General features: G+C 59.1%; 53 protein-coding genes (1 of these 53 cut by a window edge). 26 read left to right on the top strand and 27 right to left on the bottom strand.

All coding sequences use genetic code 11. From position 1 onward, the window contains the following. Window positions 1–140 precede the first annotated feature (140 nt). Window positions 141–1148 (bottom strand): phage shock protein operon transcriptional activator, encoded by a 1008-nt coding sequence (gene pspF / locus M6G53_RS00005; RefSeq protein WP_253328189.1) that lies wholly within the window; start codon window positions 1146–1148, stop codon window positions 141–143. A 184-nt stretch (window positions 1149–1332) separates the two neighbouring features. Here pspF and pspA point away from each other — a divergent pair, with 184 nt between their 5' ends. The 7 genes from pspA to tyrR all read left to right on the top strand — a co-directional run bounded on the left by pspA (window position 1333) and on the right by tyrR (window position 7332). Next, the gene (gene pspA / locus M6G53_RS00010; RefSeq protein ID WP_253328190.1) at window positions 1333–1998 is read left to right on the top strand and encodes a phage shock protein PspA; all 666 of its coding nucleotides are present in this window, start codon (window positions 1333–1335) and stop codon (window positions 1996–1998) included. 63 nt (window positions 1999–2061) lie between these two features. Continuing rightward, window positions 2062–2289 (top strand): envelope stress response membrane protein PspB, encoded by a 228-nt coding sequence (gene pspB / locus M6G53_RS00015; RefSeq protein WP_253328191.1) that lies wholly within the window; start codon window positions 2062–2064, stop codon window positions 2287–2289. After that, window positions 2289–2648, top strand: coding sequence for an envelope stress response membrane protein PspC (gene pspC, locus M6G53_RS00020; protein WP_004930552.1), 360 nt, complete (start codon window positions 2289–2291; stop codon window positions 2646–2648). The genes pspB and pspC overlap by 1 nt, the downstream gene beginning before the upstream one ends. A gap of 96 nt (window positions 2649–2744) precedes the next feature. Next, entirely contained in the window at window positions 2745–3011 is a 267-nt protein-coding gene (gene pspD / locus M6G53_RS00025; protein WP_031299672.1) for a phage shock protein PspD, read from the top strand. Beyond that, complete coding sequence (locus tag M6G53_RS00030; protein WP_253328192.1) at window positions 2992–4389, top strand: YcjX family GTP-binding protein; 1398 nt, start codon at window positions 2992–2994, stop codon at window positions 4387–4389. The genes pspD and M6G53_RS00030 overlap by 20 nt, the downstream gene beginning before the upstream one ends. Then, window positions 4386–5447, top strand: coding sequence for a YcjF family protein (locus M6G53_RS00035; protein WP_253328193.1), 1062 nt, complete (start codon window positions 4386–4388; stop codon window positions 5445–5447). Before M6G53_RS00030 ends, M6G53_RS00035 begins: the two co-directional genes overlap by 4 nt. A 313-nt stretch (window positions 5448–5760) precedes the next feature. Continuing rightward, window positions 5761–7332, top strand: coding sequence for a transcriptional regulator TyrR (tyrR, locus tag M6G53_RS00040; protein ID WP_253328194.1), 1572 nt, complete (start codon window positions 5761–5763; stop codon window positions 7330–7332). A 57-nt stretch (window positions 7333–7389) separates the two neighbouring features. Here tyrR and tpx read toward each other — a convergent pair whose 3' ends face one another. Next, window positions 7390–7893: a thiol peroxidase gene (tpx, locus tag M6G53_RS00045; protein ID WP_253328195.1), complete on the bottom strand. Its 504-nt coding sequence runs from the start codon at window positions 7891–7893 to the stop codon at window positions 7390–7392. A 225-nt stretch (window positions 7894–8118) separates the two neighbouring features. Between tpx and ycjG the strand changes: the two genes are divergently transcribed. After that, entirely contained in the window at window positions 8119–9093 is a 975-nt protein-coding gene (gene ycjG, locus M6G53_RS00050; protein WP_253328196.1) for an L-Ala-D/L-Glu epimerase, read from the top strand. 3 nt (window positions 9094–9096) lie between these two features. Here the strand turns inward: ycjG and mpaA are convergent, their stop codons facing one another. Beyond that, a complete protein-coding gene (mpaA, locus tag M6G53_RS00055) occupies window positions 9097–9804 on the bottom strand; it encodes a murein tripeptide amidase MpaA (protein ID WP_253328197.1) in 708 nt (235 codons plus the stop codon). Between the two features lie 206 nt (window positions 9805–10010). Between mpaA and M6G53_RS00060 the strand changes: the two genes are divergently transcribed. Together M6G53_RS00060 and M6G53_RS00065 are read left to right on the top strand one after the other, a co-directional pair. Continuing rightward, window positions 10011–10361 carry a hypothetical protein gene (locus M6G53_RS00060; RefSeq protein ID WP_015378006.1) on the top strand — a complete coding sequence of 117 codons (351 nt, stop codon included), beginning with the start codon at window positions 10011–10013 and terminating at the stop codon, window positions 10359–10361. A gap of 159 nt (window positions 10362–10520) precedes the next feature. Then, on the top strand, window positions 10521–12155 hold the full coding sequence (locus M6G53_RS00065; protein WP_253328198.1) for a peptide ABC transporter substrate-binding protein: 1635 nt from the start codon (window positions 10521–10523) through the stop codon (window positions 12153–12155). Window positions 12156–12314: 159 nt separating this feature from the next. Here the strand turns inward: M6G53_RS00065 and M6G53_RS00070 are convergent, their stop codons facing one another. Both M6G53_RS00070 and M6G53_RS00075 read right to left on the bottom strand, forming a co-directional pair. Beyond that, complete coding sequence (locus M6G53_RS00070) at window positions 12315–12563, bottom strand: hypothetical protein (protein ID WP_253328199.1); 249 nt, start codon at window positions 12561–12563, stop codon at window positions 12315–12317. A 194-nt stretch (window positions 12564–12757) separates the two neighbouring features. After that, window positions 12758–13846: a hypothetical protein gene (locus M6G53_RS00075; protein ID WP_436286504.1), complete on the bottom strand. Its 1089-nt coding sequence runs from the start codon at window positions 13844–13846 to the stop codon at window positions 12758–12760. A gap of 151 nt (window positions 13847–13997) precedes the next feature. On the opposite strand from M6G53_RS00075, the gene zntB reads away from it, so the two are divergent. Beyond that, complete coding sequence (gene zntB, locus M6G53_RS00080) at window positions 13998–14981, top strand: zinc transporter ZntB (protein WP_253328201.1); 984 nt, start codon at window positions 13998–14000, stop codon at window positions 14979–14981. Between the two features lie 218 nt (window positions 14982–15199). On the opposite strand, the gene M6G53_RS00085 is transcribed toward zntB, so the two are convergent. The 3 genes from M6G53_RS00085 to M6G53_RS00095 all read right to left on the bottom strand — a co-directional run bounded on the left by M6G53_RS00085 (window position 15200) and on the right by M6G53_RS00095 (window position 18368). After that, window positions 15200–15598, bottom strand: a complete 399-nt coding sequence (locus tag M6G53_RS00085; RefSeq protein ID WP_004930496.1) for a VOC family protein — start codon at window positions 15596–15598, stop codon at window positions 15200–15202. A 145-nt stretch (window positions 15599–15743) separates the two neighbouring features. After that, window positions 15744–16682 (bottom strand): tRNA 2-thiocytidine(32) synthetase TtcA, encoded by a 939-nt coding sequence (gene ttcA / locus M6G53_RS00090; RefSeq protein WP_253328202.1) that lies wholly within the window; start codon window positions 16680–16682, stop codon window positions 15744–15746. 141 nt (window positions 16683–16823) lie between these two features. Beyond that, entirely contained in the window at window positions 16824–18368 is a 1545-nt protein-coding gene (locus M6G53_RS00095; protein WP_253328203.1) for a phosphoethanolamine transferase, read from the bottom strand. A gap of 413 nt (window positions 18369–18781) precedes the next feature. On the opposite strand from M6G53_RS00095, the gene M6G53_RS00100 reads away from it, so the two are divergent. After that, window positions 18782–20029 (top strand): alginate lyase family protein, encoded by a 1248-nt coding sequence (locus M6G53_RS00100; RefSeq protein WP_436286505.1) that lies wholly within the window; start codon window positions 18782–18784, stop codon window positions 20027–20029. Between the two features lie 5 nt (window positions 20030–20034). Here M6G53_RS00100 and nifJ read toward each other — a convergent pair whose 3' ends face one another. Further along, a complete protein-coding gene (gene nifJ, locus M6G53_RS00105) occupies window positions 20035–23568 on the bottom strand; it encodes a pyruvate:ferredoxin (flavodoxin) oxidoreductase (protein ID WP_253328205.1) in 3534 nt (1177 codons plus the stop codon). Between the two features lie 237 nt (window positions 23569–23805). Here nifJ and ssmE point away from each other — a divergent pair, with 237 nt between their 5' ends. Both ssmE and M6G53_RS00115 read left to right on the top strand, forming a co-directional pair. Then, window positions 23806–24138, top strand: a complete 333-nt coding sequence (gene ssmE / locus M6G53_RS00110) for a multidrug efflux SMR transporter SsmE (RefSeq protein ID WP_253328206.1) — start codon at window positions 23806–23808, stop codon at window positions 24136–24138. Window positions 24139–24637: 499 nt separating this feature from the next. Beyond that, entirely contained in the window at window positions 24638–24892 is a 255-nt protein-coding gene (locus M6G53_RS00115; RefSeq protein ID WP_206357491.1) for a DUF333 domain-containing protein, read from the top strand. A 28-nt stretch (window positions 24893–24920) separates the two neighbouring features. On the opposite strand, the gene hslJ is transcribed toward M6G53_RS00115, so the two are convergent. Together hslJ and M6G53_RS00125 are read right to left on the bottom strand one after the other, a co-directional pair. Further along, the gene (hslJ, locus tag M6G53_RS00120) at window positions 24921–25349 is read right to left on the bottom strand and encodes a heat shock protein HslJ (protein ID WP_253328207.1); all 429 of its coding nucleotides are present in this window, start codon (window positions 25347–25349) and stop codon (window positions 24921–24923) included. A gap of 50 nt (window positions 25350–25399) precedes the next feature. Next, on the bottom strand, window positions 25400–26392 hold the full coding sequence (locus M6G53_RS00125; RefSeq protein ID WP_253328208.1) for a 2-hydroxyacid dehydrogenase: 993 nt from the start codon (window positions 26390–26392) through the stop codon (window positions 25400–25402). Between the two features lie 448 nt (window positions 26393–26840). Between M6G53_RS00125 and M6G53_RS00130 the strand changes: the two genes are divergently transcribed. From M6G53_RS00130 to M6G53_RS00140, 3 genes are read left to right on the top strand one after another with little or no spacing between them, the layout of a single operon-like run. Beyond that, on the top strand, window positions 26841–29453 hold the full coding sequence (locus M6G53_RS00130) for a YdbH family protein (protein WP_253328209.1): 2613 nt from the start codon (window positions 26841–26843) through the stop codon (window positions 29451–29453). Then, on the top strand, window positions 29450–29647 hold the full coding sequence (locus M6G53_RS00135; protein WP_123895056.1) for a YnbE family lipoprotein: 198 nt from the start codon (window positions 29450–29452) through the stop codon (window positions 29645–29647). Before M6G53_RS00130 ends, M6G53_RS00135 begins: the two co-directional genes overlap by 4 nt. A gap of 8 nt (window positions 29648–29655) precedes the next feature. Further along, window positions 29656–29979: a YdbL family probable chaperone protein gene (locus M6G53_RS00140; RefSeq protein WP_253328210.1), complete on the top strand. Its 324-nt coding sequence runs from the start codon at window positions 29656–29658 to the stop codon at window positions 29977–29979. Between the two features lie 118 nt (window positions 29980–30097). On the opposite strand, the gene azoR is transcribed toward M6G53_RS00140, so the two are convergent. Then, window positions 30098–30703, bottom strand: a complete 606-nt coding sequence (azoR, locus tag M6G53_RS00145) for an FMN-dependent NADH-azoreductase (protein WP_253328211.1) — start codon at window positions 30701–30703, stop codon at window positions 30098–30100. A gap of 269 nt (window positions 30704–30972) precedes the next feature. On the opposite strand from azoR, the gene hrpA reads away from it, so the two are divergent. After that, window positions 30973–34860, top strand: a complete 3888-nt coding sequence (gene hrpA / locus M6G53_RS00150) for an ATP-dependent RNA helicase HrpA (protein WP_253328212.1) — start codon at window positions 30973–30975, stop codon at window positions 34858–34860. A 98-nt stretch (window positions 34861–34958) separates the two neighbouring features. On the opposite strand, the gene M6G53_RS00155 is transcribed toward hrpA, so the two are convergent. From M6G53_RS00155 to asr, 3 genes are all read right to left on the bottom strand, one after another. Beyond that, window positions 34959–35771, bottom strand: coding sequence for a trypsin-like serine peptidase (locus M6G53_RS00155; protein WP_253328213.1), 813 nt, complete (start codon window positions 35769–35771; stop codon window positions 34959–34961). 127 nt (window positions 35772–35898) lie between these two features. Then, window positions 35899–36030: a small membrane protein YdgU gene (gene ydgU, locus M6G53_RS25475; protein ID WP_019452647.1), complete on the bottom strand. Its 132-nt coding sequence runs from the start codon at window positions 36028–36030 to the stop codon at window positions 35899–35901. Window positions 36031–36065: 35 nt separating this feature from the next. Then, window positions 36066–36344 carry an acid resistance repetitive basic protein Asr gene (gene asr, locus M6G53_RS00160; RefSeq protein WP_253328214.1) on the bottom strand — a complete coding sequence of 93 codons (279 nt, stop codon included), beginning with the start codon at window positions 36342–36344 and terminating at the stop codon, window positions 36066–36068. A 187-nt stretch (window positions 36345–36531) separates the two neighbouring features. Between asr and M6G53_RS00165 the strand changes: the two genes are divergently transcribed. After that, on the top strand, window positions 36532–37449 hold the full coding sequence (locus M6G53_RS00165) for an alpha/beta fold hydrolase (RefSeq protein ID WP_253328215.1): 918 nt from the start codon (window positions 36532–36534) through the stop codon (window positions 37447–37449). Between the two features lie 157 nt (window positions 37450–37606). Here the strand turns inward: M6G53_RS00165 and M6G53_RS00170 are convergent, their stop codons facing one another. The 4 genes from M6G53_RS00170 to folM all read right to left on the bottom strand — a co-directional run bounded on the left by M6G53_RS00170 (window position 37607) and on the right by folM (window position 41965). Continuing rightward, a complete protein-coding gene (locus tag M6G53_RS00170; protein ID WP_253328216.1) occupies window positions 37607–39106 on the bottom strand; it encodes a carboxypeptidase M32 in 1500 nt (499 codons plus the stop codon). A 34-nt stretch (window positions 39107–39140) separates the two neighbouring features. Then, window positions 39141–40445, bottom strand: coding sequence for a two-component system sensor histidine kinase RstB (rstB, locus tag M6G53_RS00175; protein ID WP_253328217.1), 1305 nt, complete (start codon window positions 40443–40445; stop codon window positions 39141–39143). Further along, window positions 40442–41167 (bottom strand): two-component system response regulator RstA, encoded by a 726-nt coding sequence (gene rstA / locus M6G53_RS00180; protein WP_253328218.1) that lies wholly within the window; start codon window positions 41165–41167, stop codon window positions 40442–40444. Before rstA ends, rstB begins: the two co-directional genes overlap by 4 nt. Window positions 41168–41242: 75 nt before the next feature. Continuing rightward, entirely contained in the window at window positions 41243–41965 is a 723-nt protein-coding gene (gene folM / locus M6G53_RS00185) for a dihydromonapterin reductase (RefSeq protein WP_253328219.1), read from the bottom strand. A 184-nt stretch (window positions 41966–42149) separates the two neighbouring features. Between folM and M6G53_RS00190 the strand changes: the two genes are divergently transcribed. Continuing rightward, entirely contained in the window at window positions 42150–42560 is a 411-nt protein-coding gene (locus M6G53_RS00190) for a hypothetical protein (protein WP_253328220.1), read from the top strand. 91 nt (window positions 42561–42651) lie between these two features. Here M6G53_RS00190 and M6G53_RS00195 read toward each other — a convergent pair whose 3' ends face one another. From M6G53_RS00195 to ydgH, 4 genes are all read right to left on the bottom strand, one after another. Then, the gene (locus M6G53_RS00195; RefSeq protein ID WP_253328221.1) at window positions 42652–43026 is read right to left on the bottom strand and encodes a pyridoxamine 5'-phosphate oxidase family protein; all 375 of its coding nucleotides are present in this window, start codon (window positions 43024–43026) and stop codon (window positions 42652–42654) included. A 54-nt stretch (window positions 43027–43080) separates the two neighbouring features. After that, entirely contained in the window at window positions 43081–43566 is a 486-nt protein-coding gene (locus M6G53_RS00200; protein WP_253328222.1) for a DUF2753 family protein, read from the bottom strand. A 221-nt stretch (window positions 43567–43787) separates the two neighbouring features. Then, on the bottom strand, window positions 43788–45179 hold the full coding sequence (locus M6G53_RS00205) for an amino acid permease (RefSeq protein WP_253328223.1): 1392 nt from the start codon (window positions 45177–45179) through the stop codon (window positions 43788–43790). A gap of 244 nt (window positions 45180–45423) precedes the next feature. Continuing rightward, entirely contained in the window at window positions 45424–46374 is a 951-nt protein-coding gene (gene ydgH / locus M6G53_RS00210) for a DUF1471 family protein YdgH (protein ID WP_253328224.1), read from the bottom strand. Window positions 46375–46911: 537 nt separating this feature from the next. On the opposite strand from ydgH, the gene pntA reads away from it, so the two are divergent. The 4 genes from pntA (at window position 46912) to M6G53_RS00230 (ending at window position 52076) form a co-directional block, all read left to right on the top strand. Further along, window positions 46912–48441: a Re/Si-specific NAD(P)(+) transhydrogenase subunit alpha gene (gene pntA, locus M6G53_RS00215; protein ID WP_253328225.1), complete on the top strand. Its 1530-nt coding sequence runs from the start codon at window positions 46912–46914 to the stop codon at window positions 48439–48441. A gap of 10 nt (window positions 48442–48451) precedes the next feature. Next, window positions 48452–49846, top strand: coding sequence for a Re/Si-specific NAD(P)(+) transhydrogenase subunit beta (pntB, locus tag M6G53_RS00220; protein WP_253328226.1), 1395 nt, complete (start codon window positions 48452–48454; stop codon window positions 49844–49846). Between the two features lie 403 nt (window positions 49847–50249). After that, window positions 50250–51032: an enoyl-ACP reductase FabI gene (locus M6G53_RS00225; protein ID WP_253328227.1), complete on the top strand. Its 783-nt coding sequence runs from the start codon at window positions 50250–50252 to the stop codon at window positions 51030–51032. A 144-nt stretch (window positions 51033–51176) separates the two neighbouring features. Next, window positions 51177–52076 (top strand): alpha/beta hydrolase, encoded by a 900-nt coding sequence (locus M6G53_RS00230; protein WP_253328228.1) that lies wholly within the window; start codon window positions 51177–51179, stop codon window positions 52074–52076. A gap of 52 nt (window positions 52077–52128) precedes the next feature. On the opposite strand, the gene uspE is transcribed toward M6G53_RS00230, so the two are convergent. Further along, the gene (gene uspE, locus M6G53_RS00235) at window positions 52129–53091 is read right to left on the bottom strand and encodes a universal stress protein UspE (protein WP_073533313.1); all 963 of its coding nucleotides are present in this window, start codon (window positions 53089–53091) and stop codon (window positions 52129–52131) included. 127 nt (window positions 53092–53218) lie between these two features. Continuing rightward, window positions 53219–53983: a fumarate/nitrate reduction transcriptional regulator Fnr gene (gene fnr / locus M6G53_RS00240; RefSeq protein ID WP_004938278.1), complete on the bottom strand. Its 765-nt coding sequence runs from the start codon at window positions 53981–53983 to the stop codon at window positions 53219–53221. Between the two features lie 393 nt (window positions 53984–54376). Here fnr and M6G53_RS00245 point away from each other — a divergent pair, with 393 nt between their 5' ends. Both M6G53_RS00245 and M6G53_RS00250 read left to right on the top strand, forming a co-directional pair. Beyond that, a complete protein-coding gene (locus M6G53_RS00245) occupies window positions 54377–54715 on the top strand; it encodes a hypothetical protein (protein ID WP_253328229.1) in 339 nt (112 codons plus the stop codon). Between the two features lie 16 nt (window positions 54716–54731). Next, window positions 54732–55259 (top strand): glycine zipper family protein, encoded by a 528-nt coding sequence (locus M6G53_RS00250; protein WP_253328230.1) that lies wholly within the window; start codon window positions 54732–54734, stop codon window positions 55257–55259. A gap of 8 nt (window positions 55260–55267) precedes the next feature. Here M6G53_RS00250 and ogt read toward each other — a convergent pair whose 3' ends face one another. Together ogt and M6G53_RS00260 are read right to left on the bottom strand one after the other, a co-directional pair. Further along, the gene (gene ogt / locus M6G53_RS00255; protein WP_253328231.1) at window positions 55268–55786 is read right to left on the bottom strand and encodes a methylated-DNA--[protein]-cysteine S-methyltransferase; all 519 of its coding nucleotides are present in this window, start codon (window positions 55784–55786) and stop codon (window positions 55268–55270) included. A gap of 219 nt (window positions 55787–56005) precedes the next feature. Then, window positions 56006–56116 carry the end of a YmdA family protein gene (locus tag M6G53_RS00260; RefSeq protein ID WP_253328232.1) on the bottom strand. It continues 201 nt past the right edge of the window, so the window shows 111 of its 312 coding nt (coding positions 202–312); the start codon falls outside the window, past its right edge; it ends in the stop codon at window positions 56006–56008.

Raw genomic sequence — 56116 nt, forward strand, 5'->3', positions numbered from 1 at the left:
ACAGGGAGCAAAGGTTAGCATTCATAGTGACGGCAGTTTTGAAGGTTTAGGGTGTGTTTTGGCGAATACAAACCTAAACGTTCTGACTGCCGTTTTCTATTGGTTCACGCTAAGACGCGATGAACCTTTTTTTTTGCCTGCTATTCCTCGTCTGCTTCGCCGCTTTGCAGCAGCGCATGCTTTTTCAGCATGCCGCGCAACTGGTGATAGGTCAGCCCCAGCAGCTGCGCCGCCTTGCGTTGATTGAACCGCCCTTGCTGCAGCGCCGCTTCGATCAACGCCTTTTCCTGTTCCAGCTGCCAGTGTTTCAAATCCAGCGGCAGCGCCGGCAATGCGCCGGCACCCTCGGCGGCGGGCGTGAGCGGAACAGCCTCACGTGGGGCGAACGGGTTGATGACGATCTCGCTCAACGGGTTGTCGCTGTCGCCATGACGATAGACCGAGCGCTCCACCACGTTTTTCAGTTCGCGCACGTTGCCCGGCCAGCCGTAGCCGAGCAGCGTTTGCCTGGCATGTTCGGTAAAGCCGGGAAACAGCGGCAGCGCCAGCTCGCGGCACATTTGCATGGCGAAATGCTCGGCCAGCAGCATGATATCGGGCCGCCGTTGGCGCAGCGGCGGCAGCTGCACCACGTCGAACGCCAGCCGGTCCAGCAGATCGGCGCGGAACTTGCCCGCCGCCGCCAGCGCCGGCAGGTCGTCGTTGGTGGCGCACACCAGGCGCACATCTACCCGCAGCGGCTGGCTGCCGCCCACGCGCTCCAGTTGGCCGTATTCGATCACCCGCAGCAATTTTTCCTGCACCAGCATCGGCGCGGTCGCCAGTTCATCGAGGAACAGCGTGCCGCCGTCGGCGCGCTCGAAGCGGCCCAGATGGCGCTTCTGCGCGCCGGTAAACGCGCCGGCCTCGTGGCCGAACAGTTCGGAGTCCAGCAGGTTTTCATTCAGCGCCGCGCAGTTGAGCGAGATGAATGGCCCTTGCCACCGGTTGGAGAGGTAGTGCAGACGGTGGGCGATCAGCTCCTTGCCGGTGCCGCGTTCGCCGATCACCAGCACCGGCTTGTTCAGCTTGGCCACCTGGGAGACCTGCTCCAATACGTCGACAAAGGCGTTCGCTTCGCCCAACAAATTATCTGGCTGCTCGCTCATGATGAAATTCGCCAATGTTTGGTTAAAATAATCACTCTACAGCAAGCGCGCAGAGAGTCAAAAATTAATAGTCTTTGTTTTTCAAAGAAATAAAAGTTGGCACGGGTTTTGATTATATCTTCAGGCAAGCTGTACGACTTAACGCGGCGCTTCAGACGCCATCAGAACCAAGAGGAAGTGAATTATGGGTATTTTTTCTCGTTTTGCCGACATCGTGAACGCCAACATCAACACTCTGCTGGACAAGGCGGAAGATCCGCAAAAGCTGGTGCGGTTGATGATCCAAGAGATGGAAGACACGCTGGTTGAAGTTCGCTCTACGTCGGCGCGCGCGCTGGCGGAGAAAAAGCAGCTGCTGCGCCGCATCGAGCAGGGTGAAAACCAGCTCAGCGACTGGCAGGAAAAAGCCGAGCTGGCGTTGCGCAAAGATAAAGAAGATCTGGCCCGCGCGGCGCTGATCGAAAAACAGAAGGTGGCCGATCTGATCGCCACGCTGACGCAGGAAGTGGCTACAGTAGAAGAAACGCTGGCGCGCATGAAGAGCGAAATCAGCGAGCTGGAAAACAAGCTGACCGAAACCCGCGCGCGGCAGCAGGCGCTGGCGCTGCGCCATCAGGCTGCATCGTCCTCCCGCGAAGTGCGCCGCCAGCTCGACAGCGGCAAGCTGGATGAGGCGATGGCGCGTTTCGAACAGTTCGAACGCCGTATCGACCACATGGAAGCCGAAGCGGAAAGCATCAGCATCGGTAAAAAGAAGTCGCTGGACCAAGAGTTTGCCGAACTGAAGGCCGACGACGCCATCAGTGAGCAACTGGCGGCGCTGAAAGCCAAGATGAACCGCTCAGAGTAAGGCGAATCGCGGCCACACGCCGGAGGTGGCCGCCTATCCAGGACCCGATAAGAAGGAATAACAATGAGTGCTTTATTACTTGCCATTCCGCTGACAATTTTCGTGCTGTTTGTCGCGCCGATTTGGCTTTGGCTGCATTACAGCAATCGGCAACAGACCGGCATCCAACTGAGTCAGCAAGAAATGCAGCGCCTGGCGCAGCTGGGGGAAGATGCCAAACGCATGCGTGAACGCATTCAGGCGCTGGAAGAGATCCTCGATGCGGAACACCCGAACTGGAGACAGTCCTGATGAGCACGACGCTGGGCAGTAAAAAGCTTTATCGCGTTCCCGAAGAAGGCATGGTGAAAGGCGTCTGCGCCGGTTTGGCTCACTATTTCGACGTGCCGGTGCGCCTGATCCGCGTGATGGTGGTGCTGTCGCTGTTCTTCGGGTTGTTCTTTTTCACGCTGGTGGCCTATATCGCGCTGGTGTTCGTGCTGGATGAAGCGCCGGCCAGCCGTTTCGAAGGTGAGCATCAGAAGACGCCGCGCCAGCTGCTCGATCAGCTGGAGTATGAGCTGGGCAGCGGCGAGCAGCAGCTGCGTCAGGTCGAGCGCTACGTGACGTCCGATACCTTCGGCGTACAGAGCCGTTTCCGCAAGCTGTAACCCTTCTTGCGATACCCGGCCTGCGCAGGCCGGGTATCTTCGCCGCCGTTATCCCGTGAATGTAACCTTAATCGTCTTGTGCCGGAGGGCATTGTCATGAATAAAATCGATGTCGCGAACACCGCCAGAACGGGTGGATTTAAACGAGGAGCGGCGGCAATGTTGAAGACATTGGCTAAAGTCATCATCATAGCGTTATTGAACTATGGCCCGGCGGGCGCCGCCGGCTGGCTGTTGAAGACCGTCGGCCGCAAACCGGTGCGCTTCGTGCTGGCGCTGGTGCTGGAACCGCTGTTCCGTAAAGGCCTGAACAAGGCATTCGGGCGTTACGTCAAGGAGAGCAATGAAACGACTGCAAAATGAGTTAACCTCGCTGGTCAACCGCGGAATGGATCGCCATCTGCGCCTGGCGGTGACCGGCCTGAGCCGCAGCGGCAAAACCGCCTTTATCACCGCCTTCGTCAACCAACTGCTGCATGTGCACAGCGGCGCACGCATGCCGCTGTTTTCTCCGGTGCGCGAAGAGCGCCTGCTGGGCGTGAAACGCATCCCGCAGCGCGATCTCGGCCTCCAGCGTTTCACCTATGACGAAGGGCTGGCGCAGCTGTACGGCATGCCGCCGGCCTGGCCGACGCCGACGCGCGGCGTCAGCGAAATCCGCCTGGCGCTGCGTTACCGCTCCAACGACTCGCTGCTGCGCCACTTCAAAGACACCTCCACGCTGTACCTGGAGATCGTCGACTATCCCGGTGAATGGCTGCTGGATCTGCCGATGCTCGAGCAGGATTATCTGGCCTGGTCGCGCCAGATGGCCGGGCTGCTGCAGGGCGAACGCGCCGAGTGGGCCAAGCCCTGGCTTGCGCTGTGCAAGGCCTGCGATCCGCTGGCCCCGGCCGACGAAAACCGCCTGGCGGCGATCGCCCAGGCCTACACCGATTATCTGCTGCGCTGTAAAAGCGAAGGGCTGCACTTCATTCAGCCGGGGCGTTTCGTGCTGCCGGGTGACATGGCCGGCGCGCCGGCGCTGCAGTTTTTCCCGTGGCCCGACGTGGCCGCGATCGGCGAATCGAAGCTGGCGCAGGCCGATAAACACACCAACATCGGCATGTTGCGCGCTCGTTTTAACTACTACTGCCAGGCGATCGTCAAAAACTTCTACAAAGAGCATTTCGCCCGTTTCGATCGGCAAATCGTGCTGGTCGACTGCCTGCAGCCGCTCAACAGCGGCCCGCAGGCATTCAACGATATGCGTCTGGCGCTGACCCAGCTGATGCAGAGCTTCCATTACGGCAAACGCACGTTGCTGCGCCGTTTGTTCTCGCCGACCATCGACAAACTGATGTTCGCCGCCACCAAGGCGGACCATATCACCGCCGATCAGCACGCCAACCTGGTGTCGTTGCTGCAACAGCTGGTGCAAGAAGCGTGGCAGAACGCGGCGTTCGAGGGCATCAGCATGGATTGCGTCGGCCTGGCCTCGGTGCAGGCGACCGAGAGCGGCATCGTCGATCATCAGGGGCAACGCATTCCGGCGCTGAAAGGCAACCGCCTGAGTGACGGCGCGCCGCTGACGGTGTTCCCCGGCGAAGTGCCCGCGCGCCTGCCGGGGCCGGCGTTCTGGCAAAACCAGGGGTTCCACTTTGATGAATTTCGTCCGCGCGCCATGAGCGTAGACAGCCCGTTGCCGCATATCCGTCTGGATGCGGTGATGGAGTTTTTATTGGGAGACAAATTGCGATGAGCGAGCCTATCAAACCGCGTATCGATTTTGACGAGCCGCTGCAGCCGCCGCAGGAGCCGGCGTTGCGCGCCGGCGTCGCTTTCGATGCCGAACAGGCGGAAAGCTTTTTCCCGGCGGCACCGGAGCTGCAGCAGGAAGAGGAAGAAGGGCGCGCCGAAGGCATCATCAACGCCGCGCTGAAACCTAAACGCAGCCTGTGGCGCAAAATGGTTACCGCCGGCCTGGCGCTGTTCGGCGTCAGCGTGGTGGCGCAGGGCGTGCAGTGGGTGCATACCGCCTGGATGCAGCAGGACTGGATCGCCATGGGCGGCGGCGTGGCCGGCGGCCTGATCGTGTTCGCCGGCGTCGGTTCGGTGGTCACCGAGTGGCGGCGTTTGTATCGGCTGCGTCAGCGCGCGGAAGAGCGCGACGTGGCGCGCGAGCTGTTGCACAGCCACGGGCTGGGGCAAGGGCGCGAATTCTGCGAGAAGCTGGCGCGCCAGGCCGGGTTGGATCAGGGGCATCCGGCGCTGCAGCGCTGGCAGGCTTCATTGCATGAAACGCAAAATGACCGTGAAGTGGTGGAGCTGTACGCCAAACTGGTGCAGCCGGTGCTCGACAACCAGGCGCGGCGCGAAATCAGCCGCTCCGCCGCCGAATCGACGCTGATGATCGCCGTCAGCCCGTTGGCGCTGGTGGATATGGCGTTTATCGCCTGGCGCAACATCCGTTTGATCAACCGCATCGCCGCGCTGTACGGCATCGAGCTGGGCTACTTCAGTCGCCTTCGTCTGTTCCGCCTGGTGCTGTTGAACATCGCGTTCGCCGGCGCCTCCGAGCTGGTGCGCGAAGTGGGCATGGACTGGATGTCGCAGGATCTGGCGGCGCGGCTGTCGGCGCGCGCGGCGCAGGGCATCGGCGCCGGGTTGTTGACCGCGCGGCTGGGCATCAAAGCGATGGAGCTGTGCCGCCCGCTGCCGTGGCTGGAAGGGGAAAAACCGAAGCTCGGCGATTTCCGCAGCCAGCTGATCGGCCAGTTGAAAGACACGCTGAAAAAGAGCGACGGCAAGGGCAAATAACCCCGCGACGGCGCTCTCAGGAGCGCCGTTTTCTCAACGGCGCCGACGCCGGACGTAATCGAGACTTGACGACAGTCGATCCCCCTGTGAGTGCGTGATAAATATCTGCAAAATTAATTCTGGTTGTGATAACTCTCTGTTTGTAGGCTAAAATGACGCCGATGCTGTTATTCACTTGCGTTTAAAATCAGCAGCCACGGCAATAAATCAGAGTTCTGTCAACTTTTGCTGACAGATCGCTTCTACCGCCCGGTGCGAGGGAGTATCATCATCGTCAACGATCCCCGCACCTGCAGAGATAAGGCCAACACTGATGCGTTTGGAAGTATTTTGCGAAGACCGCCTCGGTCTCACTCGAGAATTACTCGATCTTTTGGTATCGCGCAGCATTGACTTACGTGGCATCGAGATCGATCCCATCGGCCGCATTTACCTCAATTTCTCCCAGCTGGATTTCGATACTTTCCGCGCGCTGATGGCGGAGATCCGCCGCATTGCCGGCGTGACCGACGTGCGCACCGTCAGCTTTATGCCTTCCGAACGTGAGCATCGCGCGCTGCGCGCGCTGCTGGAGTCGATGCCGGAACCGGTGTTCTCGATCGACATGAAGGGCAAGGTCGAGCTGGCCAACCCGGCGGCGCAGGCGTTGTTCAGCCTGAACGAAGACAAGATCCGCAACCAGACCGCCGGCGCGCTGATCGGCGGCTATAACTTCAGCCGCTGGCTGGAGAGCGAACACACGGCGCCGCACTCCGAGCGGGTGGTGATCCGCAGCCAGGACTTCCTGATGGACATCACGCCGATCTATCTGGAAGACGAACAGCAGCAACCGGCCGCGGTCGGCGCGGTGGTGATGCTGAAGTCCACCGCACGCATGGGCCGCCAGCTGCAAAATCTGTCGGTGAACGACGATACCGAATTCGATCACATCGTCGCGGTGAGCGCCAAGATGCGTCACGTGTTGGAGCAGGCACGCAAGCTGGCGATGCTCGACGCGCCGCTGCTGATCGTCGGCGATACCGGCACCGGCAAGGATATTCTGGCCCGCGCCTGCCACCTGCGCAGCCCGCGCGGCAAACAGCCGTTCCTGGCGCTGAACTGCGCCGCGCTGCCGGATGATGTGGTGGAGAGCGAGCTGTTCGGCCATGCGCCGGGCGCTTATCCCAACGCGCTGGAAGGCAAGAAGGGTTTCTTCGAGCAGGCCAACGGCGGCTCGGTGCTGCTGGATGAGATCGGCGAAATGTCGCCGCGCATGCAGACCAAACTGCTGCGTTTCCTCAATGACGGCACGTTCCGCCGCGTTGGCGAAGAGCATGAGGTGCACGTCGATGTGCGCGTGATCTGCGCCACCCAGAAAAACCTCACCGAACTGGTGCAGCGCGGCGAATTCCGCGAAGACCTCTATTATCGCCTCAACGTGCTGACCATCAGCATCCCGCCGCTGCGCGAACGTCCGCAGGACATCATGCCGCTGACCGAGTTGTTCGTGGCGCGCTTCGCCGATGAGCAGGGCGTGGCGCGGCCCAAGCTGGCGAGCGATCTGGGCGGCTTCCTCAGCAAATACGGCTGGCCGGGCAACGTGCGCCAGTTGAAAAACGCCATCTATCGCGCGCTGACGCAAACCGAAGGCTACGAGCTGCGGCCGCAGGATATCGTGCTGCCGGAATTCGAGGTGGAGATGTCGCTGGGCGACGAGGTGCTGGACGGCTCGCTGGACGACATCAGCAAGCGTTTCGAACGCTCGGTGCTGACGCGCCTGTATCGCACTTACCCCAGCACCCGCAAGCTGGCGAAGCGACTGGGCGTTTCCCATACCGCCATCGCCAACAAGTTGCGCGAGTATGGCCTGAGCAGCCGCAAAGGCGGCGCCGAGGGCGAAGAATAAGAAAGGCGCCCTGTGGCGCCTTTAACGGGTTTTCAAAGCCGGCGAACGCCGGCTTTATTATTTCAGCGCTGCCAGCGCCGCGTCGTAGTCCGGCTCGGTGGTGATTTCGTTCACCAGCTCGCTGTACAGCACGTTGTCCTGGCCATCCAGCACCACGACCGCACGCGCGGTCAGGCCCGCCAACGGGCCTTCGGCGATTTCAACGCCGTACGCCTGCTTGAACTCGGCGCCGCGCAGGGTGGACAGGGTGACCACGTTGCTCAGGCCTTCCGCGCCGCAGAAGCGAGACTGCGCGAACGGCAGATCGGCGGAGATGCACAGTACCACGGTGTTATCCAGGGCGCTGGCCAGCTGGTTGAATTTACGCACCGAAGTCGCGCAGACGCCGGTATCGATGCTTGGGAAGATGTTCAGGACTTTGCGTTTACCCGCGAAGCTGCTCAGCGCCACGTCTGACAAGTCTTTGGCAACCAGCGAGAAGGCCTTGGCCTGTTCGCCCTGCTGTGGCAGTTTGCCCGCTACGCTGACCGGATTGCCTTGAAAATGTACTGTCTGAGTCATTGCTAGATTCCTTTTACAGGTGTTTATACAAAGGGTATGAACCTGATGAAACGGCGCGCCGGCGGCGGCATTTAACATCAGGTTCACACCCTGGCGCCAGTTTATGACAACCGGGGCGGATTGGATATCAAAGTTTGCTAAATAGTTGTATATATTAGGCTGTTCCATAAAACATCACCGGCGCATCAGCCTGGCTGGATGCGCAGTTTTCGCTCAGGAGCCGTTATGAGAGACATGCGTTTTTACCCGGAAGCCTGGCCGCTGCATACCGCCTTCGTGATTGCGCGCGGCAGCCGCACCGAAGCCCGGGTGGTGGTGGTCGAAATCGAACAGCAGGACGTACGCGGCATCGGTGAGTGCACGCCGTACCCGCGCTACGGCGAGAGCGAGGAATCGGTGATGGCGCAGCTGGCAGAGATGGCGCCGGCGATCGCCCAAGGCATGAGCCGCGAGCAGTTGCTGGCGCAGATGCCGGCGGGCGCCGCCCGCAATGCGCTGGATTCGGCGCTGTGGGATCTGGAGTGTCGCCTGCACGGGCAGAGCCTGTGGCAGCGCAGCGGCGTGACGGCCCCGGCGCATATCCGTATGGCGCAGACCGTCAGCATCGGCACGCCGGAAGCGATGGCCTTCGCCGCGCGTGAGCTGGAGCGGCAGGGCGCTACGCTGCTGAAGATCAAACTCGACGATCACTATATCAGCGAGCGGCTGGTGGCGATCCGCGCCGCGGTACCGCAGGCAACGCTGATCGTCGACGCCAATGAGTCCTGGCAGGCGGAAGGGCTGGCGGCGCGCTGCCAACTGCTGGCCGATCTCGGTGTGGCGATGCTGGAGCAGCCGCTGCCGGCCGATGACGACGCTGCGTTGGAGCACTTTATTCATCCGCTGCCGATCTGCGCCGATGAAAGCTGCCACACCCGCGCCGATCTCCCTCGGCTGGCGCAGCGCTATCAGATGGTCAATATCAAACTGGACAAAACCGGCGGCCTGACCGAGGCGTTGGCGCTGGCGCAGGCCGCGCGCGAACAGGGGTTCGCCATCATGCTCGGCTGCATGTTGTGTACGTCGCGGGCCATATCCGCCGCCTTGCCGCTGGCGCCGGCGGCGCGCTTCGTCGATCTGGACGGCCCGACCTGGCTGGCGCGCGACGTCGAACCGGGTCTGTCGTTCGAATGCGGGGCGATCGTCGATATCGCCCCGTAGGGATTAATTCGGGTAGGTCAGCAGCTCGGTCATCGCGTCGATGTAGCGCTCGCTGGCGGCATCGGCGGAGATCGGCGGGAATTCGGCGGTGATGCACGGCAGTGACAAATCCGCGCACCAGCTGCCGAACGAACCGGGCGTTTCATAACCGACGCTGGTCACCAGCGGCAGCTCGAACTTGTGCGACAACCAAACGCCGAGCCGCGAGCTGGCGGGATCTTCGATGCAGGCCAGCGGCTCATGGAACGACACCACCCAGTGCGGCTTCAGGCGATGGATCAGGTGGCACAGCGCCTGGGTTTCCGGTTCGGAGCCGGGGCGCCCGCCGGTGGAGAGCTTGACGTCGCGCACCGGCGCCGCGCTGTTCCAGCGGTAGACGGTGTCGCCGGAGCGCCAGTTGGCAGCCGGGAAGTTGCGGTTCAGATCGACGCCGTTGGCATTGGCGCGCAGCCCCAGCTGGCAGCCGTCGGGGTTGACCGCCAACACCACGTGGTGCCGCAGCCGCTCAGGTGCGATGCTGCGCAGCGCGCAGGACAGGGTCACGATGGCGGCGCTCTCATCGCCGTGGGTGCCGGCGATGATAAGCCCGGTCTCCGGGCCGCTGACCGCCGCCGGGAAATAGAGCAGCGGCGCGCCCAGCAGCGAGCTGCCGTAGTTCTCTCCTGCGACGGCCAACTGGCCACGTTCACTGCGCGGTCGATGTTCGGTCATGGTGGTGTCCCTGAGTTAAAAGCCGAGAGTCATTGTCATTTTATTCAGTGTATTACGCTTTGCGGCATCTTTCCCATCGCAATTGTGCGGCGTTTGCGCGATCTGTGACGCCGCGACGGCGAAAACGCCAATTAAACCGCACCTGGCCTGAGGCTGTTGTTATACTAACGGCAGAGCTAAGCCAATCACCCGCAAGAGGATTTAACATGCCAGTAGCCAGAATCATCGCCAGCTATAGCGAAAATGAAAATGACACCATCACGCTGCTGTGCGGCGTGGACGCTGAAAACCAGATCCGCCAGGGGGAATGGTTCGGCGTGGTGAAAAACGACGACGGGCGCGGGGACGAATCGAACTATCCGTTCACCCTGCATATCGATTACCAGAAAGATGCCTTCTACCTCGACTACGGCTACGATGACGCCGACGCGCGTCAGCTGCAAAAAACCGATATCTCGGCCCGCCCGCTGGCCGAGAAAGGCTTTTTCACCGTGTTCGATGAAGAAGAGGGTGAAGAGTTCAGCTACCGCATCAACAGCATCCACCTGTACGACTGACGGTCGCTGCTGCAAACACCGCCCGTGCCGCCCTGTGCCGCACGGGTTTTTTATCGCCTGAATCGCACTTTTTGCAACTTCTCGGCCGCAGGCTCTAGGCCGGACGGATCTTGTGCTATATGATAAAAAATTCAGATGGTTAACGGGGGAAAAATCATAATGACGGGAAGAAGAATGCAACGGGGTTTTCGTTTGGCGCTGTGCGCGGCGGCGATCGGCGCCGGTATGAGCAGCGCCATGGCGGCGCAGGTTCCCCCGGGCACCGCGCTGGCGGACCAACAGGAAATCGTGCGCCACATTAAAGACGAACCGGCCTCGCTCGATCCGATCAAAGCGGTAGGCTTGCCGGAGGCCCAGCTGGCGCGCGATCTGTTTGAAGGGCTGGTCAATCAGGACGCCAACGGTAAAGTGATCCCCGGCGTCGCCACGCGCTGGCAGACCAGCGACAACCAGACTTATATTTTCCATCTGCGCAAAGACGCGCGGTGGTCAAACGGTGCCCCTGTCACTGCGAAGGATTTCGTCTACAGCTGGCAGCGGCTGGTAGAGCCGAAAAACCTGTCGCCGTTCGCCTGGTTCGCACAGCTGGCGGGGATCCAGAACGCCGAGCAGATCATCAGCGGCAAATTGCCGGCCGATCGCTTGGGCGTCTCGGCGCCGGACGACTACACGCTCAAGGTGCAGCTGGACAAGCCGGTGCCTTATTTCGTCAGCCTGACGGCCAACTTCAGCCTGTTCCCGGTGAATAAGGCGGTGGTGGAAAAATACGGCAACGACTGGACCAAGGTCGGCAATCTGGTGGGCAACGGCGCGTTCAAACTGCAGGAGCGGGTGGTGAACGAGAAGCTGGTGCTGACGCCTAATGACCATTACTGGGATCATGCGCATACCGTGCTGACCAAAGTGACCTTTGTACCGATCAACCAGGAGTCCAACGCCACCAAACGTTACCTGGCGGGTGACATCGACATCACCGAATCCTTCCCGAAAAACATGTATCAGAAGCTGCTGAAAGACATTCCAGGGCAGGTGTACACGCCGGATCAGCTCGGCACCTATTATTACGCGTTCAACACCCAGCGTGCGCCGACCAACGACGTGCGGGTGCGCCAGGCCTTGTCCTACGCCATCGATCGCAAGATTATCGCGGAAAAAGTGCTGGGCACCGGCGAAAAGCCGGCCTATCACTTCACGCCGGACGTGACCGCCGGGTTCAAACCGGAGGCGAGTTTGCTGCAACAGCAATCGCAGGCGGAGCTGGACGCGCAGGCCAAGGCGTTGCTGCAGGCGGCCGGTTACGGCCCGAACAACCCGCTGAAGCTGACGTTGCTGTATAACACCTCGGAAAGCCACCAGAAGATCGCCATCGCCGTGGCCTCAATGTGGAAGAAGAAGCTCGGCATTGACGTCAAGCTGCAGAACCAGGAGTGGAAAACCTACATCGACAGCCGCAACACCGGCAATTTCGACGTGATCCGCGCCTCCTGGGTGGGGGACTATAACGAAGCGTCGACCTTCCTGTCGCTGCTGACCTCGACCCACAGCGGCAACATTGCCAAGTTCAAAAATGCGGACTACGACAAGCTGCTGGCGCAGGCCGGGCGGGAGACTAACCCGGCGGCGGTGACCGCCGACTACAACAAGATGGAGCAGATCATTGCCGACCAGGCGCCGATCGCGCCGATTTACCAGTACACCAACGGCCGCCTGATCAAACCCTGGGTAAAAGGCTACCCGATCACCAATCCGGAAGACGTGGCCTATAGCCAGACGATGTATATCATCAAACACTGAGTCGATTTATTTATCGCCCCCGCCTAATGCGGGGGCTTTATTTTATCGACGAAGCAACGACGAAGAGAATTAATTTTTCCACGCGATAAACCCCGTTTAATAATAAACGGGGTTGCCATCATCACATGATTATTTCGCTATTTCAGAGAGGGGTTACGCTTATAGACAGTCCCGCATGGCATCGACCACCACGCGGCCGCTCATGTCGGTCTGGGTGATGCGGTAGCTGGTGGGATAAGAGCGACGGGTGCTGAAACGATCGTGGACGGAGACCTTGCCAACCTGCAGGCCGGCGGCGTTCTTCACCACAAACTCACTGATCTCTTCCTGGCCCTGGTTTTGCAAATGTATATTGCTGATTTTTTCCAGCGTATCGCTGGCGTTTATTTTTAAATGGTCGCGTAACATAACTACCTCCTCGTAGTGAGAAAAGTATATGCCCCTAAAATTTGCGCTGAAACAGCTTTGTGTTGATTTATTATTATCATTTTGAATTAAAAATGATAGCAATATGTTAAGTCATAATAATAACGGCATTACCAGCGCTTTATCGGCGATATTGCCTGATTTAGCGGCAATGGTTTATTTCATTGCCGTTATTATTAGTCTGCATTAATGGGGAACAGCGCCGGCCTGGCCGCCGGGGCGGGAAAGACGCAGGCGACGTTGTGCCCGCAGCCGGGAACGACCGTCAACCGATGTGGCTTATCCGGCGCCAGATAACGCCGGTCATAGTCGGCATAGGCCAGGGCGCGCTGCAATCGATAAGGGCCTTGCAGCCGGGCGGCGCAGGATTTGTCGAGTATCCGATAGTAGGCACCCGGCGCGGTACCGGTATCCTCGGCGGCAGCCAGATAGGTGACATCAGCGGTGACGTACCGCCGGCGGGCCATGTCTGCGGTGCGCCGCAGGTGAGCAGGAAGCGCTTCCAGGCCGTATTTCCAGCGATTGGCCTGCGGGCACTGGCCGGCGTTCAGCGTTTGCCAACGGAAGCGGCAGGCTGTTTCACTGCCGCAGCTTCCCCCGTTTGTTGGCTGGGGGCGCAGATTATCAAAATAGAGCCAGCTGCCGGGGTCGGCTACCACATAGCGCAGCCGCACCCCGCTTGGCGGATGAGCAAAGCCGACATAGTGCTGCACGAACTGGGCGCCGGCAGAGAAACCGGCCACGGTTATCAACCGCAGCGACGGCCAGCGCCGTTGCATATCGGCCAGCAGGTTATCCATGGCGTCGAACGAGCCGACCTTCCCGGCATTATCCAAACCGCCTTCGATCCAGGAGCCGCAGCGCCACAGGGCGTCGCCGTCTTGCGGCTGGGGCAGACCGGCGGAATGGCAGTGGGCGGCAAGTTTCTCCGGCACCTGGAACAGCGGGGCGACCAGTAAGGTATCATCTGCCGTTCCCGCCGGCCGCGCGGCGTCGATCGCCGCCTGCAGCGTTTTAACCGCATCGCGCGGGTGGCCATGCATCACCACCAGTGCGGTACGCGGCTGGATGTTGTGCCCACGGGCGACATAGTAAGAAAAATTGCCTCCTGCCGTCGCTACCCGCAAAGGGGAGGCGATGCGCTCCAGCGCCGGCTGCGCGCGCAGCGGTTGGCTGGCGAAAAGCAGCGCCGCTATCGCGGTGCAGAACAGAACCGCCAGGTTCGGTGCAGCATGCCTTGTACCTGATTCTTTCGTTCCCACCACCAGCGCCTCACCTGTTTGCCAATGTGACTTCGCCTGAAGTATAGAGCACGTGTGTCGCCTGGCGGGAAAACTGGCGTTACAGCTTGGCCTTTGATCTCCAAGGCGTTAACGCTAGACTCAGCATCATTAGCAAGACTGAGGGGATAAATGAATGGATGTGATTGAGGGGGGCGAGCTGCAGGTCGCCGATGCGGTTTACGCTTATCAGCTGGACGGCAAGGGGGGCGTAACGCCGATCGAGCAGGGTGACAAGATCACCTGCGACGCGCCGTGCTGGCTGCATCTCGATTATGCGCACCCGGCCAGCGCCGAATGGTTGAGCAGCACGCCGCTGCTGCCGGATTCGGTGCGCGAAGCGCTCTCCGGCGAAAGTTCGCGGCCGCGCGTCAGCCGCCAGGGTGAGGGCACCATGATTACCCTGCGCAGCATCAACTTCAACGCCAACTCGCGGCCGGATCAGCTGGTCACCATCCGGGTATACATCACCGGCAAACTGATTATCTCCACCCGCCATCGTAAGGTGTATTCCATCGATCAGGTGGTGAACGATCTGCAAAGCGGCGCCGGGCCGACCAACAGTGGCAATTGGCTGGTAGAGATTTCCGATGCGTTGACCGATCACACCAGCGAATTTATCGAGGATCTGCACGACAAGATTATCGATCTGGAGGACGCGTTGCTGGAGCAGCAGGTGCCGGAGCGCGGCCAGCTGGCGTTGATCCGTAAACAGCTGATCGTGCTGCGCCGTTATATGGCCCCGCAGCGTGACGTTTTTGCCCGACTGGCCAGCGATCGCCTGCCGTGGATGAGCGACGACGATCGCCGCCGCATGCAGGACATCGCCGATCGCCTGGGGCGGGGATTGGACGATCTGGATGGCAGCATTGCGCGCACCGCCATCTTGTCCGACGAAATTACCACGGTGATGGCCGACGCAATGAACCGCCGCACTTACACCATGTCATTGTTGGCGATGCTGTTTCTGCCGACCACCTTCCTGACCGGGCTGTTCGGCGTCAACCTGGGCGGCATTCCGGGCAACAGCGCGTCGTTTGGTTTCGGCACCTTCTGCCTGATGTTGCTGGCGCTGGTAGGGGGCGTCGCCTGGTGGCTAAAGCGCAGCCGCTGGCTGTAGGCCAAAATGACGAAAACCCGGTTAACATTGAGCAATATCAACATTTAGCCGGGGGAAATGGGGCATGATCTCTCTCGCAGGTGAATGCAACGTCAAGCGATGGGCGTTGCGCTCCATAATTGTCTTACTTTCTTATTTTTGAATTACTGCATAGCACATTTGATTCGTACAATGCCGGTTTAACCACCGGCATTTTTTTATTCGCCTTTTCCACTCCGTCAGGCCGCGCTTTCATCCCAGAAACTGGCTTCAATCTTGTGTCCATCCAAATCACGGACAAAGCAGCCGTAGTAGGCTTCACCGTAGTGCGGCCGCGAGCCGGGCGCGCCTTCATCGACGGCGCCGGCCAGCAGCGCCTGGCGATGGAATTCATCCACCTGTTGCTTGCTGGTCGCGAAAAAACCGACGTGCGTGCCGTTGCCGGGCGAGGCCGGCCGGCCGTCGATCGGCACCTGCAGCCAGAACTCCGGGTAGTCGCGGCCGTACCCGATGGCGCCGGGATGCTCCAGCACGCGTCGGCAACCGAGGGCGGCCAGCGCACGATCGTAAAAGGCGGCGGCGGCCTCAAAATCGTTGGAGCCAAGCGAGACGTGGGACAGGCAGGGGGTAATATTCATTACGCGATCTCCATATGACTGTATGAATAAACAGTATAGGGTAAAAACGTCACTGCCCAGTAGATTTTGCGCAAACTGTGAACAGGATCGAGATCGTCGAAAGGGGGAAATGTCGCCGCTTGCAGGGTGGCAAGCGGCGAGGGGCCTATTTGATTTCCAGCACGTTCAAACGCGCCGGTGCCGGCGCGATGTCGTCAGACTCTTCCGGCTGCCAGCCGACCGGCTGCATCGGAATGTCTTCGCGATCGAAGGCCAGATCGCCGCCGCCCACCACTTCGCTACCGTGGTGAATGCCTTTGAAATCGAACAGGTTGACGTCGCTCAGGTGCGAAGGCACCACGTTTTGCATGGCGCTGAACATGGTTTCCAACCGGCCCGGGTAACGCTTGTCCCAGTCGCGCAGCATGTCGCCGATCACCTGGCGTTGCAGGTTAGGCTGCGAGCCGCACAGGTTGCATGGAATGATCGGGAAGGCTTTGGCGATCGAGAAACGCTCGATGTCTTTCTCGCGGCAATAGGCCAGCGGGCGGATCACGATGTGTTTGCCGTCGTCGCTCATCAGCTTGGGTGGCATGCCTTTCATCTTGCCGCCGTAGAACATGTTGAGGAACAGGGTCTGCAAGATATCGTCGCGGTGGTGGCCCAGCGCGATCTTGGTGGCGCCCAGTTCGGTGGCGGTGCGGTACAAAATGCCGCGGCGCAGGCGCGAGCATAATGAACAGGTGGTTTTGCCTTCCGGGATCTTGTCTTTGACGATGCTGTAGGTGTTCTCTTCGACGATCTTGTACTCCACCCCCAGGCTTTCCAGGTAGGCGGGCAGAATATGCTCCGGGAAGCCAGGCTGTTTCTGATCGAGGTTCACCGCCACCAGCGAGAAGTTGACCGGCGCGCTTTGCTGCAGATTGCGCAGGATCTCCAGCATGGTGTAGCTGTCTTTACCGCCGGACAGGCAGACCATGATGCGGTCGCCTTCTTCAATCATATTGAAGTCGGCGATCGCTTCGCCCACGTTGCGGCGCAGACGCTTTTGCAATTTGTTCAGGTTATACTGCGAGCGTTTGTTATCTTGTTGACTTTCTTTCATTTTATTTTTTCGATACTCCAGAAAGGGGCATTATAGGGGCAAAGAGTATTAAATAGCCAGCCTGTCATTGTGCTTTGCTTCCCGATCGTCGCGCATCTGTGCAATCTGTTTTCTGCGGGGCGCCGCCCACCCGCCGGGCCGCTAAACCGCAGTGTCGTCGGCGCTTAACGTGTCGATGTCTATCCGTTTGAAATCCTTGTCCAGCACTTCAATGCGCTCCCCGCAGGCGGTATTGCTGAGGAAATCGCAGCGCTCTGTGATGTTTGCATCTCGAATGCGCAGCCACTGAGAGAAAATAGGCACGAAATCAAAACCGGTTCGACGCTCAGTGACCCTTTCCCGGCGTGTGTCATCGTAGCTCGTAATCACGAATGGCGGCATAAACGCTTGTTGATTCAAGTCATCATGCTCCATATAAGCATCGTCCATGCCTTTATTGAACTGGCCTAAGCCGTGATCGGCAAAATAGAGCAGAGACCATTTGGCATCGTTAGCGGTGGCGATGCCGGTAATCTGCTGCAGCAGGGTATCGGTATTCTTGATGCTTTGGATATAACACGAGAGATCTTTTGACCGATAGAATTCATCATATTTGCCATTGGTCCTGGCGCAGGACTCAGGATGTGAGCCAATCAAATGTATAACGATGAGTTTCTTCTGCGCGCTGTCGGCCATCGCTTGTTCAATCGATGGCGTCAGTGCGCTGTCGGGATAATAGTGATGGTCGTTGGAGTCGCCGCTCTTAACAAAATAGCTCACGTCCGCCTGCCGACCGATGTCAGCCACAGGGCCGTCATAGCGTCCGAATCGCCCCTGATTTGAAAGCCAGAACGTTTTATACCCGGCCTTTTTGGCCAGCCTGATAATGCTGTTGTTGTACGCTATGCCGTCATCGCGTCGTGGGTAGAAGGAGGCGAGGAGCGAGGGAACGGTCGCAAAGCTGGGGGAGTAGTAATTATCAAAGAAAATCCCCTTCGCATTTGAGAGAAACGGCGTATTTTTGATGCCGTATCCATATGCATGCATATAGTCTCTGCGGACACTCTCACCAACGACCATGATGTAAGTATCATACTGACTGCCCAAATTAATGGGGTTCCATTCATCCTGCGTGGCGAGCAACGCTGCACTGACCTTTTCTTGCTCGGTGATGAGTCTATAAGGTTCATAAATATCGTTGACAAAGCGAATGGGGGTAAAATTAAATGTACGGTATGAGAAATTTTTTTCTTTTATATATGATGCGGCGGGATTAAAGGAAATAATCGCTACAGCGGTGAACATCATAACTGAAATGGTGCGCTTTTTCAGATTGATGCGCTTGGCCAAGAGCGCAATACAGGCGAAACCCAGCATCATAACCAGCAAGGAGAGCATGATGCTTGAGATCGGCGTGAGGCGGATAAACTCCAGGCATTCCGATGTGCTGGTATAGCGTGCGGCGGCAACCGTATTCACAGAGGGAGGGCCATATTTTACGGCGGTAGGGAGGTATGCCGCAGAAACGATGCTAAAGAGGGCAACGATAATGCCCCCGCCGACGCGAGATATCTGAAATGCCAGAATAACCAGCAGGGCCAAAGCGATGACGTACCCGGGCCTGACGGCGTATCCGCATGAAAAATTCACCAGGGTCGACCAAAAAAAGAGCGCAACAAAAATAATGTATTTATTATATTGTTTCATCCGTGACTATTCTGTGTGTTTTTATTGGAATTAATTATTAATTTTACCATTCATCCTATATTAATTCGATGGGAAAGACGCATTGATGGCCCGAATAGAGGTCAGTATTCAATCAGTTAGAATGTCTGTTGATGGTGAACGAGAAGACGGCCTGGCGAATATCGCCGCTTGCCGTATTTTTATTCTGCACTTGGCTATGTTTTCGTGTCATGAGCCGCCTATTAAATAACCCGATTTTCTGGCGGTGCCGCTCTTTTTTTGTTCGCGATTTTTCTAATCATGCCCCCTGGGTAATGTCGGCGGTTTTGGCAATCGCGTTTTAAGAACGGTCGAGCAAATCTCTTGAGCCGCGTTGCTTACCGGTCATACCCATGCTTTGATAGAGACGATACCGTCAATAATGAGAGGGAAGCATGCGCCATTTGCTCAGAACGGGTCTGTTATCGGGGCTGTTATGCATTCTTGCGCCGCCGGCGACTGCTGTCGATTGCTGTCTCTTTTTGTCGCAGGCAACGCTGGCGCAGATTAAAGCCCAGCCTGAAGGTGCGCAATATCGCGCTTTGCTGCGGGACGCCGATCGCGCGTTGCTTGAACCCTTGTACAGCGTGACGGCGAAAACGCTGACGCCGCCAAGCGGCGACAAGCATGATTATATGAGCCTGGCCGCCTACTGGTGGCCCGATCCCGAAAAGGCCGACGGCTTGCCGTGGATCCGCAAAGATGGGCGAGTGAACCCGGCCAGTAAGGACAATCGCAGCGACGGCACGCGGCTGGCGCGTTTTACCGAGACGGTGTGGACGCTGGCGCTGGCCGGCTATTTGTCCGGACGAGAGGCGTACAGCGAGCGGGCGATGGCGCAGATTCGTTACTGGTTTTTCAATCCGGCGACGCGCATGAATCCCAATCTCGATTATGCTCAGGGCGTCCCCGGCCGCGATGAGGGCCGGGGCAACGGTATTCTCGATGGGCGTTATTTCGCCACGCGCCTTGTCGACAGCCTGCAGTTACTGCGCGAAAGCGACGGCTGGACGGCCTTGGATGAACACCGAATGCGGCAGTGGCTTGAGAGCTATCTCGACTGGTTGTTGCACAGCGCGCCTGGTAAACGGGAAGCGGCGGCGGCCAACAATCATGGCAGTTGGTATGCGTTGCAGGTGGCGGGCATTGCCGCTTATCTGAAACGTGATGCGACGGTGCGCGAGATGATCGGATTGATGCAAAGCAAACTGGATGCACAGTTGGCCGCCAACGGCGCTCAGCCGCAGGAACTGCGGCGCACGCGATCGTTTCATTACAGCTATTTCAATCTGCAGGCTGCAGTGCTGATGGCGACGTTGGCACAACGTCAGGGGACCGATCTTTGGCGCTATCGCACCGCGCAAGGCAGTTCGTTGCTGGCGGCGCTGGATTTTATGGCACCTTATGTGGACGCCGCACGTGCATGGCCTTATCCCAGCCTCGATCGGGTCGGGGTGCGTCTGGTGCCGCTGCTGATCAGGGCGGATGCCGAGCTGGGCAGCGAACGTTATCGCAAAACGATTGCGCAGGCGAAGTTTGATCCTGCAGCCTGGTCAGGCGCATCCGGCTATGTGCGTGGTGCGGTGCAGGACGCGCAGCGCGAAAGCTGGCTGGAGTCAGGGCGCGAATCGTTCGCGCCCTGACGAGGTTACTCTGCGGCGGATTTTTCCGCCTTGCCGGCCAGCAGGCTGAGAAAGTCGTATTTCTCCTTCAGCTCTTTCTCGGCGGCCTGATACAACGCGCTGGCCACTTCCGGCTGCTGCGCGTTCAGACGACGGAAACGCTGTTCCTTCAACAGCGTTTCCGCCAGGCTGCTGTTCGGCGGCCGGGAGTCCAGCGCCAAGGCGGCCTTGCCCTCGGCGCTGCGGCGCGGATCGAAGCGGTACAGCGGCCAGAAGCCGGTGGCGGTCAACTGTTTCATCTGATCGTGGCTGAGCGCCAGATCGTAGCCGTGCTCTTCGCACGGGCTGTAGGCGATGATCAGCGACGGGCCCGGATAGGCCTCGGCCTCCTGAATCGCTTTCACCGTCTGGTTAAGCTGCGCCCCCAGCGAGATCTGCGCGACGTAGACATGGCCGTACATCATCATGCTGACGCCCAAATCCTTGCGCGCCTTGCGCTTGCCGTGCTCGCCGAACTTGGTCACCGCGCCGAGCGGCGTGGCCTTCGACTGCTGGCCGCCGGTATTGGAGTAGCACTGGGTATCGAGCACCAGCACGTTGACGTTCTCCGTCAGGCTGAGGACGTGATCCAAACCGCCGAAGCCGATGTCGTAGGCCCAGCCGTCACCGCCGATCAGCCAGATGGATTTATCCACCAGGTAATCAGCGTCGGCCGCCAGCTGGCGAGCGTCCTCGCCTTCAAAACTCGCCAGCAGCGTGCGCAGTTCGGCGATCTGCTTACGGCGCGGCTCCGGCGCCACGTCTTCCATCTGCAGGGCATTGACCAACTGCTCAGGCAGCTGCGGCGCCAGCGAATTCAGCAGGCGCAGCACCCGCGCGCGATGCTGGTCGACCGTCAGGCGAAAGCCCAGGCCGAATTCGGCGTTGTCTTCGAACAGCGAGTTGGCCCACGCCGGCCCGCGCCCTTCGGCGTTGGTGGTGTACGGCGTGGTCGGCAGGTTGCCGCCGTAGATCGACGAGCAGCCGGTGGCGTTGGCGATCAGCAAACGGTCGCCATAGAGCTGGGTCAGCAGCTTGATGTATGGCGTTTCGCCGCAGCCGGAACAGGCGCCGGAGTACTCGAACAGCGGGGTGATCAGCTGCGAGGTGCGAATGTCGATGCGCTCCAGCTGCGCCGGATCGATTTCCGGCAGCTGCAGGAAGAAGTCGTAGTTGTCTTTTTCCGCCGTCAGATTAGCGAGACGCGAAGCCATGTTGATCGCCTTGATCTCCGGGTTTTGACGATCTGTTGCCGGGCAGACCTCAACGCACAGGTTACAGCCGGTGCAATCTTCCGGCGCGACCTGCAGCACGTATTTCTGGCCGCGCATATCGCGCGCTTTGACATCCAGTGACTGCAGGGAGGCGGGGGCGTGTTCCATCTCCGCCGGCTGAACCACCTTGGCGCGAATGGCGGAGTGCGGGCAGGCGGCGACGCAGTGGTTGCACTGGGTACACAGGTCGGGCTGCCAGATGGGGATCTCTTCGGCGATATTGCGTTTCTCCCACTGGGTGGTGCCCACCGGCCAGGTGCCGTCCGGCGGGAAGGCGGAAACCGGCAGCGCATCGCCCAGCCCGGCGAGCATCGCGGCGGTCACGGTTTTGACGAAGTCCGGCGCGGCGTCCGACACCACCGGCGGGCGCATCGGGCTGCGGGCGTCGACCGGCTGCAGCGGGATCTCGGTCAGCGCGGCGCGGGTGGCACCCAGCGCCTGCCAGTTGCGCTCGACGATCTCCTGGCCCTTGCTGCTGTAGCTGCGGGCGATGGCATCCTGCAACTGTTGCAGCGCTACGTCGCTCGGCAGGATCGGCGTCAGGTGGAAGAATGCCATCTGCATTACGGTGTTGATGCGCGCCCCGAGCCGGCATTCGCGCGCCAGCTTGGCGGCGTTGATGATATAGAAACGCGCCTGGCGTTGGTGCAACAACGCCTGGACCTCCTGTGGCAGGCGCGACCAGACTTCGTCGGCGGCGTAAGGCGTATTGAGCAGGAAGGTACCGCCGGGCTTCAGGCGCTCGACCATCTGATATTTATCGATAAACTGCAGCTGGTGGCAGCCGACGAAGTCCGCGTGGCTGACCAGGTAGGCCGAGTTGATCGGCTGCTCGCTGACGCGCAGGTGCGACACCGTCAGGCCGCCGGCCTTTTTGGAGTCGTAGACGAAATAGCCCTGGGCATACAGCGGCGTGGCGTTGCCGATGATCTTGATGTTGTTTTTGGTGGCCGAGACCGAGCCGTCGCTGCCCAAACCGTAGAACAGCGCTTCCAGCGAGGCGCGCTGCGGCAGGATTTCGTCGCTCAGCGGCAGTGAAAGCCCGGTGACATCATCGAAGATGCCGACGGTAAAGCGCGCACGCGGCTGCGGCTGGGCCAGCTCGCGGAACACCGCCAGCGCACAGTCCGGGCCGAACTCTTTCGACGACAGGCCGTAACGGCCGCCGATCACCCGCGGCAGCGTGGCGCGCTCACCCCGGCTGTAGGCTTCCGCCAGTGCGGTCATCACGTCCAGATACAGCGGCTCGGCCAGCGCGCCCGGCTCTTTGGTGCGATCGAGCACCGCGACGCTGCGCACGCTGTCCGGCAATGCGCCGAGCAACTGCTGGGCGGAGAATGGCCGAAACAGCCGCACCTTCAGCACGCCGACTTGCTCGCCGCGTGCCAGCAGGGTGTCGATCACCTCTTCGCAGGTGCCGGCGGCGGAACCCATCACCACCACCACGCGCTCGGCCTGCGGGTGGCCGTAATAGTCGAACGGCCGATAGTGGCGGCCGGTAAGGGCGGCGAAGGCCGCCATGGCGTCGATCACGTGCTGGCCGGTGGCGTCATACCACGGGTTGGTGGCTTCACGCGACTGGAAATAGGTGTCCGGGTTGGCGGAAGTGCCGCGCACCACCGGATGATCCGGCGACAGTGCGCGGCGGCGGTGAGCGTCGATCGCCGCCTGCGGCAGCATTTGCCGCAGCGTATCGTCGCTGAGCGGCACGATCTTGTTGATTTCGTGCGAGGTGCGGAAGCCGTCGAAGAAATGGATAAACGGCACGCGCGCGTTGAGGCTGGCGGCCTGCGAGATCAGCGCGAAGTCTTGCGCTTCCTGCACGCTGCCGGCGCACAGCATGGCGCAACCGGTCTGGCGCACCGCCATCACGTCCGAATGGTCGCCGAAGATAGACAGCGCGTGCGTAGCCACGGTACGCGCGGCGACGTGCAGCACAAACGGCGTCAGCTCGCCGGCCAGTTTGTACAGCGTCGGGATCATCAACAGCAGCCCCTGCGATGAAGTGAACGAGGTCGACAGCGCGCCGGTTTGCAAGGCGCCGTGCACGGTGGCGATCGCGCCGCCTTCCGACTGCATTTCCACTACCCGCGGGATGTCGCCCCAGATGTTTTGCCGGCCATCGCCGGACCAGGCATCCGCCTGTTCCGCCATGGTGGAACTCGGCGTGATAGGGTAGATGGCAATCACTTCGTTGGTACGATAGGCCACGGAAGCGACTGCATTATTACCATCTGTAGTTATCATCGACGTTACCTTTTCATTGCTCACAAAGCCGCGAAAGCGCATTTCGCAGTAATGGAAAAAAGTCTAACAGAGGGGTTGAACGTGGCTTTATCGTGTTTGTGTGACGGGTGATAAATCGTCAAAGGCCTATTTCCTCGCCGATTGAGGGCCGGTGGCAATAAATTGTTTTCACCGTTTAAAGACAATTTATTTCAGGCGCGTCATAATTGCGCATCGGCAAACTGACAGAAGAAAACCATGAACGCATTTATGTATTTGACGATGGCGATAGTCGCGGAAGTGATCGCCACCACCCTGTTGAAAGCCTCCGAGGGCTTTACCCGCCTGTGGCCGTCGCTGCTGGTGGTGCTGGGCTACGGCGTGGCATTTTGGGGGCTGTCGATGGTGGTCAAGAGCATGCCGCTCGGCATCGTGTATGCGATCTGGTCGGGCATGGGCATCGTGCTGGTGTCGGTCGCTGCGGTATTCGTTTATCAGCAAAAATTGGATTGGCCGGCGATCGTCGGTATGGGATTAATTATTGCCGGCGTGCTGGTGATTAATTTATTGTCCAAAGCCTCGGTGCATTGAGTGTTATTTTAATGTGAAAAAAGGCCGGCGTGACAGCAAGTCGCGCCGGTTGAAGAATTCAGCCATCATTCACTGAAAATAGTGGAATGCTAATTACTTAGCGCCGCCAGCATAGCCGCAAATATCATCCTCTCCGGTAGCAAAAAATGCGCCGTCTTACTGAAAGCACGCGAAGATAATGAATACCGATATTGCGGGAGAGATCTCCCCGTCGGCAGCGGTGACGTTATCACTTCCTGCGTGCGGCCGGGGCCGGGTAGCAGGTGGCACCGTCACGTTTGGCACCGCGCGCCGGGGTGGAAATATTCTGCAAACAAAATAAATGTTCGACCGGCGCAAAAAAACGCCAAATAATGGCCGGAATATATTTTCATTATTTATATATCGAGCTAGATTAAACAAGTTTGCATCAAAGATAGCGAAACGTGTCCGCCAAGTGACGCGCGTTATCAGCAATGGCGATTTTACACAGCGCAGTTCCGGGTTCAGGAGTGGGATAATGACGACATCAAAATGGCTGCTTGCCAGCGCCGTGCTGCTTTTAGCCGCCTGCAGCAGCAATAACGAAGAGCCAGTACAGCAGGGCAACAGTGCCAGAATCAATACGTTGCAGACCAGCGCCGGTTGCGCGGCGGTCGGCGGCGTCACCACCATCACACACAACTTGAACGGCGAAGCGCTGCGCATGTGCCAGATGCCGAACGGCAAGCAATGCGAAGAACGCACGCTGGGCCTGGGCAGCTGCGCCGGGTAAGGGCACGGTCTCAGGCCCGGCGGCAGGATCAGTACACCCAATCGCGCAGGGTATAAACCAACGTGTGGCCGCTGCCGCTGAGCGTCAGCTGCTGCTCGTTTAGCGTCACTTCGGCGCCGTTTTCCAGCACGGTGCCGATCACCCGATCCCAGCGGTTGCGCTGTTCATCAGGGCACAGCCTGCGCGTCGTGGCCAGCGGTTTTACCGTCAGCACGCCGTCGCGTAATTGCCCCTGGCCGAAGAAGCGGTTGCACATCGCGCCGGAGACATGCAGGCTCTCGCCGAACTCCAGATTGAGCATGCCGCCACCCGCCGGTGATTTCACCGTTTCGCCATCCACGCTCTGCAACACAAAGTTGTGATGCAGCAGATCGTTTGGCGTGACGGCCGTGTGTGGTTTCATGTTGCACCCCGCCAAGGCCAGCGCCGCAAGGGCGGCTACCGTGGTTTTTCTCATCGCGTTCTCTCAAATAAACAGGGCGCCGCAAGGGCGCCCCGAGGTTACGCTCAGGCGTTCAACTGGTTCGGGCAGGCTTCGCCGCGCTCCAATTGGCCGATGTTCTGCAGCGTGGTTTGCGAAATGCTGGTCAGCGCCTCTTCGGTCAGGAAAGCCTGATGGCCGGTAAACAGCACGTTGTGGCAGGCCGACAGGCGGCGGAACACGTCGTCCTGAATCACGTCGTTAGACTTGTCTTCGAAGAACAGGTCGCGTTCGTTCTCGTAAACGTCCATTCCCAGCGCGCCGATTTTCTGCTGCTTCAGCGCGTCGATGGCGGCGGTGGAGTCGATCAGTGCGCCGCGGCTGGTGTTGATCACCATCACACCGTTTTTCATCATCGCGAAGGCGTCGGCATTCAACAGATGGTGGTTTTCCGGCGTCAGTGGGCAATGAAGGGTGATCACGTCGGATTGCGCATACAGCGTTTTCAGATCGACATACTCCGCGCCCAGCGCCAGCGCCTGTTCGCTCGGAAACGGATCGTAGGCCAGCAGCTTCATGCCGAAACCTTTCAGAATGCGCATCGTCGCCACGCCGATTTTACCGGTGCCGATCACGCCAGCGGTGCGGTTGTGCATGTTAAAGCCGATCAGCCCTTCCAGCGAGAAGTTGGCATCGCGGGTGCGTTGATAGGCGCGGTGAATTCGGCGGTTCAGGCACATCATCATGCCCACCGCGTGTTCAGCCACGGCCTCCGGCGAATAGGCCGGCACGCGCACTACCTTGATACCCAGCGCTTTGGCAGCGTCCAGATCGACGTTGTTGAAGCCGGCGCAGCGCAGGGCGAGGATCTCGACGCCCAGCGCCGCCAGCTCTTCGAGCACTTCACGGCTGCCGTCGTCGTTGACGAAGATACACACCGCCTTGCAACCGGCGGCCGTTTTGGCGGTTTTTTTGCTGAGTAAAAAGTCGAAGAATTCCAGCTCATAGCCAAACTGCTGATTCACCAGTTCGAGATATTTACGGTCATACTGTTTGGTACTGTATATCGCCAATTTCATCGTGGTTTCTCCACCGTGATTTTGTGATCAATTTAACAGATTTTGGTAAATTCGACAATTGGTTAGCCTTTTCGGCGCGGCCGGGCAGAGGGGCGTTAAACGGTGGGGAGAAGGCGAAGGGGGTGGCAGGCGGCAAAAAAATCCCCACGGGGGTGTGGGGAATGGCTTCTCTAGTACACAGTTAGCTAGCAGCTAAACTCTTATTAGAATGATTGCAAGACTATTAATCATCAATAGTAACAACAATAACAAAAGTCTGAAAACTGTCCTATTGATGTGAACTATATGTAACGAAAATCTACAATCCCGTACGCGTTTGCGCCAAAACGGTGCAAATCACCCCCACCGCCGCGCTTGGCTTCACCCTATGTCAAATTCGTGCCATCATTATTGTCAATTCAGGCATAGACTTAACGAATGCCTAACTCAGGAACAAAGCAATCATTTAATGACCAGGCGATTGAAAGTATTCATAGGGACGGTGGCGGGCTGCGTAATCCTGGTGCTGGCGTTGTGGCAAACCTTGCCGCGCTGGCTGCCGGGGGTGTTATCGCATTGGTTGCCGGCGGGGAGCCGGCTGGAGTTGCAGGGCACATTGCACTGGCGCCAGGGCGGTCTGGCATTGGCGGGGGCGCGTTTCACCGCCCAAGATTGCCTGCTGGCCAACCTTGGGCCGGCGCGGCTGGCTTATCGCCAGGGCCGCTGGCAGCTGTCGAGCGATAAGGTCAGCGTCGATACCGCCTGTTTGTCAAAACTGCCGGGCGGCGACGCCAACAGCGCGCCACTGGCGCTCGATCAACTGCAGCGACAGCTGCCGCCGCTGGATCTGGCCATTACTGAGCTGACGCTCATTCCCTGGCAGCGCTATGCCGGCAAGCTACAGCTTGCCTCCGGCCCTGACGGGCAACGCCTGCATTATCAGGGGCCGAATCTCAGCGCCGAGGCGCAGCTGGATGAAAAACAGCAGCTGACGTTGCAAAGTTTGACCATCGTCCCGCCCAACAGCGCACAGCCGCTGCACCTCGCCGGCAAGATAACCATTCCGCTGGATCTGGCCAGCCTGCCGACGCAGGGCGCGTTGCAGGGGGAAATGCAGATCGCCTATCTGGAAAAACCGCTGTTGCTGGACATGCGCTGGCAACAGCAGCAGGGCGTGTTGACGGTGAGCGAAAAAGGCGACGATCGCCCGCTGGCGGTGTTGCCGTGGGAAGTCGCGCCGCAACGGCTCAGCATCAAGCAGGGCGAGTGGCGTTGGCCGTACAGTGGGCAGCCGTTGAACGGCGGCCTGAGCATCGCGCTGCACGACTGGAGCACAGGGCTGGATGAAACGGAGATCAGCGCGCGGCTGAACGTGATCACCGCCGGCCACAACGGCAAGGGCAATGCCGTGCTCACCCTCGGGCCGGGCAAGGTGGGGTTGAGCGACAGCGATCTGCGCTTCCAGCTGACCGGCCAGGCCAATCTGGCCGATTTCTCTACCACCGCGTCGATCCCGGGCGTGCTCGGCGGCAGCATTCTTAATCCGACGCTGGTGCTTCAGCCGGGGTCGCTGCTGCGCCTGTGGGGCAAGGTGACGCCGGAGATGAAGCTGGAGGAGGCACGTTTACCGCTGGCGGGCGTGAAGGTCACCGCCGCCGGTATCACCGGCCGCCTGCAGGCGATTTTGAGCGCCAGCGACAGTTACTGGGGGCGCTTCAAGCTGCACCTGGACGGCCAGGCGCAGGATTTCTGGCCGGACAAGGGCGACTGGCAGTGGCGCTACTGGGGCAACGGCCGGTTGCCGCCGCTGCAGGCCGCCTGGGACGTCGCCGGCAGCGGCCGCTGGCAGGACAGCGAGCTGGTGCTCGATAAGCTCTCCACCGGTTTCGACAAATTGAAGTACGGTCTGGTGACGGTCGCCGCGCCGCGCCTGAGCCTCAACCAACCGCTGCGCTGGCAGCGCGATGAACAAAACCCGCAGTTCAACGCTGAGCTGCAGCTGGCGGCGGATAAGGTCAGCTTCAGCGACGGCGGCCATCTGCCGGCGCCGGTACTGGCGCTGCAGCTGAACGGCCGTTCGCCGGACAGTTTCCAGCTGCAGGGCAAACTGCAGGCGCAGCAGATCGGGCCGATCGCGCTGCGCGGCCGCTGGGACGGTGAACGCCTGCGTGGCGAAGGCTGGTGGCCGAAACAGTCGCTGAAGGTCTTCCAGCCGCTGCTGGCGCCGGATCTCAATCTCACCTTGCGCGACGGCGAGTTTTACGCGCAGTCGGCGTTTTCCGCCGCCCGCGAGCAGGGCTTTGAGGCCGGCGGCCACTGGGTGGTGAAAAACGGCGGCATGTGGCTGAAAGACGGCGAGATGAGCGGCCTGGATTTCATCCTGTCATACCGGTTCAAGCAGCATCAGTGGCTGCTGGGGGCCAAACGGCCGGTGTCGCTGCGCATCAAGTCTTTCACCAACCTGTTCGAGATGCAGAACATCTCCGCCGATCTGCAGGGCACCTATCCCTACAGCGAAGGGCAGCCGCTGACGTTGAGCAACGTCGGCGTGGACATGCTCAACGGGCATATCAGCCTGTCGGCGCTGCGCCTGCCGCAGCATGACGCTGCGGTGCTGAAACTGGACAAGGTCGATCTCAGCGCGTTGTTCACCGCCCTGAAACCGAAGCAGTTCGCCATGTCCGGCCGGGTCGACGGCGAGCTGCCGCTGTTCCTGAACCACCCGAAATGGCTGGTGCAAAACGGCTGGATCGCCAACGCCGGCACCCTGACGCTGCGGCTGGACAAAGACATGGCCGACGCCATCGGCAGCAACAACCTGGCGACCGGCGCGGCGATCGACTGGCTGCGCTACATGGAAATCAACCGTTCGCACGCCCGGGTCGATCTCGACAACCTGGGCGAGCTGACGCTGAGCGCGCGCATCGACGGCATCAACCCGCAGAAGAGCGCCAAGCGCGAGGTGATCCTGAACTATCGCCATCAGGAAAACGTGTTTCAGCTGTGGCGCAGTTTGCGCTTCGGCGACAATTTACAGGAGTGGCTGGAGCAGGCCCTCTCACAACCTGGGGAACAACAATGAAAATCATGAGTGTGTCGGCGCTGGCAGCGCTGCTGTGCGTTTCGCTGCTGAGCGGCTGCGTGCCGCGCATCGAGGTGGCGACACCGAAGGATCCGATCACCATCAATATGAACGTCAAGATCGAGCATGAAATTCATATCAAGGTGGATAAGGACGTCGAAAACCTGCTGAAAACCCAAAGCGGTCTGTTCTAGGAGCCGACATGAAAAAACGTTATGTGTGGCTGGCCGGCGCCGCCTGGCTGTTCAGCGGTGTGGCGATGGCGCTGACGCTGGATGAGGCCAAACAGCAAGGGCGGGTGGGCGAAACCCTGAGCGGCTATATCGCGCCGGTGCAGCAGGACGCGGAAACGCTGGCGCTGGTGAAGCGCATCAACGCCGGCCGCGCCGAGAAGTATCAGGAAGTGGCGGACGGCAACCATATCGCCGTCGACGAAGTGGCGCGCATGGCCGGGCAGAAGCTGGTGACGCGCGCGCAAAGCGGCGAGTATGTGCGCGGCATCAACGGCCAGTGGCTGCAGAAATAAAAAAAGCGCGCCGTCTGGCGCGCCAAGAGATACGGATAGCTGATTATTATGAGGGTAGTGCGGGTTTGACAGGACGTGTGTCTTGTCCGGCAGGGGCGTGGCGCCCCTGCGCAGGGTCTTAGGCAGCAACCACCTGAGACAGGGCCGCCTTGGCGTCTTCCTGGGCTTTGGTCGCCACTTCCGGGCCGTAGGCGATGCCTTCCGCGAAGACGAACTCCACGTCGGTGATGCCGATGAAGCCCAGGAACAGACGCAGGTAAGGTTCTACCAGGTCGGTTGGAGTGCCTTTGTGGATGCCGCCGCGGCTGGTCAGGATCACGGCGCGTTTGTTTTTCACCAGGCCTTCCGGACCGTTTTCGGTGTAGCGGAAGGTTACGCCGGCGCGGGCAACCAGATCGAAATAGTTTTTCAGCTGGGTCGGTATGTTAAAGTTGTACATCGGCGCGGCAATCACGATGACGTCATTGGCCTGCAGCTCGGCGATCAGCTCGTCCGACAGGGCCAGCGCTTCTTGTTGACGCGGGGTCAACGGAGCATCGGAAGGACGCAGCGCGCCGACCAGCTCACCGTCCAGCACCGGGATTGGCTGCGCGGCCAGATCGCGTACGGTGATGGCGTCGCCGCTGTGGGCGTTGCTCCATTGCTCTACGAAGAAATCGGCCAGTTGGTTAGACTGAGAGTAGGTCGCCAGGATGCTTGATTTCAGAACCAATACGTTGCTCATCGATAATTCCTTACGTTGTGACAGTGACATCAGGACTCAGCGTCCCTTGCATGAAGTACATGCTATTCACATTCCCCCCACAGTGATAGCGCAATATTTCGAGATCTTCGTTCGATTTTATTGAATGACATGGCGACGCTTTACTCGCGGAAGTAGGGGGAGAAAGCCGTTTGTGATAGGCTGTGCGGCTAAAGCAAAAAAATCGCTAAAAAAACACTAAACCGTTGCCAAGCCTGGCCTTGGCGGCGAAGAAACAAGGAACACCGAACGTGAAATCTCCGCTCGAGGCACTGCCGGCCCAACTGGGTGAGCTGATGCTCCGCGATCAACAACGCCTGCGTCGTCGCCTGCAGGGCGCACGAAAAATCAAAAATCCCGATGCCCAGCTGGCGGTTGCCGCCGAAGTAGAAAGCGACATCGCGGCGGCGCGGCAAAAAGTGCAGGCGCGCGCCGCGTCTTGCCCGCGCATTACCTATCCGGAAAGCCTGCCGGTCAGCCAAAAAAAACAGGACATTTTAAACGCCATCCGCGATCACCAGGTGGTGATTGTCGCCGGGGAGACCGGCTCGGGGAAAACCACCCAGTTGCCGAAGATCTGCCTGGAGCTGGGGCGCGGGGTAAAAGGGCTGATCGGCCATACTCAGCCGCGCCGCCTGGCGGCGCGCACCGTCGCCAACCGCATCGCCGACGAGCTGGAAACCCCGCTCGGTGGCAGCGTCGGTTACAAGGTGCGCTTCAACGATCAGGTGGGGGAAAACACCCTGGTCAAGCTGATGACCGACGGCATCTTGCTGGCGGAAATTCAGCAGGACCGCCTGCTGATGCAGTACGACACGTTGATCATCGATGAAGCGCACGAGCGCAGCCTCAACATCGACTTTATTCTCGGCTACCTGCGTGAACTGCTGCCGAAGCGCCCGGATCTCAAGGTGATCATCACCTCGGCGACCATCGATCCGCAGCGCTTCTCGCGCCATTTCAACAATGCGCCGATCATCGAGGTTTCCGGCCGCACCTACCCGGTGGAGGTGCGCTACCGCCCGGTGGTCGATGACGGCGACGATACCGACCGCGACCAGCTGCAGGCGATTTTCGATGCGGTGGACGAGCTTGGGCGCGAAGGGCCGGGCGACATTCTGATCTTCATGAGCGGCGAGCGTGAGATCCGCGATACCGCCGACGCCCTGAACCGCCTCAATCTGCCGCACACCGAGGTGCTGCCGCTGTATGCGCGCCTGTCGAACAGCGAGCAGAACCGGGTGTTCCAGTCGCACCACGGCCGCCGCATCGTGCTGGCCACCAACGTGGCGGAAACCTCGCTGACGGTGCCGGGCATCAAGTACGTCATCGATCCGGGTACCGCGCGCATCAGCCGCTACAGTTTCCGCACCAAGGTGCAGCGCCTGCCGATCGAACCGGTGTCGCAGGCCTCCGCCAACCAGCGTAAAGGGCGCTGCGGCCGCGTCTCGGAAGGGGTGTGCATTCGGCTGTACGCCGAGCAGGATTTCCTGTCGCGGCCGGCATTTACCGATCCGGAAATTCTGCGCACCAACCTGGCGTCGGTCATTTTGCAGATGACTTCGCTGGGGCTGGGCGACATTGCCGCGTTTCCGTTCGTCGAGGCACCGGACAAGCGCAACATTCAGGATGGCGTGCGCCTGCTGGAAGAGCTGGGGGCGATTACCACCGCCGACAACGGCCATTATCAGCTGACGCCGCAGGGCCGCCAGCTGGCGCAGTTGCCGATCGACCCGCGTCTGGCGCGCATGGTGCTGGAAGCGCAGAAGAGCGGCAGCGTGCGCGAGGTGATGATCATCACTGCTGCGCTGTCGATTCAGGATCCGCGCGAGCGCCCGATGGACAAGCAGCAGGCCTCGGATGAAAAACACCGCCGCTTCGCCGACAAAGACTCGGACTTCCTGGCGTTCGTCAACCTGTGGGATTATCTGCAGGAGCAGCAAAAAGCAAACTCTTCCAGCCAGTTCCGCCGGCTGTGCCGCAACGACTTCCTCAACTATCTGCGGGTGCGCGAGTGGCAGGATATCTATACCCAGCTGCGCCAGGTGGTGAAAGAGCTGGGGCTGCCGATCAACAGCACGCCTTCCGACTACCGCAGCGTGCACACCGCGTTGCTGACCGGCTTGCTGTCGCACATTGGCCAGAAGGATGCGGACAAGCAGGAATTTACCGGCGCGCGCAACGCCCGTTTCTCGATCTTCCCCGGCTCCGGCCTGTTCAAGAAGCCGCCGAAGTGGACCATGGTGGCCGAACTGGTGGAAACCAGCCGCCTGTGGGGGCGTATCGCCGCGCGCATCGAACCGGAATGGATCGAGCCGCTGGCTCAGCACCTGGTGAAACACAGCTACAGTGAGCCGCACTGGTCGAAGTCGCAGGGGGCGGTGATGGCCAGTGAAAAGGTCACGCTGTTCGGTTTGCCGATCGTCGCGGCGCGCCAGGTCAATTACGGCTCCATCGATCCGCTGCTGTGCCGCGAGCTGTTTATCCGCCATGCGCTGGTGGAGGGCGATTGGCAGACGCGCCACGCTTTCTTCCGCGACAACCAAAAGCTGCGCGCCGAAGTGGAAGAGCTGGAGCATAAATCGCGTCGCCGCGACATTCTGGTGGACGACGAAACGCTGTTCGGCTTCTACGATCGCCGTATCCCCAACGATGTGGTTTCCGGCCGCCATTTCGACAGTTGGTGGAAGAGCGCCGCCAAACAGCAGCCGGATCTGCTGAACTTCGAAAAAGAGATGCTGATCAAGGATGGCGCCAGCAAGATCAGCGCGCTGGACTACCCGAACTTCTGGCATCAGGGCAACCTCAAGCTGCGGCTGAGCTATCAGTTTGAACCGGGCACCGACGCCGACGGCGTGACGGTGCACATTCCGCTGCCCATCCTCAACCAGGTGGAGGAGCAGGGCTTTGAATGGCAGATCCCCGGCATCCGCCGCGAGCTGGTGATTGCGCTGATCAAGTCGCTGCCGAAGCCGGTGCGCCGCAACTTCGTGCCGGCACCGAACTACGCCGAGGCGTTCCTTGGCCGCGTCACGGCGCTGGAATTGCCGCTGCTGGACGCGCTGGAGCGCGAGCTGCGGCGCATGACCGGCGTGACCGTGTCACGTGATGACTGGCAGTGGGATCAGGTGCCCGATCACCTGAAGATGACCTTCCGCGTGGTGGGCGAGAAAAACCAGACGCTGCGCGAAGGCAAAGACCTGGCCGCGTTGCGTTTGCAACTGAAAGAGAAGGTGCAGGAGACGCTGTCGGCGGTGGCTGACGACGGGCTGGAGCAGAGCAATCTGCATGTCTGGAGCTTTGGTCAACTGCCGGCGTTTTACGAGCAGAAGCGCGGCGGCTATTCGATGAAGGCCTATCCGGCGCTGGTGGATGAAAAGGACAGCGTGGCGATCCGGCTGTTCGACAGCGAAAGCGAGCAGCAACAGGCGATGTGGCAGGGCACGCGCCGCCTGCTGTTGCTGAATATCCCCTCGCCGATCAAATACCTGCATGAAAAGCTGCCGAACAAGGCCAAGCTGGGGCTCTATTTCAACCCGTACGGCAAGGTGCTGGAGCTGATCGACGACTGCATTTCGTGCGGCATCGACAAGCTGATCGCCGAACACGGCGGCCCGGTCTGGCAAGAGGAAGGCTTTGCGCGCCTGCAGGAGCAGATCCGCGCCGAGCTGAATGACACGGTGGTCGAGGTGGCCAAGCAGGTTGAACAGATCCTGACGGCAGTATTCAACATCAACAAACGGCTGAAAGGCCGGGTGGATATGTCGTTGGCGCTGGCGCTGTCGGACATCAAGACCCAGCTCGGCGGGCTGGTCTACCGCGGCTTCGTCACCGGCAACGGCTGGAAACGCCTGCCGGACACGTTGCGTTACCTGCAGGCGATCGAGCGCCGGTTGGAAAAACTGGCTATCGATCCGCACCGCGATCGCGCGCAGATGCTGCGGGTGGAGCAGGTGCAGCAGGCGTGGCAGCAATGGTTGAACAAGCTGCCGCCGAAACGACAGCAGGAAGAAGAGGTGAAAGCGGTGCGCTGGATGATCGAAGAGCTGCGCGTCAGCCTGTTCGCGCAGCAGCTGGGCACGCCTTACCCGATCTCCGACAAGCGCATTCTGCAAACTATCGAGCAGCTTTCGGGCTAAGCTCAGGCGCGCCGGCCGGCAAGCGGCCGGCGCAGCGCAAGGTGAAATTCAGGGAACAGAGAAACAGCAACGGCGCCTAAAGCGCCGTTGAGAGAGGATTATTTGCCTGCCGCCAGGGCGTCCAGCGCTTCGCGAATGCCGGGCACCGCCAGGGCGCGGTTATCGGCGCGATAGCGATCTTTCGCCGCCGGCGCCGAACTTTGGATGGCGATCAACTGCCAGCCGTCGGCGGTTTTCAGCAGCAGCGGTGAACCGCTGTCGCCGGGCAGGGTATCGCACTGGTGCGACAGCACGCCTTGCTGGGCCCAGCCGGTCACCTTGCAGTTCTGGTGGCTGTAGAGGTCATCCAGATGGTCTTCCGGGTAGCCCGCCTGTGTAATCAGCCGCTTAGCCTGCTTAAGTGCCTGAGTCAGCGCTTTGCTGTCACCTTGCCACAGCGGCAGCGGTGCGATCGGCAACGGCGTTTTGTCTTTCAGGCGGATCAGCGCAAAGTCATAAGCGGCGGCGGCAGGCGGGACGATCCAGCCGTCACCGTCCGGCTTCAGCTTTTTGCCCAGCTTGCTGTCGACCAGGGTCTCGATATTGCCGGTTTGATACTGCCAGGATTTATCACCCGCCACGAAGCGCAGGGCGACGGCTTTATCCAGTTGCCCCGGTGGTGCCAGCACGCAGTGGCCGGCAGTCAACGCCAGGTGCGGGGAGATCAGCGTGGCGGTACACAGATTGCCGCTGGCGGTTTCGACCTGGCCGATGGCCTGCCACGGTTGGGCGGCGGTATCCGTGACCTTGATTCGTTCATCTTTACCGAAAAACAGACGCGTTTGCTCGGCTTTGGACGGGCCGTCGGCGCGTGCCGCCTGAGAAGCGATGAGCGGGAGTGAGCACAGCAACAATAAAACGGATATGCGCATAGATCTCTTGCCTGACAAATACGGATCATCCATAAACACACTGAATGCTAACTATAGACTGATTTAGCAGCCATGTGGATGGGCAATAATTGATTTTTCAATAATTTCCCGCCGGCGACGCGGCAGGCTACAGGTAAAAAAAGACGGCGATCAGTCCACACAGGATCAGGGCGGTCAGAATGATCTCGAACAGGTAGCGGCGCAGCATCAATGAGAACCCCCCGATGAAAAAACACCCGGCGAACCGGGTGTCGTACACGTCAAGCCTGAAGCGGTGAGGGGACCCTCACGTCATTACGCTTTCTTGTGGCTGGCTTTCTTGTGGTGCTTTTTAGCCGCCTGGGCTTTTTGCGCCGGGGCTTTCTTACCGGCTTTTTTGTGATGTTTCTTGGCCGCCTGAGCTTTCTGTACCGGGGCTTTCTTGCCGTGGTGTTTCACCTGAACTTTAGCCGGCGCAGCGGTGGCGGTGGTTGCGGTAGCCGCAGGTGCGGTGGTGGTGGCAGCTTCTGCAGCGAAAGCCACGGAAGACAGACCCATTGCAGCGGCAACAACCAGAGCTAATACTTTTTTCATCGCAGAATCCTCAACATGACTTTTCGGGTATCAACCCCACTGCGGGGCCGTTGAAATGATAGTAGGCAAACGGCGCCCGGCTTTCCGTGAGTGATTGGTTTCGGCTTGTAACCTAATGTACAGCCGCGGCGGTAGCGGGGGGGATTGCTGCTATAATGACCACCGGGTGCGATAAAAGGGATTTGAAATGAACGAGATAACGATTCGCTGTGGCGTGACTGAACAGGGCGAGGTGCCGTTGGCCTATGAGGATTGGGGCGATGAGGCGCACCCGCCGCTGCTGCTCATCATGGGCATCGGCGCACAGCTGTTGCTGTGGCCCGACGATTTCTGCCGCGCCCTGGTGGCCAAGGGATTTCGGGTGATCCGTTATGACAACCGCGACGTCGGCCTTTCCGGCAAAACCCAGGCGCAACGTTCGCAGCCGTTGTGGCTGCTGATGCTGCGCGCCCAGCTTGGTTGGCAAACGCCGGTGCCTTATACCCTGGCGGACATGGCGACGGACGCGACGCATCTGCTCGACCATTTACGCATTCGGCAGGCCCATGTCTTGGGCGCCTCGATGGGCGGCATGATCGCCCAGGTGCTGGCCGCCGACTATCCGCAGCGCGTCGCCTCGTTGAGTATCCTGTTTTCCAGCACCAATCAGCCGCTGTTGCCGCCGCCGGCGCCTTCGCTGCTGTGGCTACTGGTGCGCCGGCCTGCGGCCGATATGACGCTGCAGCAGCGCCATGAGGGGATGAAAGCCTTTCTGCGCGCGCTCGGCACCGCGGTGTACCCGCCGCAGGAGGCAGAGCTGGATGCGCTGGTGAAACGGCTGCTGAAACGGGGCGTGGATCCGGAAGGCATGCAGCGGCAACTTTCCGCGCTGCTCGGCAGCGGCGATTTGCGCCGTTATTGCCGGCGTATAGCCGCGCCGACGCTGGTCATTCACGGCGATCGCGATCGGCTGGTACGCAAGGCGGGCGGGGTGGCGATCGCCCGTGCGGTAGCCAACGCCAACCTGCAGATTATGCCGGGCATGGGGCACGATCTGCCTGCGCAGTTGCGGCCGCAGCTGGTGGCGATGATCGCCCGTCATGCGCTGGGGCGGGAGGCCGGGTAGCCCGCTGTTTTTTACTATTTTAGTTACAACATACTTATGGTGGGTGGCCACCCGCCACTCTGTAACTCAAGCGTTGTCGGCAGGGAATCTGCGCTATGCGGCAGTATCTGGTCATACAGGCAGGAAAAGGGCGCGGCCGGGGCCGCGCCAGGGGAAATTACAGGTAGCGGTTTTCCAAATGCTGACGGAAGTAGCATGGGTTGAGCGCTTCGCCGGTCGCGTTGGCGATCAGCGTCTCGGTCGGGAAACGGCTGCCGTGGCGCCAGATGTTGTGCTGCAACCAGTGGAACAACGGTTGCAGATTACCGGCGGCGATATCCTCGCTCAGCGAAGGCAGCGCCTGACGCACGCTGTGGAACAGCTGCGCGGCGTACATCGCGCCGAGCGTATACGTCGGGAAGTAGCCGAAGGCGCCGTCGGTCCAGTGGATATCCTGCATGCAGCCGTTGCGGTAGTTGCCGATGGTGTCGAGGCCCAGGTAGGCGTGCATCTTCTCATTCCACAGCGCCGGAATGTCTTCCACTTCGATATCGCCTTCGATCAGCGCTTTTTCAATTTCATAGCGCAGGATGACGTGAGCAGGATAGCTCACCTCGTCGGCGTCGACGCGGATCAGGCCCGGTTTAACGCGTTGGTTGAGGCGAATGAAGTTGGCTTCTTCCAGCGCCGGCTGTTCGCCGAATTGCGCGGTGACCAGCGGACGCAAGATTTTCAGGAATTCATTGCCGCGCGCCAGCTGCATTTCGAACAGCAGGCTCTGCGATTCGTGGATAGCGGTGGAACGGGCCAGAGCGACCGGCTGACCGAGCAGATCGCGCGGCAGATTCTGCTCGTAACGGGCGTGCCCGGTCTCATGCACGATGCCGAGCAGCGCGGTGAGAAACTCTTTCTCGTTGTAACGGGTGGTGATGCGCACATCTTCCGGCACGCCGCCACAGAACGGGTGGGCGCTGACGTCGACGCGGCCGTTGTCGAAGTTGAATCCGAGCAGCTTCATCACGCTGAGGCTCAGCTGGCGCTGGGTGTCCACATTGAACGGGCCCTGCGGCGTCTGGCAAGGCTCATTGGCCTGTTTGGCCACCACGCGCTGCAGCAGATCCGGCAGCCAGGTTTTCAGATCGCCGAAGATGCGGTCGAGATCGCTGCTGCGCATGCCCGGTTCATACAGATTAAGTAAGGCGTCGTAACGGCTGGTGCCGGCCGCCTGCGCGCGGATCTGCGCCTCTTCCCGGCTGAGCTTGACCACCTCGCGCAGATTTTCGGCGAAGCCGTCCCAGTCGTTGGCCGGGCGCTGGGCGCGCCAGGCGTGTTCGCAGCGCGCGCCGGCGAGCGATTTGGCTTCGACCAGCGAGGCCGGCAGCAGCACGGCGTCTTCATATTGGCGGCGCATTTCGTGCAGGTTGGCGCGATCGAGTTCGTCCAGCGTCTCTTGCTGCGCGCGATCCAACAGCGCGCCGGTGCTTTGTGCCGTTAAAATCTGGTGTTGCAGCACGCTCAGTTCGGCCAGCGCTTCGGAGCGCGCCTTGCTGCCGCCCGGCGGCATCATGGTTTGCATGTCCCAACCGGCGATGGCGGACAGGTGGCCGAAACGCGACAGGCGGCTGAACAGGGCGCGCAGGTGATCGTAAGCAGACGTGTTGGAATGTGCAGATGTCATTATTATTCGGCTCCAATGAGAAGGTCCGGCGGCATTACGCCAGATCGGCTTTTAAACTGAATGTCGGCTTCACCGGCCAGCAGAAACGGAAGCTGGCGCCGCCGAGCGAACTGCCTTCGACGAACACCTGTCCCTGGTAGGCGACGGCGATGGAATGGACGATGGCCAGCCCCAGGCCGCAGCCGCCGGTGGCGCGATCGCGGCTGGGATCGAGACGGACGAAAGGCTCAAACACCCGCTCGCGCTCTTCCGGCGGGATACCCGGCCCGTCATCCTCGACCTGTAAACAGGCGAGGTCGCCGTCAAACCACAGGCCAACGCGCAGGCGCTGTTCGGAATAGCGCAGCGCGTTGTTGACCAGGTTGTCGAGCACGCGCTCCATCAGGCGCAGATCGACGCCGCCGAAGTCGCCGACGTGCGGGATATCGAGCTGGATGTCGCGCTCCTGATGAATAAGGCGGATATCATCAACCTTGTCCTCGAGCCACTTTGGCAGATCGATGGGTTCAATGTTTAACGCAACCTGCGGGCGGTCCAGACGGGCATAGGTCAGCAGCTCGTCGATCAGCGACTCCAGCTGACCGATATCGCGATTCAGCGCCTGCTGTTCGCTTTCGGACAGGTTATCGCTCATCTCGAGCCGGTAGCGCAGGCGCACCAGCGGCGTGCGCAGCTCGTGGGCGATGCCGTCGATCAGCTGTTTCTTGCTGGCGATCAGGGTGTTGACGTTGTCCGCCATCTGGTTGAACGCCACGCCGAGCCGGTTGAGACTGGAAGTGGGATCGAAGTGAGTGCGCTCATCCAGATGCCCGGCGCCGAGCCGCTGGGCGGCGTTTTCCAGCTTGAGCAGGTCTTGCCAGTGCGGCCGCATCCACAGAAACACCGGCAGCGCCAGCGACATGCCGATGAATACCAGCAACACCAGATCCAGCAGGCGCATCTGGTGCAGATAGAACAGATACGGAATGGGGCCGACCACCAACACATAGTGGCTGCGTGGAATGCGCTGCATAAAGGTGTACTGATCGTCCAGGGCGATGATCTCCCCCAGGCGCAGCCGTTTTTTCAAATCTTCGCTCAGCTCCTGTTTGCCGAGTGGCTCAATATGCAGCTTGAACGACAGGTTGAGATCCAGCGTGGCGATGGTCTTGTTCCAGTCCTTCAGCGGGATCTCGCGCAGCTCGCTGCGCATCAGGTACAGCGAACTTTTCATCAGATCGTCCATCGACTGGCGGCCGGCGCGCTCGGCGGTCACCTTGTACACCAGGCCGACCAGCATCGCCATCACCAGGAAACAGACGAACAGCAACAGGAAGAACTGAACGAAAAGTTTTCTCATTGTTGCACCGATGCCCAGGCGTTAGGGGCGAACAGATAACCTTTGTTGCGCACGGTCTTGATGCGGAACGGCTCCAGCGCGTTGTCGTACAGCTTGCGGCGCAGGCGGGAGATCGCCACGTCGATGCTGCGATCCATACCGTCGTAGCTCACGCCGCGCAGGTTTTGCAGCAATGCCTCGCGATCCATGATCTGCCCGGCGTGGGTCGCCAGTTCCCACAGCAAATCGAAATCCGAGGTGGACAGGGTGACCGTTTCTTCGCCCAGCGTGACCTGCCGGTTGACCGGATCGATACACAATAGCCCGAAATGCAGCGCGTTGTGCTGGGTGAGCGGCTGAACCGACTCTTCTTTCGGCTGCTGGCTGTGTTGACGCAGATGTAAACGCAAACGCGCCAGCAGCACCGCTGGCGGCGTGGTTTTCAGGATATAGTCGTTGGCGCCCATCTCCAGCGACAGGATATGGTTCATGTCGCTGTCGAGCGAGGTAAGCAGCACGATCGGGCCGGGAAAAGTGGGGCGCAGATCGCGGCACAGCGTCATGCCGTCCTTGCCGGGCAGCATGATGTCCAGCAGCACCAGATCGGGTTGCTCGCGCTCGATGCGCGCTTGCGCGGTGTCGCCGCGCGGTTCGATCAGTACCTCGATGTCGTGTTTGCCCAGGTAGGCGGCGATCAGTTTGCCGACTTCAGGATCGTCTTCCACAAAAACAATTTTTTGCATATGCCCGTGTTTTAATAAGAAAAGCGGATTTCAGCATAGCGCGGCCCGCGAAGATGCGCCATGCGGATCTTTGGGTCAGCGCAGTGGCCGCCCGCCGTCGACGCCGTGAGAGCGGCCGGTGACATAGCGGCTCTCCAGCAGGTAGTTCACCAGATTGACCACTTCGCTCTCGCCCGGCGCGACCTTCATCAGCGATTTCGCCAGCGCCTGCTGCCGATAGGCTTCATCGTCGCCGGCGTTGAAGATGATCAGCGCCGGCGCGATGGCGTTGACCTTGACCTCCGGCGCCAGCTTGCGGGCGAACGATCGGGTCATATTGTCCAGCGCAGCCTTGCTGGCGGCGTAGGCGATATGTTTGTCGCTGCCTTTTTCCACCACGTAGTCGGTCAGGTGGATAATATCGGCACCGGCCTGGCCCTGGCCGGTCAGGCAGGGTTCAAGCAGCTGGTTGAGCAAATAGGGGGTGTAGACGTGAATTTGCAGCATCGCCGCCATCACCTGCTCCGGCGGCACCTCCGGCGACTCGGCCTGCCAGGCACTGGCATTGTGGATCACCGCGCGCAGCTTGGGCGCTACCTGCCGCACCCGATCGGCGAAACGGTAGATGCCCTCGTGCGTGGAAAAGTCGCCCTGAATGCAGCGAGCGCCCAAGGCTTTCAACTCGGTCATCGCCGGATATTCGCTGCGATAGGCGATGATGACGGGCATGCCGCGCTGGAGAAACGCCCTGGCGAGCGCCAGCCCGATGCGCCGCGCGCCGCCGGTAATCAACACCGGGGCAGAGTTGTGATGTTCCATTGATTAAAGCTCCTGGACAGACTGGCAAACAATAGGGGAATTATGCCATCATACGGCGGAAAGTCGTTAAAGCTTCGCATGATTATCCATTTCTGGATGTAAGATCCCCAATGCATTTCAGGTTGTCGCCCGGCGGCGGCTTGAAAGACCACGGGTTAACACTGGCCATGAGAGGAATGAGGGGATGAACAGCAATCACCTTGCATCCATCGCGCGCAGTGAGAAAATCTGTTTCGATTATATGGATTTTCTGTCCGCATCGTGCAGGAAGCACTGGCGCTTTGTTGATGCTATTTATGGTGTGATGCCGATCTTCGGCATGGTGTTGAAATCGCGCGTGACCACGTCACAAACGCGCAAAGAGCAGTTGAAAGAGCTGGCGCTGCAGGTGGTGTCAACGCAGGTCAGCGATGAAACCAATATCGTGCGCCTGATTGACCTGGCGCAGCAACAGGGCCTGACGGTGTTTGATATTCAGCTGCCCTATGCGCTGGAGACTCAACAGCTGGCGGCCATTCAGAAAGAGTGCGCGGAAGGCATCGCGATCGCCCTGGTGGGCGAGCGTATGACCGTCACCATTCCCCCTAAACGCTGATCGGATGCATCGTCCGTCCATGGTTAGGCAATTGCCTCAGCGCGATGGCCTAACCATGAACGTGAAATTCCGCGCCCCGTAACGGTAGGCCCTAAAGCCGGGTTCCGGCATGGGGGCCGGAGCGCAGGGTATAAATACTGTCTATATGAATGAGCACCGCGTATTTCGGCGGTTTCATCCCGTTTTTTTCTGCAAACGTCAGCGCATCGTCAAACGGCTTGCCCGCCTGGAACAGTTCCGGGGTACCGATGAAGCGGTAGCCGTCCAGCGCCTCGCGATCGATGACCACGACGGCCATTTTCGATCCTTCCCTGATGTTTTGCAGCGTCTGACCACCGGTATTTTCGTTGTAAATCAGCGTGTGGTCGTCATAGAGGCGCAGCGAGCGCTTGGGGCCGATATCGGGCACGCCGCTGCGGCTGCTGGTTGCCTGCACAGGCAGCTGTTTGGCCAGCATTTTCTTCATTTCGTCATTTAATTCATTCATTGGCAGATTCCCCCTCAGGTCGTGGTGTCGTTGTTAATGCACGGTAGCGGAATGGCTTGCAGCAGGCGCGCAAAGGCTGGTTTCCGGCAGCCGGTGTTCGCGCAGCACCTGCAGCGTCTCTATTCGGAAACGCAGCAGGTGCCGTTCGGCGACCTGCTGCATCTGTTCGCACAGCGAGGTATCGTCCATCACCTGCTCGATGGCGAGCCGGGCCTGATGCACGTGCGGCTCAACGCCGCGCAGGGGCTTTTGCCGCAGGCGCAGATGGGTCAGGTTATTGAACGTGACGATCAGCGCGGCAAGGGCGGATTCGAAAATATTCAGCGCTTCAAATCTGGCGGTATAGTCCGCATTTAACCAGGGTTTCTCGGCGAGGATCGCCTGAGCGACTTCCAGCGCCTGCTGATAGTGCGTCATCGCCAGGCGATCGCGTTGCTGATTGAACGCCGTGTTGCCTTCGGCGATCAGCGCTTCCCAGGCGGCAAACAGGGGGAGTGCGTGCAGCAGTTTTTCAGCCATGAAATGCCTTCCATTTTCAGCCTGTCTTAACAAGACCTCCTGATGTTTCCCATCGGGGGCCTCACCTACGTCCTGCCAGTGATGCTATAAATGATAATGATAATTAATTGCATTTGAGATCGCAAGAGGAGCAATTGACCGATCAACAACGTGGAGTGCGGCAAAGAGAAAAGAAGGGGAAACGAAATGCGGCTGACGGGCAGCCGCATTGACTGGCGATGTTAGTGCAACATAACCCAGCCGGCAGGCAGCGTCGCCACCAGCAGCAAGAAGATGCTGCCTTTTTCCAAGCGGTTCAGCAGATTGATATCCCGGTGGCCGCGGCGGGCATACATGAACACCAACAGCCCTGGTGCGTACAGCAGCACCGACATCAGCAGGTGCATCAGCCCGGAAGCGTACAGCAGCCACAAACCATAGACGCAGGCGCCGGTCGCGGCGAAGATCAGGCGCTTGTCGCGGCGGCGGTACGCCACCTTAAACAGAAACGCGCCGACCAGGAAGTAAGGCACCAGGATCATTTCTGAAGCGATGGTCAACAGCGAGTTGTAGTTGCTGCCGGTCAGCCAGATCAGCACCAGCGCCAGCTGCACCGCGATGTTGGTCAGCCACAGCGATGAAGACGGGGCGTGATGGCGGTTCTGCTTGCCGAACACGCGCGGAAACGCACCGTGCTGCGCGGCCAGCAGCGGCACTTCCGCCGCCATGATGGTCCAGCTCAGGTAGGCGCCGCACACGGAAATGATCAGGCCGGCGGCGATGAGCACGTCTCCCCACGGGCCGATCAGTTCCACCATCAGCACCGCCATCGACGGGTTGCGCATTTCGGCCAGTTCGCTGCGCGGCACCACGCCCAGCGACAGCAGCGTGACCATCAGATACACCGCCAGCGCCGACAGCACCGCCAGCATGGTGGCGCGGCCCACGTCTTTCTTATTGCGGGCGCGGGCAGAAACCACCACCGCGCCTTCCACGCCGATAAACACCCACAGGGTGATCAGCATGGTGTCCTTGACCTGTTCCCACACCGGCTTGCCGAGGGCGATGCCCTTGAAATCCAGCGTGAACACGTCCATTTTAAAGGCAATCGTCGCCAGAACGGCGAACATCCCCAGCGGCAGCAGCTTGGCAAGGGTGGCCGCCAGATTGATGCTGGCGGCAGTTTGCACACCGCGCAGCACCAGCGCGTGAACGATCCACAGCAGGGCGGATTCGGCAATCAGCGCTTGCCAGGTATTGCCGTCACCGAGAATGACGCTGCCGCCGCGATCGGTGAAGATACTCAGCGCCGCGAACACGATCACCAGATACGAGACGTTGGCGATCACGGCGCACAGCCAGTAACCCCAGGCGGAGCAGAAGCCCACCAGCTCGCCAAATCCTTCCTTGGCGTAGGTGAAGATCCCGCCGTCCAGATCCGGCCGCAAACGCGTAAGCAGCAGCATGGCGAAGGCCAAAAACAGAATGCCGACGCCGGTGATCCCCCAGCCCAGCAGCAGCGCGGCGGGGCTGGCGACCTGCGCCATGTTTTGCGGCAGACTGAACACGCCGGCGCCCAGCATCGAGCTGAGCACCAAAGCGGTTAGCGCGGTAAGACCGAGTTTTTTTTCCAATGACGGATCCTGAACGCAGAATAAACAACTGGAAGGGAACTGCTTGGCGGCAACAATGTATTAACAACCACTGCGCGAATAGACAATAGCCCTAAAAATTGGCGCAAATTTTACGGAGGGATGATTAGAGATGCAATGATTGAATATGCGGAATTTACAAAAAACTATTCAACGAATGGCGAAAATAACGGCAATAAAAACGGGCAGCTCAAGGGCTGCCCGATGGTAAACCGAAAAGCGGGGTTTATTTGAACAGATCGGCGCTGACGGTCAGGTTGCCGCCGCTCTTGTTCTGCCACTGGCGGGTGACGTGATAGTACTTGGCGCCTTTCTCGGCCGCGCGTTTCGCCACTTCGGTGGAAACGTCGGTCATGCTGTTGAAGTGGCCGGTGAAGGTGACGGAATCGAACGGCACCATCTGCGCAGCGGTCACGTTGTTCACTTCCTGAATCTTGGTGCCGTTAGGCAGCGTGACGGTATAGCGCTGGCCGGTAGAGGACTGGGTTTCGAAGAAGCGGCCCACGTCGCGGCTTGGCGAACCGGAAGACGCGACGCCAGGAATTTCGACTTTCGCGGCAGCGGCGCCACCGGCGGCCAGTGCGGCGCGGCCGGCGTCAGAATCGGCCGGAATGGCATCCGGGCTCTGCACGCGGCGTTTCGGCGCATCGGCCTTATAGATGTAGGCGGTGACGAACTGGTTGCCGCCGGAGTTGGCGTCAACCTGGCGCACGATAAAGAACGAGGCGGCGCCTTTTTTCTTCGCTTCTTTGGAGATGGCGTCGTTGATGTCCGGCTGGCTGCGGTAGAAACCGCTGACGCTCACGGTATCGTAAGGCTCCAGCAGATAGGCTTCATCTTTAGGCAGTTCGTTCACGCCGTTAAATACGCGGTATTTTGGTGTTTTGCTCACTTCTGGCGCATCTTTATGATAAAGGTCTGCGGTGACGCGCCAGTTGCCGCCATTGTTGCTGTTGTTGGTGTCCTGGATATAGAAGGAATCGGCACCCAGTTTGTCTGCACGGCGGGATACGGCGTCGACGGCTTCATTGATGGCATTGAAGCGGCCGGTAATCGTGATGCGATCAAACGGCTTCAGCGCCGCTGCTTTCTCAGGAGTTAACTCTTGCGCCGCATGAGCAGACAGCGCGGTGAGTGATAACAAGGCTGACGCGATGATCGTGGTCTTCAGCTTCATAAAAAATCCTTTCGCCTAGCGCATTAACGTTTATAACGTACTGAACTGTTTAAGTGTAATTCAGCCGTCGATTATTACATGTAATTCTGAAAACTGTCTCAGCATTTTATGTTATCCCGTGCGACAAATTGCCGAAGGTGACGTGGGTCGCACGCATGGCGCCACCGCCATAAGTTTCCATAATAACGGCTTTGGTGTCATTAATGTTAATTATTCACAAAACGATAACTTTTATGCTTTTTCACCACGTGCGGCCATAAATCGTTACGCTGGGCGTAAACCTCTTGTCACGCAGAATGCGCTGTTCTGTATGGGTTTTTTCACTATAAATTGCGATTTGTCATATCGCTCCCGGCGTTTTTATGTAAAAACAGGGCTGAATGCGTAAGCAATTATGGATCATCGACCTTATTTTCAGTAGGTTATAGTTGGCGTTTGAAATCAGTGCGGGCAAGTTAACGCCTTGCTCGCCGGCGGCGCCGTACTATGGGCAGGAAAATAATAAACATCATCCAAGACAGGTGAGAAGGGAACATTATGCGTATTGGTGTACCAAGAGAGCGGTTGGCCAATGAAGCCCGGGTCGCAGCCACGCCGAAAACGGTGGAACAACTGCTGAAGCTGGGTTTTACCGTCGCGATCGAACGCGGGGCGGGCAAACTGGCCAGTTTTGAGGACGTCGCCTACCAAGCCGCCGGCGCGGCGCTGGTCGACGAAAACGAAGTGTGGCAGTCGGATCTGATCCTGAAAGTCAACGCGCCGCAAGACGACGAGATCGCCTTGATGCGCGAAGGCAGTACGCTGGTCAGCTTTATCTGGCCGGCGCAAAACCCCGAACTGATGGCCAAGCTGGCGGCGCGCAACGTCACCGCGCTGGCGATGGATTCGGTGCCGCGCATCTCGCGCGCCCAGTCGATGGATGCGCTGAGCTCGATGGCCAACATCGCCGGCTACCGCGCGATCGTCGAAGCGGCGCATGAGTTCGGCCGTTTCTTCACCGGCCAGATCACCGCCGCCGGCAAAGTGCCGCCGGCCAAGGTGATGATCATCGGTGCCGGCGTGGCCGGCCTGGCGGCGATCGGCGCCGCGGGCAGCCTCGGCGCCATCGTGCGCGCCTTCGACACCCGCCCGGAAGTGAAAGAGCAGGTGCAGAGCATGGGCGCGGAATTCCTCGAGCTGGACTTTGAAGAGGAAGCGGGCAGCGGCGACGGTTACGCCAAAGTCATGTCCGAAGCCTTTATCAAGGCCGAGATGGCGCTGTTCGCCGCGCAGGCGGCGGAGGTCGATATCATCGTCACCACTGCGCTGATCCCGGGTAAACCGGCACCGAAGCTGATCACCAGAGAGATGGTGGCCTCGATGAAGCCGGGCAGCGTGATCGTCGATCTGGCGGCGCAAACCGGCGGCAACTGCGAACTGACGGTGGCCGACACCATTACCGTGACCGACAACGGCGTGAAAATCATCGGCTATACCGACCTGCCGAGCCGCTTGCCGACCCAGTCTTCGCAGCTGTACGGCACCAACCTGGTCAACCTGTTGAAGCTGCTGTCGAAAGAGAAAAACGGCGAGATCGACATCGATTTCGACGATACGGTGATCCGCGGCGTCACCGTGGTGCGCAGCGGTGAGATCACCTGGCCGGCGCCGCCGATCCAGGTTTCCGCCCAGCCTAAAGCGGCGCCCGCCGCCGCACCGGCCGCCAAACTCGAAGCCAAACCGACCTCGCCGTGGCTGAAGTACGGGCTGATGGCGCTGGCGATCCTGCTGTTCGGCTGGTTGGCGGACGTGGCGCCGAAAGAGTTCCTGTCGCACTTTACCGTGTTCGCGCTGGCCTGCGTGGTCGGTTACTACGTGGTCTGGAACGTCAGCCATGCGCTGCATACCCCGTTGATGTCGGTTACCAACGCGATCTCAGGGATTATCGTGGTCGGTGCGCTGTTGCAGATCGGTCATGGCGGTTGGGTGAGTTTCCTCTCCTTTATCGCTGTGCTGATCGCCAGCATCAATATTTTCGGTGGGTTCACCGTCACTCAGCGCATGCTGAAGATGTTTCGCAAGAACTAAGGGGTAGCAAATGTCTGGAGGATTGGTTACAGCTGCATACATTGTTGCCGCTATTTTGTTTATTTTCAGCCTGGCGGGCCTGTCGCGCCATGAAACGTCGAAACAGGGCAACCTGTTCGGCGTCGCCGGTATGGCGATCGCGCTGATAGCCACCATTCTGGGGCCGGATTCCGGCAACGTCGGCTGGATCATCGTCGCCATGATCATCGGCGGATCGATCGGCGTTTATCTCGCCAGGAAGGTCGAGATGACCGAAATGCCGGAGCTGGTGGCGGTGCTGCACAGCTTTGTTGGCCTGGCGGCGGTGCTGGTCGGTTTCAACAGCTACCTGGATCATGGCGCGCCGATGGAGCCGGTGATGGCGAACATCCATCTGACCGAAGTGTTCCTCGGCATCTTTATCGGCGCGGTAACCTTCACCGGTTCGATCGTCGCCTTCGGCAAGCTGCGCGGCATCATCTCTTCCAAGCCGCTGATGCTGCCGAACCGCCACAAGCTGAATCTGGCGGCGCTGGTGATCTCGTTCCTGCTGCTGGTGGCGTTCGTGCGCACCGACAGCGTGGGCTGGCAGGTGGTGACGCTGCTGCTGATGACGGCGATCGCACTGGCGTTCGGCTGGCATCTGGTGGCCTCGATCGGCGGCGCCGACATGCCGGTGGTGGTGTCGATGCTCAACTCCTACTCGGGGTGGGCGGCGGCCGCGGCGGGTTTCATGCTGAGCAACGATCTGCTGATCGTCACCGGCGCGCTGGTGGGCTCTTCGGGCGCCATCCTGTCTTACATTATGTGCAAGGCAATGAACCGCTCGTTTATCAGCGTGATCGCCGGCGGTTTCGGCAGTGACGGTTCGTCCACCGGCGATGCCGAAGAGATGGGCGAATACCGTGAAACCACGGCGGAAGAGGTGGCCGAGCAGTTGAAGAACTCCACCTCGGTGATCATCACCCCAGGTTACGGCATGGCGGTGGCGCAGGCGCAATATCCGGTGGCGGAAATCACCGAGAAACTGCGGGCGCGCGGCGTGAAGGTGCGTTTCGGCATTCACCCGGTCGCGGGGCGTTTGCCGGGCCACATGAACGTGCTGCTGGCAGAGGCCAAGGTGCCGTACGACGTGGTGCTGGAGATGGATGAAATCAACGAAGATTTCCCGGATACCGACACCGTGCTGGTGATCGGCGCCAACGACACGGTGAACCCGGCGGCGCTGGAAGATCCGCGCAGCCCGATCGCCGGCATGCCGGTATTGGAAGTGTGGAAGGCGCAGAACGTGATCGCGTTCAAACGCTCAATGAACACTGGCTACGCTGGCGTGCAGAATCCGCTGTTCTTCAAGGAGAACACCCAGATGCTGTTCGGCGACGCGAAAGACAGCGTGGAGGCGATTTTGCGGGCTTTGCAAGAATAACGCCGTCCAAAGAAAGTCTGTTAAGTCTCTTCAGCAAACCATGATATCGGCCCTGGGCAATTGCCTGGGGCCGATTGCATTTAATTGAAAATTAGATAATTTTCACCTCGCGGATGTTTATCTCTGTGAATTGCAATGATTTAATTTGAATATGATTTTCAGTTAATGATAAATCATTAGCATATTAAATATTTATATTTTAATTTCAATTGCGGAGTTATTTGAAATGGGAAGGGGAAATAATAAGGTGTGCAATTAAAATAAATTAACTGGTCTAATATGTTCATTTTTTCTCATGCGCTACTGTGTTAACGTTCGGTTAATGAAAGGTAGCGCTTTAGGTTTATTATGCGATTGATTTATTCGAAATGATATTATCTGTGGGTTTTCGGAGTTAATAATAATGAGTCTTTTGACAGGTAAAAAATTCTTGATTGCCGGTGTTGCCAGCGATCGCTCTATCGCGACAGGCATTGCCGAAGCGCTGTATGCACAAGGGGCAGAGTGCGCTTTCACCTATCTGAATGACAAACTGAAAATGCGTGTTGAGAAAGTCGCCGAACGCTGTGGTTCGTCATTGATTTTTCCCTGCGATGTGAATTCAGATGCGCAAATTGAAACATTATTCGAGAGCCTTTCACGCCATTGGCCTACTTTTGATGGGTTTGTGCATGCCATCGCCTTTGCGCCTGGCGATCAGCTGGAAGGTGATTATTTGGAATCGGTCACGCGTGAGGGCTTTCGGATTGCACACGATGTCAGTTCCTACAGCTTTGCCGCGATGGCAAAGGCGGCCAAGCCTTTCCTTAATCCCGGTTCATCGCTCATTACGCTCAGCTATCTTGGGGCGGAGCGTTCAATACCTAATTACAATGTCATGGGCTTGGCTAAAGCGTCATTAGAAGCCAACGTCCGTTTTATGGCGGCAAGCCTTGGCAAGCTTGATATCCGTGTTAATGCAATTTCAGCCGGCCCCATTCGTACCTTGGCCGCGGCGGGAATTGCCAATTTTAAAACGATATTGCACCAATTTGAATCAAGTGCGCCATTAAAGCGCTGCGTTACCATCGAGGAAGTGGGCAATATTGCCGCTTTCCTGGCCAGCGATTTATCTTCAGCGATGACTGCCCAGGTATTGTATGCCGACAATGGTTTCAGCACGACTGCATTAGCATTTTCTGGATGATATGTATAGTTATAAGAATATATAGCCTCTGGCATTTAGAGGTTTTTAAAAATTAGTTGATGTAATTTATAAAGGTATTGAGTAGTTGCAACAACGAAACCCCCACTTTCTCCTCGGATATTGCCTATTTATGAGTTAAACACCATGCACTACCAACAGAAGATCTCGGCGTCATATCGCGATGCCGATTCAGCTGAGTTTCGCGGCGATCTTACGCTAAAGCTGTTCAGAAGCTTAGTTAAGGTCGGTGAGGTTATTTCACCCGGTTACACCAAGGGGAAAATGGAGAGTTTAATTTTCAGACCTAAAAAGAAAAAGCATGACCCCAAGGACAGCTTCCTGGAAACGGCGGATTCGACGGAGACATTCTCCCTCAGTTCAGGCATTCGTTGCCGATATTATCTTTGGGGCGGAGTCAAACCCGATGTGTTGTTGGTACATGGATGGGAGTCCAGAGCCTCACATTTCGCCAAACTGATCGATATCTTGGTTGCCAAGGGATTTTGCGTTGCGGCATTCGATGCGGTAGCACATGGGCAGTCTGATGGTGTAGAAGCCGACATGCTGGACTTTATGGAGTGCATTTCCCGGCTTCATGCGTTTTTTGGCGGAATAGATAGCATTATTGGCTACAGCTTCGGCGGCATTTCCGCGATAAATGCGGTAAAAGCCGGGCTGAGGGTCAATCGTCTGGGAGTGATAAGCTCACCGTCCAGTTTTTACGGCATCTTTGAGAAAGTGTCCATGCAGTTGAAGCTATCAAAGAGAATGCATGAACACCTGGAAGGGGTCATCACACGGCGCTACCGCATTGATGCCGATGACTGGGACCATTACAGCACTTATCACGGCGTGGCCGAGCAACAGATCCCTCTGGTTGCCATTCATGATGCAAACGATAATTATGTTCATAAAATTGAAAGTGACATGCTGGTCGATGCCTGGCCAAACGCGACGCTGATCGAAACCCAGGGGTTGGGTCACCGGCGAATCATCACTTCCGCAGCGGCAATGCAGGCGTTTTGCGATGCATTGTTAAAGTGAAAGGAAAAAACCGCTCACGATGCCGCGAGCGGTTTAAGAGTGGTGTTAACGCTTAATCTTCGTCGTCATGCTCATCATCTTCATCCGCCGCGATCGGGCAGTTGAAGTTCTCCGGCTTAATCACCAGCAGATCGCATTTCAGATGATCGATCACATGTTCCGCCGTATTGCCGATAAAGGCTGCCGAAATGCCGGTGCGGCCCAGGGTGCCCAACACCACCACACCGGCCTGCAGGTGCTCGGCCAGATCGGGGATCACCTCTTCCGGCAGGCCTTTTTCCACGTGGGTGAACTCTTCCTTAATGCAGAATTTCTGCCGCAGCGCCTTCATGGCGATCAGATGCTGGCCGCGAATGGCGTCGTTGTAGACGCTCGGATCGAAGTCGGGCAGCTCGATGGCGATGTTGATCGGGGTTACGGGGTAGGCGCCGACCAGGTGAACCTCGGTCTGGTTGACGTTTTGCGCCAGTTCGACGGTTTCTTGCACCAGTTTGATATTCAGCGGATCGTGATAGGGCTCTTCGCTGGCCAGGTTGACTGCCACCAGCGCTTTGCCGCCTTCCGGCCAGGGCTGGTCTTTCACCATCCACACCGGGCAAGGGCATTTGCGCAGCAGGTGCCAGTCGGTGGGCGTGAAGATCACCGACTCCAGCCGGTCGTGCTGGTGCGCCATTTTCAGCAGCAGGTCATGTTGGCCGGAGAGTACTTCCTGAATGATGGCTTCGAAGGGGCGGTTATGCCAGACCACTTTGATTTCGATCGGTACGCCTTCATTGAGATAGAAACGGCACTGCTCGTTGATCCAGGCGGCGCGCTGGCCGATCACGCCTTGCCGCATTGCCGTTCTTTCGTCCGGGGAGAGCAGGGTCGTCATTTCGTAAGAGAAGTCATAAATGGGCAGGAAGGCTTTGATGCGCCCGCCGTTCCGCTTTACCAGGTACACGGCGCGACGCAATGCCGGCTGATCGTCCTGATTGGGGTCAATAGCCACCAGAAGATTCTGATACTTCGCCATAGGGCCTCCTTACAGCTGAAATCAACAGTCTGTTAATTTACAGAGTAACCCAACATTGAAAAACAGAACAACAACAGAAGCGGTGCCGGATCAACAATTTCGGTGAAATGTTGATCCGGCGGGGGAATCAGGCGTTGACGGTCACGTTGATGCGCGGCGTACCGGCCAACACCGACAGGGCGTCGGCGTTTTCGATGGTGATGTACTTGCCTTTTACGCTGAGGATTTCGCTTTTCTGGAAGCGGCCCAGCAGGCGGCTGATGGTTTCCACCGTCAGGCCGAGGTAGTTGCCGATATCCCCACGGGTCATGGTCAACCGGAACTCACGCGGTGAGAAGCCGCGCTCCGCGAAGCGGCGCGACAGGTTGTACACGAACGCCGCCAGGCGCTCTTCGGCGTTTTTCTTCGACAGCAGCAGGATCATGTCCTGGTCGCCTTTGATCTCGCCGCTCATCAGCCGCATGATCTGCTGACGCAGGTTAGGCATCTTGCCGGACAGATCGTCGAGGGTCTCGAACGGGATTTCGCACACCATCGAGGTTTCCAGCGCCTGGGCGAAGCTCGGGTGCTTCAGGCCGCCGATGGCGTCGAAGCCCACCAGATCGCCCGCCAGATGGAAGCCGGTGATCTGCTCATCGCCTTGCTCGGTGATGGTGTAGCTTTTGATGGTCCCGGAACGGATCGCGTACAGCGATTTCAGCTCGTCGCCGGCCTTGAACAGGGTCTGGCCTTTCTGGATGGGCTTTTTCCTTTCGATAATGTTGTCGAGCTGGTCCAGCTCGTGAGCATTAAGGGTGAAAGGAATGCACAGCTGGCTGATGCTGCAGTCCTGGCAATGGATCGCACAACCACCAGACTGGATACGACGAATCACGCGTTTTTCCGGGATCATAGATTACGCTCATTCAATAATTGATATGAGTCAATTTTAACATCTTTTGCCGCAGCTGATAAGGGTGGCATTAGCATGAATAGGGGTATTGTGTGCGAATTTTGTGCACACATGCCGCCGATTGTTCTGTATCGCACTGAAGTCACTAGATTTATTTGGCACTTGTGCGCAACGTGCGCTTGCCTTGCCGGTGGCATGAAGCGCGACGATCGTCATGGGCGGCCTCCGCGGTGCGCGCTGGCGAATTTTAGCGGCGTGCATCAATCATTCTTTGACACATTTGCTGGCGAAAGCTTGTCGCATTTATCCCAATCATCGCCGTAAAGCCTTGCCGCGCCAGCGTTATCCTGAGCATCAGAAAGGCAGGCGAACAATCCTGTTCAGGAGCGAATGATGAAAAAGCGCATATTGTTGATGGCGGCCGCCGGAGTGCTGATGACAGCCAGCGCCGCCGCCCTGGCTCACGGTTATTATGGCCACGGCTACTATGGCTATGGACACGGTTACTATTACGGCCCGCGTGTCGTGATCGGCGTACCCTGGGGGCCGCCGCCTGCCTATTACGCGCCGCCGCCGGTGGTGTATGTCACACCGCCGCCGCCGCAAACCTATATCGAGAAGGCGCCGAATTACGCCTACTATTGTCGCCGCCCGGCGGGCTATTACCCGCAGGTGCCGCGTTGCCCCGACGGCTGGATGAAAGTGGTGCCAGACGGTTCATTATCCCGGTAATTCAAGGCGGTGCGCGATGAGACACTCTTTTGCTTTCCCGATATTGGCGCTGGCTGGACTGTTGGCCGGCTGCGTTTCTCCGCCTTCGGGGCCGGAGGTGACCGTGCTGCCCGGCACGGGAAAAAGTTACGAACAGTTCAATCGCGATGAGGCCATGTGCCGCGGCTATGCGCAAAACAGCCTCGGCGGCGGCGCGCAAACGGCAGCCAATTCGGCGACGGGCACGGCGGTGGCGGGGACGGCCGTCGGCGCGGCGGCGGGGGCGCTGATCGGCGCGGCGTCCGGTCATGCCGGGCCGGGTGCGCTGATCGGCGCGGGAAGCGGTTTACTGGTCGGCAGTGCGATGGCCAATAATTCGGCCTGGCGCAGCAGCGACGATCTGCAAGATCGTTACGACACGGTGTACACGCAATGCATGTATGCCAAAGGCAATAAGGTGCCGGTGGCTTACGGTTATAGTGAAACGCCGTCATCGCCGGTGCCGCCGGACTATTATCCCGCTGCGCCGGCTGGGGGCGTCCCGCCGGACTATGTGCCGCGTTAGCGGGAAAGTCAATCCTGTGGCAAATAGCCTTCGTGCTGCAGCAGCCACTGTTTGCGCTGCACGCCGCCCGCATAGCCGGTCAGCGCGCCCTGGGAACCGATCACCCGGTGACAGGGCACCACGATGCTGATCGGATTGGAACCGTTGGCCATGCCGACCGCGCGCGAGGCGGTCGGACGCCCGATGCGCTGCGCCAGCTGGCCGTAGGTCAGGATCTCGCCGCACGGGATCTGGCGCAGCTGCTGCCACACGGTGCGTTGGAATTCGGTGCCGGCGGTCATCACCGGCAGCCGATCGATAATGCTCAACTCGCCGGCGAAATAGCGTTGCATCGCGTCGGTCAGCCCGCTGGGGTCGCGCTGCTCGCGCAGCGTGAAGCGATCGGCGCGATAGTGGGTGTTCAGTAACTTCATCAGGCGCGCTTCGTGATCGGTCCAGTCAATCGCCCGCAGGCGCCCCTGCTCATCGGCAATCAGCACCAGTTCTCCCACCGGCGTCGCGGTACGATCAATCAAAAAAGTCTGCATCTGGATCACTCCTCGGTTTGGTAAGGCGATTATTGCATGAAAGCGGAGAAAGCGATGGCGGATTTCGGACATGCTGATGGGCAACCGTAGGGCTGCCCGAATCGTCGGCTCACGGTAAGACGGGTAGTCATTGCGGGTTAAATTTATAAAATAAATTTATAAGTCATCAAGACCCGTTGTGGCCTGCTTATTCTTCCATCAAGCATTAACACTTTTGGGTTACTTATAGCTGATGACCACGCGTTTTAAACGAGGGTCGTTATTAACGAGTTCGCTGGTGACGGCAGAAACCAATTCTTTTGGCATCTCTTTTAACGAAGATGAAATATA

Source organism: Serratia nevei, assembly GCF_024160145.1.
Lineage (GTDB): Bacteria > Pseudomonadota > Gammaproteobacteria > Enterobacterales > Enterobacteriaceae > Serratia > Serratia nevei_A.

What these genes read in the sequence shown, in the direction of transcription:
- rstB (WP_253328217.1), bottom strand. Translation starts at nt 40,445, where the DNA reads ATGAGAAAACTTTTCGTTCAGTTCTTCCTGTTGCTGTTCGTCTGTTTC.
- ydgH (WP_253328224.1), bottom strand. Translation starts at nt 46,374, where the DNA reads ATGAAGCTGAAGACCACGATCATCGCGTCAGCCTTGTTATCACTCACC.
- M6G53_RS00250 (WP_253328230.1), top strand. Translation starts at nt 54,732, where the DNA reads ATGAGACACTCTTTTGCTTTCCCGATATTGGCGCTGGCTGGACTGTTG.
- mpaA (WP_253328197.1), bottom strand. Translation starts at nt 9,804, where the DNA reads ATGACCGAACATCGACCGCGCAGTGAACGTGGCCAGTTGGCCGTCGCA.
- M6G53_RS00170 (WP_253328216.1), bottom strand. Translation starts at nt 39,106, where the DNA reads ATGACATCTGCACATTCCAACACGTCTGCTTACGATCACCTGCGCGCC.
- uspE (WP_073533313.1), bottom strand. Translation starts at nt 53,091, where the DNA reads ATGGCGAAGTATCAGAATCTTCTGGTGGCTATTGACCCCAATCAGGAC.
- fnr (WP_004938278.1), bottom strand. Translation starts at nt 53,983, where the DNA reads ATGATCCCGGAAAAACGCGTGATTCGTCGTATCCAGTCTGGTGGTTGT.
- pntB (WP_253328226.1), top strand. Translation starts at nt 48,452, where the DNA reads ATGTCTGGAGGATTGGTTACAGCTGCATACATTGTTGCCGCTATTTTG.
- M6G53_RS00065 (WP_253328198.1), top strand. Translation starts at nt 10,521, where the DNA reads ATGACGGGAAGAAGAATGCAACGGGGTTTTCGTTTGGCGCTGTGCGCG.
- hslJ (WP_253328207.1), bottom strand. Translation starts at nt 25,349, where the DNA reads ATGAGAAAAACCACGGTAGCCGCCCTTGCGGCGCTGGCCTTGGCGGGG.
- M6G53_RS00035 (WP_253328193.1), top strand. Translation starts at nt 4,386, where the DNA reads ATGAGCGAGCCTATCAAACCGCGTATCGATTTTGACGAGCCGCTGCAG.
- tpx (WP_253328195.1), bottom strand. Translation starts at nt 7,893, where the DNA reads ATGACTCAGACAGTACATTTTCAAGGCAATCCGGTCAGCGTAGCGGGC.
- M6G53_RS00230 (WP_253328228.1), top strand. Translation starts at nt 51,177, where the DNA reads ATGCACTACCAACAGAAGATCTCGGCGTCATATCGCGATGCCGATTCA.
- M6G53_RS00190 (WP_253328220.1), top strand. Translation starts at nt 42,150, where the DNA reads ATGAACAGCAATCACCTTGCATCCATCGCGCGCAGTGAGAAAATCTGT.
- zntB (WP_253328201.1), top strand. Translation starts at nt 13,998, where the DNA reads ATGGATGTGATTGAGGGGGGCGAGCTGCAGGTCGCCGATGCGGTTTAC.
- pspB (WP_253328191.1), top strand. Translation starts at nt 2,062, where the DNA reads ATGAGTGCTTTATTACTTGCCATTCCGCTGACAATTTTCGTGCTGTTT.
- ycjG (WP_253328196.1), top strand. Translation starts at nt 8,119, where the DNA reads ATGAGAGACATGCGTTTTTACCCGGAAGCCTGGCCGCTGCATACCGCC.
- M6G53_RS00195 (WP_253328221.1), bottom strand. Translation starts at nt 43,026, where the DNA reads ATGAAGAAAATGCTGGCCAAACAGCTGCCTGTGCAGGCAACCAGCAGC.
- M6G53_RS00155 (WP_253328213.1), bottom strand. Translation starts at nt 35,771, where the DNA reads ATGCGCATATCCGTTTTATTGTTGCTGTGCTCACTCCCGCTCATCGCT.
- M6G53_RS00030 (WP_253328192.1), top strand. Translation starts at nt 2,992, where the DNA reads ATGAAACGACTGCAAAATGAGTTAACCTCGCTGGTCAACCGCGGAATG.
- M6G53_RS00125 (WP_253328208.1), bottom strand. Translation starts at nt 26,392, where the DNA reads ATGAAATTGGCGATATACAGTACCAAACAGTATGACCGTAAATATCTC.
- M6G53_RS00200 (WP_253328222.1), bottom strand. Translation starts at nt 43,566, where the DNA reads ATGGCTGAAAAACTGCTGCACGCACTCCCCCTGTTTGCCGCCTGGGAA.
- pspF (WP_253328189.1), bottom strand. Translation starts at nt 1,148, where the DNA reads ATGAGCGAGCAGCCAGATAATTTGTTGGGCGAAGCGAACGCCTTTGTC.
- asr (WP_253328214.1), bottom strand. Translation starts at nt 36,344, where the DNA reads ATGAAAAAAGTATTAGCTCTGGTTGTTGCCGCTGCAATGGGTCTGTCT.
- M6G53_RS00245 (WP_253328229.1), top strand. Translation starts at nt 54,377, where the DNA reads ATGAAAAAGCGCATATTGTTGATGGCGGCCGCCGGAGTGCTGATGACA.
- M6G53_RS00115 (WP_206357491.1), top strand. Translation starts at nt 24,638, where the DNA reads ATGACGACATCAAAATGGCTGCTTGCCAGCGCCGTGCTGCTTTTAGCC.
- M6G53_RS00165 (WP_253328215.1), top strand. Translation starts at nt 36,532, where the DNA reads ATGAACGAGATAACGATTCGCTGTGGCGTGACTGAACAGGGCGAGGTG.
- folM (WP_253328219.1), bottom strand. Translation starts at nt 41,965, where the DNA reads ATGGAACATCACAACTCTGCCCCGGTGTTGATTACCGGCGGCGCGCGG.
- ttcA (WP_253328202.1), bottom strand. Translation starts at nt 16,682, where the DNA reads ATGAAAGAAAGTCAACAAGATAACAAACGCTCGCAGTATAACCTGAAC.
- ssmE (WP_253328206.1), top strand. Translation starts at nt 23,806, where the DNA reads ATGAACGCATTTATGTATTTGACGATGGCGATAGTCGCGGAAGTGATC.
- pspD (WP_031299672.1), top strand. Translation starts at nt 2,745, where the DNA reads ATGAATAAAATCGATGTCGCGAACACCGCCAGAACGGGTGGATTTAAA.
- pspC (WP_004930552.1), top strand. Translation starts at nt 2,289, where the DNA reads ATGAGCACGACGCTGGGCAGTAAAAAGCTTTATCGCGTTCCCGAAGAA.
- rstA (WP_253328218.1), bottom strand. Translation starts at nt 41,167, where the DNA reads ATGCAAAAAATTGTTTTTGTGGAAGACGATCCTGAAGTCGGCAAACTG.
- azoR (WP_253328211.1), bottom strand. Translation starts at nt 30,703, where the DNA reads ATGAGCAACGTATTGGTTCTGAAATCAAGCATCCTGGCGACCTACTCT.
- M6G53_RS00140 (WP_253328210.1), top strand. Translation starts at nt 29,656, where the DNA reads ATGAAAAAACGTTATGTGTGGCTGGCCGGCGCCGCCTGGCTGTTCAGC.
- pntA (WP_253328225.1), top strand. Translation starts at nt 46,912, where the DNA reads ATGCGTATTGGTGTACCAAGAGAGCGGTTGGCCAATGAAGCCCGGGTC.
- M6G53_RS00130 (WP_253328209.1), top strand. Translation starts at nt 26,841, where the DNA reads ATGACCAGGCGATTGAAAGTATTCATAGGGACGGTGGCGGGCTGCGTA.
- pspA (WP_253328190.1), top strand. Translation starts at nt 1,333, where the DNA reads ATGGGTATTTTTTCTCGTTTTGCCGACATCGTGAACGCCAACATCAAC.
- M6G53_RS00135 (WP_123895056.1), top strand. Translation starts at nt 29,450, where the DNA reads ATGAAAATCATGAGTGTGTCGGCGCTGGCAGCGCTGCTGTGCGTTTCG.
- tyrR (WP_253328194.1), top strand. Translation starts at nt 5,761, where the DNA reads ATGCGTTTGGAAGTATTTTGCGAAGACCGCCTCGGTCTCACTCGAGAA.
- M6G53_RS00060 (WP_015378006.1), top strand. Translation starts at nt 10,011, where the DNA reads ATGCCAGTAGCCAGAATCATCGCCAGCTATAGCGAAAATGAAAATGAC.
- M6G53_RS00095 (WP_253328203.1), bottom strand. Translation starts at nt 18,368, where the DNA reads ATGAAACAATATAATAAATACATTATTTTTGTTGCGCTCTTTTTTTGG.
- nifJ (WP_253328205.1), bottom strand. Translation starts at nt 23,568, where the DNA reads ATGATAACTACAGATGGTAATAATGCAGTCGCTTCCGTGGCCTATCGT.
- M6G53_RS00225 (WP_253328227.1), top strand. Translation starts at nt 50,250, where the DNA reads ATGAGTCTTTTGACAGGTAAAAAATTCTTGATTGCCGGTGTTGCCAGC.
- M6G53_RS00100 (WP_436286505.1), top strand. Translation starts at nt 18,782, where the DNA reads ATGCGCCATTTGCTCAGAACGGGTCTGTTATCGGGGCTGTTATGCATT.
- ogt (WP_253328231.1), bottom strand. Translation starts at nt 55,786, where the DNA reads ATGCAGACTTTTTTGATTGATCGTACCGCGACGCCGGTGGGAGAACTG.
- M6G53_RS00070 (WP_253328199.1), bottom strand. Translation starts at nt 12,563, where the DNA reads ATGTTACGCGACCATTTAAAAATAAACGCCAGCGATACGCTGGAAAAA.
- M6G53_RS00085 (WP_004930496.1), bottom strand. Translation starts at nt 15,598, where the DNA reads ATGAATATTACCCCCTGCCTGTCCCACGTCTCGCTTGGCTCCAACGAT.